Below are 56577 nucleotides of genomic sequence, written 5' to 3'. Positions count from 1 at the left end.
GCTCGTGCTCCTCTTTGATGAAGCCGTGAACGCGTACGTCGGCGAGCCGGTCGCACCGCTGGTCGTCGCACTCCTGCTGTTAGGGCTCTTTCGATCCCTCACGAACTCGGCACTGCAGGGCGAGCGGAAAGTCCACATCACGGGGTTGCTCACCCCCGTCGGGATCGCCGTCCGCAGCGTCATCCAGATCGCGCTGGTCTTCGTCGGGCTCGAATTGGTCGGGATGATCGCGGGCTACGCCATCGCGAACTTCCTCGTCGCCGTCGTCGGCCTCGCGCTGCTTTCGGTCGGTGTCGCTCGTCCGACCCGCGAGCATTTCGCGTCACTCTACGAGTACGCGAGGTTCTCGTGGATCGGCGGCCTCCAGTCGCGGTCGTTCAACGACGTCGACGTGTTGCTCCTGGGTGTGTTCGTCCAGTCGTCGCTCGTCGGCGTCTACTCGGCTGCGTGGAGCATCGCGAAGTTTCTCACGCTATTCGACTCGGCGGTGAGCTCGACGCTCTTCCCGGAACTCAGCCGCGCCGACGCGGAAGGCAACAGAGAATCCGTCGCCGGACTCGTCGAGGACTCACTGACGTACGGTGGCCTCATCCTGATCCCGGGTCTCTTCGGTGGGTTCTTGCTCGGCGAACGGCTGCTCCGTATTTACGGTCCGGAGTTCGTTCAGGGCGCTGCCGTCCTCTGGATCCTGATTCTGGCGACGCTGCTCTACGGGTATCAGAAGCAACTCCTGAACGCGTTGAACGGCATCGACCGTCCGCGGGTTGCATTCCGGATCAACGCCGCGTTCATCGCGGCGAACGTCGTCCTGAACGTCGCGTTGATATCCGCGCTGGGCGTCGTCGGTGCGGCACTCGCGACCGCCGCGTCCGCAGCGCTCGGCGTCGTCCTCGCAGTCTCCGCCCTACGCTCGGAAGTCCACTTCACGATCCCGTACGGGGAAATCGCTCGGCAGTTCGTCGCCGCCGTAGCGATGGCGGCCGTCGTCGTCGGCTCCGAGACGATTCTGGAAACGGCGACGAGCCTCAACCACAATTTCGCGACGGTGGCTCTCCTCGTGGCCGCCGGCGCGACAGTGTACTTCCTCTCGCTGTTCGGCCTCTCCGCGCAGTTCCGAGCGACAGTGATCGAAAATAGTCCACTGTGACTTTCCTCTACTCTCTCGGCGCCTACGTGTCTCGATCTTTGAGCGTATCGTCACCAGCGTTGCTTTTCCAACTCGACGGCGACCAAATAGAACGAGCAACTAACGATTGTCCCGGGCAAGATGTGCGTGCAACCGCTCCAGTTCCGCATTCTATTCAGTCATTATGCACACGATAATATTATCGCGTGCATAACAGCTGTTCGCGAAAACTTCGTCTGTCGACTTCATAGACCTCTCCCCTACGATAAACATCATCACGGTGAGAGCTTCGAATATTAGGATTGTGGCTACCAGAAACCCGCTGATTATAGGAGTAGCGAGGCGAAACCTCATCAGTTCACTCGTGTGGGGATGTCAGGGCGCAGCAGTGGCCGTGTCGCCAGCCTCTGGATCGAATGAGAGGTTGATAACGAGTTCGTCAAACCAGACGACCGGGCGCTTACGCTGGCCGTCTTCCTCGAAGAAGATGATGCCCAGCTGGGCGAGCCGGCTGAGCTCCTGGTGGACGTTCTTCACGTCCCGGTCAACGACACGTGCAGTTTCGTTGATGCTGGTCGGTTCTTCCCGGCGGATTGCTTCGATAAGATCGAGGACGCGCGGCGTCAGCGTTTCCATCAGATCGTCGTAGCTGGTAAACGAGAGCGTCGGCGTGGAATCCGCGGCATCGCCTCGTTCGAGCGCCTCGACCCCGTCAGTGACGTCGACGTGGAACTCACTGGAGGACTTCACGGTCACGACGAGGGTTGATTCAGCTCGAAGCTGTTCGCGCTCCATCGGGTGCAACGGCGGCGTGGTTTCGTTCATAGGTATCACCGTGTGTGATGGCCTCATTTGACCTCGAACTCGGATTTCGGGATCTCGCTCCAGAACCGTTCCCAGAGTTCGACCATTCCCGGGAACATAATGCTGTCTGGGCCGGGGTCCGGTGCAACGTGTAGTTCGTGCCCTTTCGTGTCCTCGTGCGAGTTGTCGTCTCGAAAACGGCGTCGCCGTTTCGATGAGTCGTCGAAAATCTCCGATTTTCGAGATACCGACGAATCGTCCCATCATCAAGCGTGCGGGTCGGGTCTGGCTCCGTCGCGCCGTAGTGAAGCTTGTAAGCCCACCCAGACGGGTACGCGTCACGGCCTGTCCGCATACAAAACACGCGGACGACGGTCCCGTCGGGGTACTTCTGCCCCTCGCTCACACCATCGAGATCGTCGTCGGTCAGTGAGGCCATCCAATACTATTGGTTTACAGGACAATAGAATAATTCTATTGGTCAGGAGAACAATACCAGTCGTCACATTCCCCATACTCATACCCCGCCCACGATCCTACAGAACGGTGAAACATCGGGTATTGAGTTTCACCGACGGTTTTGATAGTGTCGTTGAACAAGCGGTGCTCAGAGACCTGTGAACATCCGAAACTGACCGGGCAGATCGATCTAGTTGGCTTCCAACGATCTCGGAGCCTGTTTCCCCATTCGAGTCGGCTTCGACGGCGCAGAGGAAACACGACCGTGCTAGTTCTCGACGTCGCGCAGAACAGTCTTTCCGGGTTCGATCCCGACGCCGCTTCCGACTTTCACCCCGGCGTTGAGGCTCACGTTGATCCCCGTCTTCACTTCGTCGCCCAGCACCACGCCCAGTTTCCGCCGCCCCGTATCGACGCGCTCGCCTTTCACCGTCATCTGCACCGACGCGTCGTCGTGGCGCAGATTGGCGACTTTCGTCCCCGCGCCCAGGTTCACGTCGCGGCCGAGCAGGGAATCACCGACGTACGACAGGTGCGGTACCGCCGCATCCGACATCAGAATGGAGTTTTTCACCTCGACGCCGTGGCCGACGTGCACGTCCGGTCCGATCGCCGTCGCCCCGCGGACGTAGGCGTTCGGTCCGATCTCAGCACCCGACTTCACGATGACCGGTCCTTCGATCACGACCCCCTCTCGAACGGTCGCACCTTCCTCGACGACGACGTCGCCCTCCAGTTTCGCTCCGTCTGCGACGTCTCCCTGGACGTCGCGACCGATATCCGCGAGCACGCGTTCGTTCGCCGACAGCAACTCCCAGGGGCGGCCGACGTCGAGCCACTGGCCGTCGTACTCGACGACCGAGATCTCGTGGCCGTCATCGAGCAGTAGTTCGAGCGTCTCGGTGATCTCGAACTCGCCGCGCTCGCTCCTTGCCGTTCGTTCGATGTACTCGAACACCTCCGGTTCGAACGCGTAGCAGCCGACGTTCGCGAGGTTCGTCGGCGGGTCCGCGGGCTTCTCGACGATGGCTTCGAGCGAGCTATCGGCGTCGACCGAGACGACGCCGTAGGAGGTGGGATCCGAGACGGGCGTCGTCGCGATCGCGTGCCCACCGGCGTCGGCGAGCGCCGTCGGCAATGCGGGATCGACGAGGACGTCGCCGTTGAGGACGACGAATCGCTCGTCGACGACGGACTCAGCCTGCCCGATCGCGTGGGCGGTCCCAGCAGGCTCGCCCTGCTCGACGTACGTGATCGGCACGCCGCGGTACTCGTTGCCGAGCTGGTCGATCACGTCTGCGCCGCGGTAGCCGATCACGACGACGAACTCGTCGACGACGTCGAGACACGCGTCGAAGACGTGTTCGAGCAGCGGCCGACCACCGGCGGGAAGCAGCGGCTTCGGTCGAAAGTCGGTCAGCGGTCGCATCCGCGTTCCCTGCCCGGCCGCAAGCACGACTCCGTACATACTGCCTCGGACGGAACACCGGTGTATAGTGGCTGTGGTCTTATTGTTATTGAGTGGATCCCGCGCGGAAGCAGATGGTCAAACGGTATGTTCTATCTCAAAAAAACCGTCTCTTCAATGAGTTCGATGCAGTCTTATGGATAATCTGAGGCTCGCTTCAGGCGCACCGAAAGCGTTGAATCATCCCTTCATCCACACCCCTCGTTTCGTCTGTTCTACGCACTCGGGGGTACACCGTCTGGCGCCAAGGAAGCCAATCTGCGAGCGCACTCATAGACACCCCTCATTTCGTCTGTTCTCTTCAGCCGGAAATTCCGTACTGCCATCAAGGTAGCCAATCTTCGAGTGCTCCTGCAGGCACCCCTCATTTCGTCTGTTTGTTGCATCTGGATCGTCTCTGTCTTTGACCGTATAAACGCCCCTTCTTGCGCAACAGATAAAACAAAAGAAACAGACGAAACAAAATAAATATATGTGACTTGCACATCTGCCGTAGTATGACTAAAGACCTCTTCCGTGATATGACGGAGACACTTTTTGAGGACAAATCGATTCTTTCGGAGGAGTACCGTCCTGACGTCATCGTTGAACGAGAAGAGGAGATAGATGCGTACCGGACTGCGCTAAAAGATATATTGTTCGGCCGAAATCCCTCCAACGTATTCGTGTACGGTAAAACAGGCGTTGGTAAAACTGCAGTCACAGAATATGTGCTGACTGCTCTCTCGGAAGAGGTCAAACGACGACCAGAGGCCGATGATCTTCACGTTATCTTTCATAATTGTAACGATGATACGGTCTATCGGACCGTGCGATCACTCATTCACGGAATCCGCGGTCCAGAAGGCGATTCGTTCCCTGAAACGGGGCTTTCGACATCACACGCGCTTGAGACGCTCTATGAGGAGATGAACAGACAAGGCGGTACATTTCTATTCGTCCTTGACGAAATCGATCACCTCTCCGACCCGGACTCGCTGTTATATGAACTCCCAAGAGCACGGGCAAATGGACATTTAGAAACTGCTCGCGTCGGCGTTGTGGGGATCAGCAACAACTACACATTTCGGTCTTCGCTCAGTCCGAAAGTCAAAGATACCCTGATGGAGAAAGAAATCGGCTTTTCACCATACGACGCCAATGAACTCCGATCGATTCTCACGAACCGCGCAGAGAAAGCTATCATCGAGGATGCCTATGAAGAGTCTGCGATCGCACGCTGTGCCGCGACAGCAGCAAAAGATACAGGAAGTGCTCGGCAAGCTATCGATCTCCTTCGTGAAGGTGGTGACGTCGCCGAGGAGAACGGTGCGGAGACAATTACTGACGAACACATCGAGATTGCGACCGAACGCGTTCGGCGCGGTCGTGTCCGTGATAAACTCCGTGATCAGACGATTCACGGGCAACTGATTTTGGAGGCCATCGCACACCTCGAAACGAATGGTCAGACTCGGGTCCGGTCAAAGGAGATCAAAGATGTTTACGAACGCGCCGCTGTCGGGTGGAATCACGAACCCTTGACGACTCTGAAAAGCCTGCAGAATCACCTCGGAGATTTAACGATGCTTGGATTTCTTGACCGGACAGAACAGAACAACGGTCGTGCCGGTGGTGCTCACTATCAATATGAGCTCACACTGGATCCGGAAATTGTCCTTGAAACGCGCGAATCGATCGAGACGACACCACCCTAACAAATTATAGAACAGACGAAACGAGGGGTGTGACCCAGCTCGCTGAACGCCGACCACATTGGTAGAGTAGAACAGACGAAACGAGGGGTGTGTCGCACGCAACTCTCCAGAACGAGTACGCAACGAGCTGTATCCACAGTAGCTGTGTGGTTTTAGCGCAGAAGACACGAAATGAACCCTGGCACAAGAACTACGCGCCTCGTTTCCGGAACCACTTTTAGGTCCCCACGACGCAGTCTCGACGATGGATTACGACGACGTCTGCGTCCTCGTGCCCACCTACAACGAGGCCGAGACGATCGGCCAGGTAGTTGAGGACTTCCGAGACGCGGGCTTCGACGACGTGCTCGTCGTCGACGGCGGCTCCGGCGACGACACCGACGAGATCGCCGAGGCGCACGGCGCGCGCGTCGTCTACCAGTCGGGCTCGGGTAAAGGACAGGCCGTTCGCGAGGGCGTCGAGAAGTACGTCGACCGCGAGTACGTGCTGATGCTCGACGGCGACGCGACCTATCGTGTCGAAGACGCCGACGCGATGCTCCGACCGCTCCTCGAGGGTGACGCCGAGCACGTCATCGGCGACCGCTTCGCGGATATGCGCGAGGGCGCGATGACGCGCTTCAACCAGATCGGCAACCGGATCATCAACCGCGGCTTCGCGACCGTCCACGGCGAGGACTTTCAGGACATCCTCTCGGGCTACCGCGCGTTCACGCGCGACTCGTTCCTGAAGATGACGCTCACCTCCGACGGGTTCGGCATCGAGACCGAGATGGCCGTCGAGTGCGCCAAACGGAAGATTCCGACGACGGTTGTTCCGATCACGTACCTCCCACGGCCCTCTGGTTCGGATACGAACCTCCGGCCCGTCCGCGACGGCGGGATCATCTTTCTGGAACTCTACCGCCGCGCGAAGACCAACAATCCGCTCTTTTACTTCGGCAGCCTCGGCGTCATCTCCAGCCTCACCGGCTTCCTCGTCGCTGTCTACGTCGCGGTCGAGTGGATCACGCGGAACATCTCCCACGAGGTGCTCGCGGTCGTTGCCGCCTTCGGCATCATCGTCGGCGTCCAACTCTTGATGTTCGGCGTGCTTGCAGACCTGATTCTGACGCTCCACCGCGACACGCTGCGGAAGATCGAAGAGGAGACTGGCACCGAGTAGAGAGGTCACGGACGCATCGCAGCCAGCGAAGCGACGCGGTGCGGTTGCCGCCGCATTGCAGCGGGCGCTCGACGTATTGTACCGCGAGGCGAGCGACGCGAGCCGAGCGGATTTTTCCCTCCAGGTTTTTGCGCGGTGGGTTCCCGCAGCGGCGCGGAGCGCCGCGAGGAAACCCACCGTGGAAAAAGGTGGGTGTTAGAACGGAAGCAGCGCCCGCAACTGCGAGAAGATACCGCCGCCTGACGCGCGGTACTCCTCCAGGACGGGATGCAGCGCGTCGAGGAGTTCGCGCTTGCTGTCGAACTGGCTCGTGCCGACGGAGGCCAACGCCTCCGAGAGTGCGACGGTGTTCCCGTTGGCGTCGTACGGAATCGCGGGATCGTTCAGCGCGCGCACGACCTCGTCTGCTGTGGCAGGAAAGGTGAGATCGGACTCCGAGAGATATGGAGTGAGCGCCGCGATGCCGAACTCCAGGGAATCGGGCTCGTCGTCGCCCTGCTGCGGTGGTCTGACAGCCATTGCGGGCTGGTACGGCTGCAGGGGTGGAAAAACCCCCGGCTCTCGGTCGAGCCCTCGGTCGACAGACCGCCGCAGCGCACGCACAGGAACTCCACACTGTTTAGTTCGGCCGACGCCTCGTCTTTCTCAGGACGATGACCGAGTACACCACCGTTTCGATCCCGAAGGACCTGGCCGAGCGCGTCGACGAAACCATCGAGGGGACCAGCTTTTCGAGCACGAGCGACCTCGTGCGCTTTCTCCTCCGAAGTATCGTCATTCAGTACCAGCGCGAGGGCGAACTCACCGAAGCGCAGTTCGAGGATATCGCAGAACAGCTCGCGGATCTGGGGTATCTCGATCGGTGACTATGTTTACCCAGTAGAGCCTTCTACTGAACTGTATGGCCACGTCAGTAAAGGTGGACGACGAGACCAAGTCCCGGCTTGAGCGGTTACAGGCCGAAATCCGACTGAAGGCGGGCAAACGGGTCACACAGCAGGAGATCCTTGCCCGAGTCATTGAGGACGCGATCAGATCGAAAGACGACCTCGTCGATTCTTTCCGCAAAGAGCGCGTTCCGGTCTCCGAATCCGACCGGGATGCCTTCCATAAGGCGATGATCTCGTCTGGGACAACGACGTCCGAAGCGGATCTCGACGATGTCCTCTACTGATAGAGATACGAGCGCATACCCCCGCCTTCCCGTGAGTGACGAGTGTTCCGACGCTCTGTCGGAACCGAGGAGCGAACAGGCGGGGGTCGAGTGGACAGCATAGTGTGACAGTCCACCGTTCTATTGCAGGGCTGGATTTCCCACCGTTTCCACAAAATATTTGCTATGATATAACCATAGTGTGTAGCACGGATGAAGACCACACGGCACGCAACCTACAACCTCAACTACCACATAGTGTGGCTCCCGAAGTACCGCAACGCGGTACTGACGGGAGAGGTTGCCGACCGTGTGGAATCCATCCTCCACGAAATTGCCGACGAGAAAGGCTTGGACATTCAAAACCTGACTGTTCAGCCCGACCACGTTCACCTGTTCGTCAGTAGCCCGCCCAAACACAGCCCATCACTGCTCGCCAACTGGTTCAAGGGCATTTCCTCGCGGAAGTACAACCACCGCCACGCCGACCACGACGGCGAGAAAATCCGGTGGGCACGCGGCTACTACGCCGGAACAGCCGGCCACGTCTCCAGCGAAACTGTCGAGAACTACATCAACCGACACAAGGAGGCCCAAGCGTGACCGAACTCACGAAAACGCTCGAACTGAAGCTTGTGGACCCGAACGTCCACAAGCGACAGAAGCTTCGTGAGACGCGGGACGCCTACCAGCAGGCGCTTCAGGCCGCCTTCGCCGCTGACTGTGACACACAGTCAGCCGCCAACGACGTGGTTGTCGAGTACGACCTGAGCGGCTACGCCAAAAACGCCCTCAAGAAGTACGTCCCACAGCTCTGTGGGAACAGCTACAACGCCGACGAACTGCACGATGACCACCCGGTACGGTTCACCAACGAGGGACTGCAACTCGACCACCAGCCACAGAACGCTATCGAGTGGTACGTCAAAGTTCCGCACCACGAGGATTACCACCTCTGGATTCCGGCACGCGCCAATCCCGAACAGCGGGAGTGGCTTGAAGCGTTGTACGCAGACGACGCCGAAATGGGTGAGAGTCGGCTCTTCGAGCGGAACGGAACGTGGTATCTCCACGTCACCGCTACCCGCGACGTGGCCGAGCAATCTGAGGCGTCCGCCGACGAGCGGACGCCTCCAGACGAGTCTGGCGAGCCCTGTCTCGCTGGGCTCGACAGGACGCCGATCGGCGTGGACATTGGAGAAGCGAGTCTCGTCACGGTGTGTCACCGTGACAGGTACGGTTCTCCGACCGCTCCCGAACTGTGGGCCGACGAGGGCAAGACTGTTCGTCGGCTTCGCAAGACCTACTTCACCGCCAGGAGGCGACTTCAGACTCGCGGAAGCGAGCGTATCGCGGAGTCCTTCGGTGACGACCTGTGGAACCAGATAGACGACGTGTTCCACCGCGTCACCCGCGAAGTCGTGGAGTACGCCGAGTCCGTTGAGAATCCCGTTCTTGTTCTGGAAGACCTGACGTACATACGGGAGAATATGGACTACGGCGCGTATATGAACCGTCGTCTCCACGGATGGGGATTCGCCAAACTCCACGCGCAGATACGCTACAAGGCCGTCGAGAAGGGTATCCCCGTCGAGACGGTGAACCCGCGAAACACCTCGAAAGAGTGCCATGCGTGCGGTGGGGTAGGATACCGCCCACAACAGGCGACGTTCAAGTGTACGAACGATGCGTGCTGGATGGGCGAGTACCAAGCGGACGTGAACGGAGCGGTGAACATCGCAGACCGCTACCTCAGCGGAGAGAGTCGTTTCAAAGAACACGAGAACGACGATGACTCGGCTGAGGATGGGGGGCGTTTGACCGCCCCACAAGACAGCCACACGGATGCTGAAACCCAGCAAGTGACGCGTGGAACGTATGCGTCTTGAAACCGTAGGGCCACGCTCGGCCTGAAATCCCGTGGTGGGATTCCTCCGCGTGAACGCGGAGGAGGAGGTCAATCTTTAGCCTCTATTCCGCGAGCGTCTCTCGCGGCGGTTCGACGTCGAGCACGTCGAGATCGAGTTCGCGGTCGTTGCGATCGAACGCCGCACACGACGCCTGGTCCCAAGGCGGCACTGCGACGACGAGTGCGGCGGCGAAGGTGTCCTCGCGCGTTGCCTCCAGCGGCCCCTGTGGATGCGAGACGAACCGCGCGCGGCCGCGACCCGCGGGAGTACCGAGGTCGACCCCGAAGACGGCGGCGACAGACCCGCTCGCTTCTGGGAAGTAGAAGTGTGTCAACACCGGCGTCTCGTCGTCGAGCCCGAGATCCGTCTCGAAGTCGCCGGCCGGCGTCGACGCGAGCACGACGCTCACCGAGGCCGGTTCCTCTGCCTCTGCCATTTCGAGGAGCGCGTCGAGAAGCCCGCGAGTGATGTAGACCACGAGTGCTCAAACGGGAGCGTGGATGAAAACGGCGTCGGAGGATTTTGGAGGAAGTTTAGTGATCCTCGGTCTGAAGAAGTGAGATCCCTCTTTCGACGACTGCATCCGTGACGAATAGGCTCGTTTCCCGTTGTAAAGCGCGCATCAGATCCGCTGCCTCCTGTTTGGAAGATCTCCCGCGAGCGCAACCCAACGCAATCACACCGATCGAACCGTGGACTTCGACGTTCTCGTCTTCGGCGACGTTGCGGGCTTCGAGATCGTCAGTCAAGAGTACGGCATCACGTTCGATTGCGACGTTGAGAGCGGCTGTTTCACCGGGATCAAGACTCAGTACCTCACAAGGCGTCGCCAGCTAACCCGATCTGAGCTCACCAGTCTGTCTTGATGAGCCGTTGGTAGCGAGCAAGTGACGCTGGGAAAAGAGGAAGCGGTCGCTGTCGGCGGCGGTCAGCCGCCGACGCGACAGCGTTGCCACTCACGTGGAGGCGTGCTCGGTCGGTGACTACCGGTGGAACCGGTCGTCAGGTGGCCGGTTTGAGGGGACGGCCCGACGCGTCGCGAGGGCCGTCCACGCTGCCCGGCACATCATCCTGATGAACTCCGTGAACGGCCACTTCCAGAGGCGACGCCCGCCACGGCGGGGCGTCGCCACAAACTCCCAGTGCAGATACCGCCACACGTTCTGTAAGAGCAGGCTCACTACGACGTACAACAGCCGTACGACCGGATTCTGCGTTGTGGTCGTCGCAATACTTTGTTCGGAGAGCCGATAACTGGCCTCGATACCGAAGCGTTTGGCGTAGTGGTATCGAGCTTCACGTGGCGTGTCAATGAACGGCGCGTCAGCGGCGTAGCCGTGACGCGCCACCCCGTGTTCGTCGTATCGCCCGTTCTGGTAGGTACAGTCGATATAGACGGGAAACTCGACGGTCCAGCTGTGACCGTCGAGTTTCGCCGTCAGATCGTGTCGGATGACACGGCTCCATCCTTCCGAGAGTTCCTGCTTGATCTTCTTTCCCCACCGGACGATCGGCATCACGTAGGCGTGGTTGTGTGCCTGAAGCAGCGTGAGACACTTGCTATCGTAGAATTCGCGGTCGAGATAGACGGCCTTGACGCTGAAGTCAAGGCCGTCAAGAATCCCGAGAAACTCTGCGAGGACAGTGCTGGCGGTGTCGCCGTCGACGAGACGGCGCACCGCCAGCGTGTAGCGTTTGTTCTTCACACGCGCGTAGAGTGTCGCGTAGGCGTGGAACGCGGTGGTTCCACGCTTGGCTTCTGAATGATAGAGGCCGTCTGTCTCGTCTTCGTCACCGTAGTAGGGCCGCAGGTGGAGGTCGGCGACGACCTCCACCTGCTCGGGGAGGATCTCCAGCACGTCCTTCTGGAGAAGCGCGTTCCCAACTCGTTCAACGGACGCAAGGTCGAATTTCTCGCGGAGATGGTACAGAACCGTGTTTTCGTGGGGTGAGTCGTCACTGGATTCACAGAGTTCGGAGATTGAGGTCCCGTCGGCGCAGGCGCCGACGAGGACCTCGTAGATGTTTTCAGTATCGATTTCTGCGTTGCTACCGAGGCTGAGCCCTACTTCCTCGTCAAGCGTGTTGACGAGGAAGTTAAGGAGCTGGTCCTCGTGGATTTCACCGTCTGCTTGCTGGGTATTGGACACACCGTCAGCAAGCAGACGTCTCAACTAACCGGCTTTGTGAAGTACTGAGACTATGATCTGCCTGAGTGAGACTCTGCCTCGCCCGTACAATCTCGTGCGCGATACTCGATAGCGTAGGTGGGTCATCTCCCACTTCTAGTTCATCGTATACCGTCTGAGGAATGAGCAATTCGTCGACAGTCGAGAGCAAATCGAGAGCGTCCGCCTCCTCCAGGTGGATAAGTGGGCCAGTATCGGCGACTGCGACGATCACGCGTCGAGGCCCCACGTAACGTCGTCCTCAACCGCTTTCACCTCTCTTTCGGCCCGCTTGACGTGGTCACGACCGACGAGTTTGACCGCTCGCGCCCGATCAATCTCACCGTCTACATAGCGGGTCAAAACGAGGTCTGTCCACAGGTCTTCAACGCCGCGCTCGAGAGCCTGTTCGAGAATCTCGGATTCGGCGACGCCCCGGGCTTCGGCGAGCTCTTGGACTCGGTCGGTGATCTCTGCGGCCATATCTAATGACTGGCAGTACGCCAACTTAAACGTCTGTGGCGGCTGCGACAGATAGGAGGTCTGAGGCTGTTATCGCGAACGGACTGACGATCAAGACAGCAACTCTCGAAGCGCACGTCCGTACGCGCCCGGCAGATTTCGCCGGGCGTTGTCGAGCGCGTCCCGAAGCGCCCGCGCGGCGTCGGTCAGCACGCCTTCGCCGTGACCGACGAGGACGCGGTCGACGTCGAAGCCGCGGAGCGCGCGACGCGGCGGCGCGGGCCGAAGCATCGGATGCACGCCGAGTCGTTCGCCCGGAGCGCAGAAGTACGAGGCTGTCCCGACCGCTTCCGGCACGACGAGCGTCTTGTCCTCGCGGTGATAGAGCCCGACCTCCTGCCACGGCGGGACGCTGGTATCGAGGATCGGAAACGCCTCGAAGCCCGAATCGCCGAGTTCCCGGTCGAAGCGCTCGATCGGCGCGTCGATCTCCTCGACGACGCCGGACATCCACTGCGGGACGTAGACGGGGGCGTCGTGGCGGGTCGCGAGCGCTGCCGCGTCGCGCTTGTGTCTGTCGAGGCCGACCACGACGCCGGATACGTCGCCGAACTCGGCCAGGAGTTCGTCCAGATCGGGGGCGTCGACGGGATCGACAACCCACACGCCACCGTCGTCGCCGACGAGTGCGTGGCTCGCGCGTTCCATCGTCTCCTCGGGATAGGCGATCCAGCCGACGCCCCGATCCCAACGGTCGATCTCGCGGTACTCGTTCGTCGCGCCGCCCTTCATCGGCATACTGGATAGTGCGCACGCGACGCGCATAAAGTTCCTCGCCGGTCGGGTCAGCTAGCGGCGGCTCGACCGGCCGAACAGGTCGACACAACGAGAGCCGGGACAGCTTTCAGGTGGTCCGCCGTACACGCCGACAGTATGTCTGATGGACGCTCGGGCGTCCCGTCGATGCGTCGCGTCCGGAACTCGATGTACGACGTCGTCCGCGAGGCGTTCATCTCCGGGCTCGCCGTCGTCGTCCCGCTGGTCATCACGATCGCGGTATTTCTGTTCCTGCTAAACACGGTCTATGGCTACGTCAGTCTCTTCTCGGACGCCATCGCGGCGCTCCCGATCGTCTCGCTCGTCCCGGCTGCGCTGGGCGTCAGCCCCCAGACGCTCCTGGAAGCGACCGTCCCGGTCGCCGTCTTCGGGGCCGTTCTCGGCATCGGGCTCGTCGTGAACAGCTCTCGGTACGGGCAGCGCGCCGTCGAGTACTTCGACTACGTGATGGCACAGATCCCGGGTGTCGGGTCGGTGTACGAGAGTTTCCGGCGGATGAGCGACGTGATGCTCGAATCCGACGCGGAGAACTTCCGCGAGGTAAAACTCGTCGAGTTCCCGCACGAGGAGGCGTACACGCTCGGATTCGTGACGACCGAGACGCCCGAGGTGTTACGAACGGCGGCCGACCACGAGGAGATGCTCACCCTGTTTCTGCCGCTCGCACCGAATCCGGTGATGGGTGGCCACCTGGTACACCTGCCCGAGAGCCGCGTGATGGACGTTGAGATGACTGTCGAGGATGGGATTCAGGCGATCGTCACAAGCGGCGTCGCGATGACGAGCCCCGACGACGACGGGCTCTCGCGCGAGGCGTTGGCCTCGCTGACCGATGCGGACCTCGGTGACGAGACGACGGCGAACGGGACGGAAACAAACGGCGACGCTTCGAATGCCCGCCACGACGAACACGAACGGCTCGATCCGAAGCACGCCGAAACGCCGGCCGACCTGGCTCGGTTCCGAGATGGTCACAACACCCGCCCCCGAACTGACGACGAGGGCGAGGACAGGTAGCACCCCGACAGCGACGGTGGTACAGGCCTCGGGCTGACCGGGAGATACCGTTTGTCCGACCGGGAGACACTGCCTGGCCGACCGGGAGACACAGTCCACAGGCGACCGGAAGACACTGGCTGACCGACCGGAAGACACAGGCCACGGGCGGCCGCGTACTCTATGTATGAGCTTCGAGCTTCGCGAACACACTGCCGACGTCGCGGTCGAAGCCACGGCGTCGGACCTGTCGGCGCTCTTCGGGGCTGTCGCCGACGGCCTCGCCGCGGCGAGTTGCGACGATATTCCGCCCGCCCGCACGGACGAGGCGGCCGAAGGCGCCGATCGAACCGAAGACAGCGGCCGGACGTTCGAGGTATCGGTCAGCGCGGAGAACCGCGAGGCCCTTCTGTTCGACTACCTCGACGAACTCATCTACGAACGCGACGTTCGGAGTGTCCTCCCGGTCGACAATCGGGTACAGATCGACCGTCTCGATGCCGACGCTGACACGGGTGATGCCGAGTCGGCGTGGGAACTAACCGCTACCTACCGCGGCGTCCCGCTCGCGGACATCGACGCCCGCGAGGTGAAGGCCGTCACGTACTCGGAAATGCGCGTCGAGCAGACCGAGAATGGCTGGGTCGCGTATGTCGTGTTCGATGTGTAAGGCGGCGTATAGGATACGCATAGATCGGTAGGGAGACCCGAATTCCGCACTCGGAAGTGGTTTGTGTCACCCGGTACGATGTGCCTACGAGATGACCATCCGCGCAGCGCGTCTCGGCTGTGCTCTCATCGTCGTCGTCGCGCTCGTCGTCGGTGCTGGCGCGACAGCCCCGAGCGCGTCCGCTCAATCAGTCAACCAGATCGCCGGGTCGGAGCTGGCGCCGGACGACGTCTCGATGCGCATCGACCTCCGTGCGAACGGCTCAGCCGCGTGGACGGTCGAGTATCGGGTCCGGCTGGACGACGAGAACACGACCGAGGCGTTCCGCTCGCTGCAGGAGGACATTCGCGCGAACGAGTCCCAGTACGCCGCGGAGTTCGGCCAGCGAATGGCGTCGACGGCCGCGACCGCCGAGGACGCGACCGGCCGGGAGATGAGCGTGCGAAACGTCTCGGTCTCGGCGACGAGACAGCAGTTGCCCCAGGACTACGGCGTCGTCACCTACTCGTTCGTCTGGACGAACTTCGCCGTCGTCGAGGACGGCACGCTCCGCGCCGGCGACGCGCTCGCGGGGCTCTTCCTCGACAGCGAGACGTCGCTGCAGTTCACCTGGCCGGAGGGATACACTATCGAGACGGTCCAACCCCAGCCAGACGACACGCGACCGGACTCCCGGATCGCCGTCTGGAGTGGCCCGCTCGACTTCGGACCGAACGAGCCCACGCTCGTCGTCACCGACCAGGCAACCGGGGCAGACAGTGGAACGACGACGACACCCGCAGGCAGTGAATCCGACGGCGGCAATTCCCTGCTGTTCGGGGCGGTCGCGTTCGTCGCGCTCGCACTCGGCGCAGGCGGATGGATCGTCTACCGACGCCGATCGGTCCCTGACCGGCACGGAGGCGTCGGGGGCGCTGAACGCGAGCCAGCGAACGCAGCAGCCACAGCGACCCCCGAAAGCAGTGCGGCCGAGGCGAGTGACACGGGCAAGGGAACTGCTACAAGCGCCACGCAGACCGCGGCTGCGGCCGGTGCTGGCACGACTACCGAGGCCGAGACTGTCGACGACGAGAGCACCGAACAGGCGTCTACGGGCGACACCGCGGCCGCGGCAACATCGGACACGGAGACGACGAACCCCGATGCGAGCGGGGGTAGTGCGGACGACGCCGACGCCCCGGTCGACAGCGAGTCGACTACTGACGAGAGCGTCGACGAAACGGACGCACTGGACGACACAGCGGAAGAGAACACGGCAGCGGACGCGATGCCGTGGGAAGACGAACTGCTGAGCAACGAAGAGCGCGTCCTCGCGTTCATCGAACACGAGGGCGGGCGCGTCAAGCAGCAGGAAGTCGCCCAGACGCTGGATTGGACCGACGCGAAGACGAGTCAGGTCGTCCGCAAGATGCGCGACGAGGACGAACTCGACGGCTTCCGACTGGGCCGTGAGAACGTCCTCGTGCTCCCCGGCGAGGACCTAGGTCCCGATTCCGAGTAGCGCGGTAACGCGGCTGAACGGCTTGGGGTCTGCTTTCCTGCGGTGAACTACTTTGACGGTTGTCCCGAGGACCGGCTTCAGCTACTGCCGAGCGAGGCACGTATTCGGAAGTCCTATTACTTAGTAATATCACGCAATAATCTATGACGCAGACGCAGTTACAGCGTGCCCGCGACGGTGAACTCACGCCGGCGATGGAGCGCGTCGCCGAGCGCGAGAACCGCGATCCGGAGTTCGTCCGCCAGCAGGTCGCCGAGGGGCAGGCGGTCATCCCGAACAACGTCGCACACGACTCGCTCGATCCGATGATCATCGGCCGGGAGTTCGCTACGAAAGTCAACGCGAACATCGGCAACAGCGAGGAGACGAGCGACGTCGAAGGGGAACTCGAAAAGCTCCACACGGCCGTTCACTTCGGAGCCGACACGGTGATGGATCTCTCGACGGGGTCGAACCTGGACGGGATCCGGGAGACGAACGTCGAACACTCGCCGGTCCCGATCGGAACGGTTCCGATCTACGAAGCGGTCAAGCGGGCCGACGAGCCGGCCGACGTCACGCCCGACCTCCTCTTGGACGTCATCGAGAAGCAGGCGCGGCACGGCGTCGACTATATGACGGTCCACGCGGGCGTCCTGCTGGAACATCTCCCGCTCACCGACGGGCGCAAGACGGGGATCGTCTCCCGCGGCGGTTCGATCCTCGCACAGTGGATCGAAGAAAACGGGATGCAGAACCCGCTCTACACGCACTTCGAGGAAATCTGTGAGATCTTCGCCGACCACGACGTCACGTTCTCGCTCGGCGACGGGCTGCGACCGGGGTGTCTGGCGGACGCGAGCGACGAGGCGCAGTTCGCCGAACTGGAGACGCTCGGCGAACTCACGCGCACGGCGTGGGACCACGGCGTCCAGGTGATGGTCGAGGGGCCGGGACACGTCCCGATGGACGAGATCGCGGACAACGTCGAGCGCCAGCAGGCGGTCTGTGACGGCGCGCCGTTCTACGTCCTCGGTCCGCTCGTCACCGACGTCGCCCCCGGCTACGACCACATCACGAGCGCCATCGGCGCGACCGAGGCCGCCCGCGCGGGGGCCGCGATGCTGTGCTACGTCACGCCCAAGGAGCACCTCGGTCTCCCGGATCGCGAGGACGTTCGTGACGGCCTCGCGGCGTACCGGATCGCGGCACACGCAGCCGACGTCGCGGCCGACCACCCCGGCGCGCGCGACTGGGACGACGCGCTCTCGGAGGCGCGCTACGAGTTCGACTGGCGGCGGCAGTTCGAGCTCGCGCTCGATCCCGAGCGCGCTCGCTCGTATCACGACCAGACGCTGCCCGGTGACAACTACAAAGAGGCGCGCTTCTGCTCGATGTGCGGCGTCGAGTTCTGCTCGATGCGCATCGACCAGGACGCCCGCGACGCCGACGGGGAGATGTCGCGGATCGACACCGGAACCGACCTCGACGCCTCGGCGGCCGCAGAGACCAACTGTCCGCCGGTCGGGACCCACGACATAAGCGGCGTTCCCGACGAGATCGAGATCGACGGCGTCACGTTCACGCCGGAGTCGTCGCACGCGGACGACTGACTGGCGGGAAATCAAACCTGACTTACACGTTCTGCGGGATAACGAGCCGTTAAAATCGCTCCTGAGCGACGCTCGCGCCGTCTTGCGAAAAATCCGGATTAAACGGATCAAAATGGGCGCAAGTATGTCGGAGGTATATGGCCGAGAGGACAGTATCGGAAACCGATGAGGTCAGTATCCGCGCTCCTCGTTGCATTCTTGGTCGTGACTGCGGGCGCTCCGATCGGCGTCGCCGCGGTGGCGTCCGGTGGCACGTCGCTCTCGGCCGCGACAGCCACGGGAGCGGCGCAGGTGCAGGACGGCGGCGTCCAGGCGCAGACGACGGCGACGACCCCGGCGAACGGTACGGATACGAACGAAACTGCGACACCGGGCGGCGATAGCACGTCTACGGCAGACGACACCGCGTCCGAGTCGAACGGGTCGGGTGTCGCCCCCGGTGCGAAGCTGGCGGGCGTCGTCGCCGTCCAGGGTGCCGAGATCGACGGTGAGGTCGCCTCGCGCGCCTTCGGCCAGCGCGTCGCCGCCGCGGCGACGAACGACTCGAAGGCGGCGGTCGTCGCGGCCGAACTGAACACCAGTCAGGAACGGCTCGAAGCGCTCCGGACGCGACTCGCCGAGTTAGAGCAGGCCCGAGCGTCGGGGAACGTCTCCCAGGGCCGATACAACGCTCGTGCCGCGCAACTGACGGCCGAAATCAACGCCGTCGAGCGCCAACTCGGACAGAGTAACGAGACCGCGTCGGCGCTGCCAAAACAGGTCCGCGAAGAAAACGGCATCAACACCTCGAACATCGAACGACTCCGGACCGAGGCGCGCAACCTCTCGGGCCCCGAAGTCGCCGCCGCCGCCCGTGAGATCGCCGGTGAGAACTCCGGTCGCGGACTAGGTGACGCCGAGGGTGTGCCCGGTCTGAGCGGCGAGACGCCCGGACAAAGCGGCGATGTGCCTGGCTTGAGCGATGGCGACGCACCCGGACAGAGCGGCGACGCTCCCGGATTGGGCAACGGCGACGTGCCCGGACAGGGTGACGGCGCTGCAGACGAGCGAGGTGCGGACACAGATAACGAGACGGACGAGCTCCCGGGGGACGCAGCAAACACATCCGACCTCGAAAATGCGACAAATGCCTCCGAAAACGCTCAGGAGGCCGCTGATATGGGAAATGGTGACGCCGGGCCGCCCGACGACCGTCCGGCAAACGTCACTGACGACGCGACCAACGACACACAAGAGACAGACGCGAGACAGGACCGTCTCGGACAGGGAGACGAAAGCAGCGTGAACGATGGTTTCGGGAACGATACGCTGGGAGACAAACGGGGAAACGGTGACGACGGTACCGAGTCCGGAGACGGGAACTCGACTGCCGACGCACCCGGAAACAGTGAGAACGCGCCGGGACAGTCCGGCGACGGTTCCGAAGACCGTGACGGCGCACCCGATAATAGCGGTGATGCGCCCGGTGAAAGCGGCGACGCCCCCGGACGGTCGGACTGATCGGATACGTCGGTCCCGACTTTCGAGTGAGACTTCTCTGCCGACTTCAATTCTGATACTGAGGGAGTAGGGTTATAGTCGTCCCGGCGCATCGCGCATACGATGGAGTACGTGTACCCGATTGTCGGGTTAGTCGCTGGGATGGCGCTCGTCGCTACCAGCGTCTTTACCGCCTTCATCTACACGCCGACGACGGCCTCGACGGTCGATACGACGATCACGGCTTTCACCGGCGTCACCCTCCAGATCGGTGATTTCCTCGCCGTGTCGTCGGCGACGGCCATCGTCTTCGATCTGCTCGCGACGCAGTTGGGCGTGCGGTATTCACTTTTGGTCCCGTTCGCGCTTGGGTACATCCTGACGCACGTGATCATCTACTACTCGTCGCTGCACATCACCGACGTGCAGAGCCAGCCGTTGGATCCGGACTTCAACATCAGAGAGAATCCGCTGCAACTCATCACTCTCTCGATACCGGGCGCGTTGATACTTCTACCGGCCGGAAACCGACGGCAGCGCAATAGGTAAAACGGCTCTTTGAGACAAGGGCGCTTTTAGGTAGTCGTCCCCCGTAGTCTGAAGTGCCCCGGTTGGGCCGCCCGCGATTCGGTCCCCACCGACGCACCCTCCACGATCCACCTCGCCTCCACACCCCTCCCATTGGATCGATGGCCCGCCGACCGGGCATCCCCGCTGACGCATTCCCTCCTCACGGTCCCGCTGTACGACGCTTCGGCCCCCTGTGCTGCTCGCTGCCGTGCCAGGCCTGATACTGCCGTGCGCCTCACAACACCGCAGCGATCTGTTCTCGCGTCGACGCCAGGTCGCCGGAGTTGTCGATCCTCACGTGTGGGATCTCGATCGGCTCGTAGCGCTCCTTGAACTGGCGGTAGATCTCGACGTCGGCGTCGCTGGTGTCGTTCTCCCGTGCGGCGATCCGCGCCTCGACGACAGAGCCTGCACACTCGACGGCGACGACGTCGAGTGGGACGCCGACCGCGTTCGCAAGATCCACCGCGCGCGCCCGGTCCGCGCGCTTGCGGAACGTGCCGTCGAGAACGGCGACGCCGCCGTTAGTAATTGCTTCGCGCCCGCGTGCGAACACTTCGTCGTAGACTGTTTCGCGTTCCGCAGCCGTGCACTCAGGATCGTCGAAGCAGTCCGTCCGAACGACGTCCGTGCGAACGAGTCGTCCGTCGAGTCGGTCCGCAATCTCGCGTGAGACGGCCGTCTTCCCGACCCCCGGCAGTCCCGTCACGACGATCAAGCGTCCCGTCACGGTCGGTTCCCTCCCGCACAGACGCGCGCTGGAGGGCTCCGAGAAGCCGACCGCGATGCGGCTCGACGATGAGCGGAGGAGACGCGACTCGACGGCAGGAGAGCGCGCAGAGTGGATCGGATCGACATCGGAACCAAAGAGAGAGCCAGGGGTGGGATTTGAACCCACGAAGTCTCGATTACAAGTCGAGTGCATGAACCGCCCATGCTCCCCTGGCGCAGGTCGGCCTACTCAGTCCTCCTTTGAGTGTGTGTCGTTTTCGATGGACGCCGATTCGGGAGACACCTCGGAGTCATCACCCTCTGCGGTCCCGGCTGCGGACTCCCCGTCGAGGGGTTTCTCGAACTGGATCCGGTGGGGGACGTACTCCCGGTCGCGGTAGAACGCGCGGGCTCGGTCGTTGGCTGCCATCGCTTCGAGCGCGACGACTGTCGCGCCGCCGGCGTGCAACGCGGTTTCGGCCGCGGCCATCAGATCGCTCCCGACGCCTCGGTTCCGGAACTCGGGTCGGACGTAGACGTTGCGGACGACGCCTCGCGTCGCATCCTGTTCGTAGGAGCCGTGTTCGAGGCTGAACGTAACGAACCCGACGACGTCCTCGCCGCGTTTGGCGACTCGGATTCCGCCCGTGACGACGTGTCGCGCGAGCGTGTCGCGGACGACGTCCCGGTTCGCCTCCGGCAGGATGTGCGAGTCGTAGGCGCGCTGATCGGACGCGAGCGCGAGCCACAGGTCGACCAGCGCATCCACGTCGGCCACCTCGGGGCGGCAGATCCGGATCGGGGGGGCGTGGCCGTCGTCGTCTGCCGGGTCACCCTCTTCCGCGTCCGGCCCCGGATCTACGTCCGCCTCGTCGTCCGAATCGCCCATACCGGGCGTTCGGCGGACGGACGGATATATCGTCGGTCTCGCCGACTGGAGGCGCGACGAGGGCCTTTCGTCGAGGCTCCCCCGAGCGACGCACCTTTCTCTCCGGCGGTCCCACAGGCCTCCGATGGAACCGGTACGGAACGATCCGAAACTGGGGCCGCTGGTCGAAGCGCACGGCGACCTGTCGATCGGGACAGCCGACGACGAGTTCGAACGACTACTCGTCGCGATCGTGAACCAACAGCTCTCGGTCGACTCCGCGGCGGCGATCCGCGAGCGGCTGTTCGAGCGCGTCGACGTGTCGCCTGCAGGTATCCTCGCCGCGGACGAATCCACCCTCCGCGACGCTGGCCTCTCCGGACAGAAGGTCGAGTACGTCCGCAACGTCGCCGAAGCGTTCCAGGAGCGGGACCTGACGCGGGCGGGGCTCTCAGACGAAAGCGACGAGGCGGTCATCGAGGCGCTGACCGACATCCGCGGGGTCGGCGTCTGGACCGCGAAGATGTATCTGATCAGTTCTATTCCGTTTCAACTATTTTCATAAGTGGGGAAGTTCGTGGTGATTGATTACGCACTCGGGGGGGTAGTTCGTGGAGGGTTCCACCCAGAGAGGATCACTCCCCGACGAGATTGAGCCGACGACAGGGCCCCCACGGACACAATCAGAGTGGTTTGGGAAGTATCAGATATGGGGTGAGGGCCTCCACGTCTGTCGGATGGACGTTCCCATTACAGGCATTGCAAGAGGTGCTCTGCTACGGGACTGCCCCTACTCCCGAGACTGCTTTAGGAGTCGTTGGCGAGCCTATGGCGAGATATCGCGTGTTTCAGCCTCGGTATGGGTAGTGTGTATCGGGTAGAGTTGACGTACAGATCACAGGGGGTCGCATACGCGCACGGTGGCGGCCGCGGGAATAGTGATAGACTTTGTATCTGAGTAATAGTGTGATAGTTACCGTATGAGTACCCAGATGTAGAGTGGCACCGGACCGCGCGAGTGCGTGCTCCCGCTGTTTCACAGCAGTTGAATCCACCGCGCAAGTAGGTTCTCCTGTCCCAAATCAACGTTTTCCCCGATAGATTCAAACTGTCAAGAGCATTATAACCCGCTATGGGTAGGGTGGAACAGGAAGGGAGGGGAGACGGGGAGAGCGTGTCGTGACCAAGACCAAAAGCCCAGTGTGCCTCTTGCTCCCCGCAACCAAAAATAAGCAACTAGTATCCTGTAAAAGTGTTGGCTAATTAAACGATGTAATGCACTCACAGGATCGTGAGTACATTTTCTGTCTCGGGTAAGGGGTCTGGATCGTCTCGGTGAAAAAATCCGCTGTTGGTCCGTATCTTTTGCTGTCATTAGGTGCTTGATTCAAAACACGTTCTTGTTTCAAATTACCTCTACAGTCGGTTTTTCGTTGGAGATGGTGATGGGCTCTCGTTTACTCGAAAGACGGCTAAGAAGTGCGTCTGGAAGCACGTCTGTTGTCTCTGAGGGGTAGGGTTCGACCGTCGAGAACCACCTTCCTCGTCGCCGTCGCACTCTGTGGCAGTTAGAATCAACGGTGACGTGTCACGGGAGGAGTTACTGCCACTACGGAGATCGGCACCAGGACCTCGCCGACGTCGAGGGGGACATTTCCCAAGTACAGTCATAGTCATCTATACCGACAGTGTCGTTTCACTCCCCGAACGTAGATATGATCCGTTCCTCAGTTCCCTCAGCGTAGAACCGCTCGGTAGTTTCGACATTGGCGTGGCCGAGGTGGTCTTTGACGGCGTCAAGTGGTACACCTTCTACATTGACCATATGCATAGCGTGAGAGTGGCGCAACAGGTGTGGCGTCACTCTATGGTACTTACGGCCATCTCTCGCCTCGGTTTTGGTATCCTGAATCCCCATCTCCTCGGCGGCTTCTTTCACGATTTTCACCGCTCGGGACTTGGTCAGTCGTCCTTTGCGTCCGATGAATAGCGCACGTTCGGAGTCGGCGCACTTATATCGGAGACGTCCATTTCGCACCCAGTCGTACAGTAGTGGGTTTAGTTCTGCACTCGGATATGACACCACTCCGCCTTGATTGGTCTTCTCACGGTATATCTCTATCTTCGGCGTATCGGGATAGACGTCGCTCTTGGGTCCGTCGAGTCGTCCATCCTCTCCAATTTCTATATGTAGGGCTTCTGATATCCTCAAACCCGTCCAAAAGAGGAGTTTGACCAGCAGTTCGTTCCTGTCTGTCGGATCGGGGACGTAGTTTTCAGCCAACTGATACACTTGCTCCTTCTTCAGGTGGTCTTTCGGACCGTCGTTGCTCCGTCGTTTCTTCTGACGAGTCGTCAATGAATCCTCAATCCGACTCGCTATTGTCCCTGTTGTGACTCGTGCTAATGGGTCGTCATCAATCGCTCCATCCTTGTAGAGGTGCGTTATGGCCGCAGATACTGACGACCATTTGCCGTTTTTGATCGTTGACTCTTTGTATCCTTCTTCGGTGAGATAATCGACGTACAGAAGAATATCACGGCGGGTAATGTCCTCTACGTCGGTGACGCCTCGCTCTGCAAGCCATTCGCTAAACTGCTCTAAGGATCGTTCTCGCTTTCGCACCGTTGACTCGGCTGGGGTACCATACGTGCTCTCGACGTCCCCAAACTCCAAATCGCCGAGGTACTGCTCAAATCCGTCTATCATCGGCTGTGTTTCCTCCCAATGACACGATAATAATCGTCTGCGGTGCGTGGAGGTGATTTCACATAACTGAGATTTTCTTCGAGGTAATCAAGCGCGTCGGCCACTTTTCCTATGTCGTTACTGTCGAGATGTTTTTGGGCGAGGGATTGCAGATCGCTCACACCCTCCTTCTCCACATCAGCGAATTGGTCTGCGTGAATCTCCTGAATATCCTCATCGGCAATATCCATCGCCAAATCAACGATTTCCTCGGGGTACTGCGTCTGTGCAGCGGCTTCTACCTGTTCAAAGTCTTCGCTAAGGCGTTCGACAGCGTCACTAATCGCTTGCTGGCTTTCTGCGACCTGCACAAGCTCCTTCTCAAGTTGTCTCGGGACCTGTCCCTCATCGCCCCCACGTCGTATCTCTTTACGAACTGCCGAACGGATCAATTCACTCATCGAGCCATACTCGGACTGCTCGACGTGATGATCCCACTTCTCCTTCGTGTCATCGTCTACGGACACACCAATATGTGCCATATCCCTCTATTCGGAGGCTTTTTTGAAAATAGTTTTCATACACTAATTCAGATGTATCTGGTCTTCGTGCTCGGTCGCCCCGACGTGTTCCCGGTCGAGGACCTCGGCGTCCGAAAGGGGATGGCGCACCTCTACGGCTACGACGAGGCGGATCGAGCGGGGATGCGCGAGCACGCCGAGCGGTGGCGACCCTATCGGAGTTACGCGAGTCGGTATCTCTGGCGTGCCACCGACTGACGGTCTCGCGGCGAAAAGTGAACGCTTCTCAAGTTTGTTTTCCGAGTGAAGGAAACGTTGAAACACAGAGCCGCCCACGAACGGAGTATGGAGATCGACGACGTCAACACTATCACGGTTCTCGGCGCGGGCAGTATGGGCCACGGGATCGCCGAGGTGGCCGCCCTCGCGGGCTTCGAGGTCCGCCTCCGCGACATCGAAGCGGAATTCGTCCAGAACGGCTACGACCAGATCGAGTGGTCGCTCGGCAAACTCGTCGAACAGGGCCAGATCGAGCGCTCGGACGCCGACGCGACGCTCGATCGGATCTCGACACACGTCGACCTCGCGGAGGCGGCCGCCGACGCCGACGTCGTCGTCGAGGCAGTCCCCGAGAAGATGGCGATCAAGCGTGACGTCTACGAGGACTTGGAGGCGGCGGCCCCGGATCGAACGATCTTCGCGACGAACACCTCCAGTCTCTCGATCACGGCGTTGGCGGACGTGACCGAGCGCCCCGAGCAGTTCTGCGGGATGCACTTTTTCAACCCACCCGTTCGGATGGAACTCGTCGAAGTCATCTCGGGGGCAGAGACGGCCGAGGAGACGCTCGATCTGATTTCGGATCTCGCTGTCGAGATGGGCAAGACGCCGGTCCGCGTCCGCAAAGACAGCCCGGGATTCATCGTCAACCGCGTGCTCGTCCCGCTGATGAACGAGGCGGCGTGGATCGTCGAATCCGGTGACGCGACGATCGAAGAAGTCGACTCGACGACGAAGTACGGTCTCGGCCTCCCGATGGGGAGCTTCGAACTCTCTGATCAGGTCGGGGTCGACGTCGGCTACCACGTCCTCGAATACCTCCACGAGCAACTCGGCGACGCCTACCATCCCTGCCCGATGCTCGAATCGAAAGTCGACACCGGGGACCTCGGCAAAAAGACCGGCGCGGGCTTCTACGACTACGAGGACGGCGCGGGTGCGCAGGTCCCCTCCGATCAGATCCGCGACGATGTCGCCGATCGCCTGCTGGCGATGATCGCGAACGAGGTAGCCGCCCTCGTCGCCGACGACGTCGCCGACCCCGAAGCGATCGACACGGCGGTCAAACTCGGCGGGCGCTGGTCCGACGGCCCCGCGAAGATGGTCGACGAAGCCGGTCTCGACGAGTTGCTCGCGACGCTTGATGACCTCCACGAGGAGACGGGTGAGGAACGCTACGAAGCCGAACCGTACCTGCGGGAGCTCGCAGAGTCCGGCGAGGGCTTCCACGAAGCGGCCGGCGGGGGGAAAGCCGAGCCGGACGACGAAGACGGCGGCTACGACTACGAGGACATCACCGTCGAGATCGACGATCGCGTCGGTCACGTGATGCTCGATCGACCGCACCGGATGAACACCGTCACCGACGACCTGCTCGTGGAACTCCGCGACGCCATCGACCGCTTCGAGGAGGATGACGACGTGCGGGCCGTTCTCCTCACCGGCACGGGCGACCGGGCGTTCTCCGCCGGCGCGGACATCCAGGCGATGGCCGGCGGCGTCGGCGACGTCAACCGCGTGGCCGAACTTTCGCGCCACGGGCAGGAGACGGCGGGTCGGCTCGAATCGTGCGAACTCCCGGTCGTCGCCGGCATCGACGGGCACTGTCTCGGCGGCGGGATGGAGCTCGCGATGGGCGCGGACCTCCGCATCGCCTCCGAGCGCTCAGAGTTCGGCCAGCCCGAACACGACCTCGGCATCCTCCCCGGCTGGGGCGGCACCGTCCGCCTGCCGCGCATCGTCGGGATGGGTCGCGCGAAGGAGATCATCTTCACCGCCGACCGCTACGACGCAGAGACGATGGCAGACTACGGCTTCGTCAACGAGGTGACGCCGAACGACGAGTTCGACGAGCGCGCCTTCGAGTTGGCCAAGCGACTCGCTCGTGGTCCGCCGATCGCCCAGCGCTACACCAAGCGGGCGATGCACCGCGGCTGGGACGACGTCGACGCCGGCCTCGACGTCGAGGCGCAGTCGTTCGGCCTCGTCTTCGACACCGAGGATATGATGACCGGGATGGCGGCGTTTATGAGCGACGAAGAGCCCGAATTCGAGGGGAAGTGACGCTACCGCGGCGGGCGTGAACATCCGCCCGGGCTGGCGTGCGCATCCACACCGGCTGGTGACCGCCCGCTCCAGGTGGCGTGACACCCGCCCCTGCGATCTGGCGGCAGCGAGGGTACGCGAAACAGTGCCGTACCGGCTCTGTAACGGAATGTTTAAACTATTCAGTCTGCCACGTAGGAATGCAGGCTCGGTTGGTGTAGTCCGGCCAATCATCTTGGCCTTTCGAGCCGAGGACCAGGGTTCAAATCCCTGACCGAGCACTTCTCGAACTGCTGCAAACTACAGAGCGACAGGACCCGTCAGCGGCGTCCGCAGTCGGTGCACGTCGACGACAGACCTTTACTGCGGGTGGGTGATGCCCCCCTATGACACACGACTGCGGATTCCTCTCTGAGCTGTCGCTGGCGGCCGATCAGATTTCCTTCGAGCCAGCGGCGCGCAACGAGTTCGCGGCGGACTTCGGAACTCCACCCGACGCCGGGCGCGCGCCCGACGCGGTCGTCTGGCCGGAGACGACGGCCGACGTTTCGGCTGTCCTCGCCGCAGCCAACGAGCGGGGCGTTCCGGTGACCCCATACGCCGCCGGATCGGGGATGCAGCGCAACGCGGTGCCCACCCAGGGCGGCATCACGCTCGCGATGACGCGGATGGACGCCGTCAGAGACCTGCGGCCGCGAGATATGCAGGTCGACGTCGAACCCGGCGTCGTCGGCGACGACCTGAACGATCTCGTCGCCGAGGAGGGCCTGTTCTTTCCGGCGTTTCCCCAGTCGGCGGCGTTTTCGACGATCGGCGGGATGATCGCCACCGACGCCAGCGGCATTCGGACCGTCAAGTACGGTGAGGTCGGCGACTGGGTGTTACAGCTCGAAGTCGTCCGCCCCGACGGCTCCGTGACCGAGGTTGGGAGCAAAGCGCGGAAGACTTCTGCGGGGTACAACCTCGTCGATCTGTTCGTCGGGAGCGAGGGAACCCTCGGCGTGGTCACGCGCGCGACGCTCGACCTCGCGGCGACGCCGCCGGAAACGGTCGGTGGGCGAGCCGTCTTTCCCACGCTCGAAGACGCCACGGCGGCGATCACCGACGTCGTGACCTCGGGCGTCGACGTCGCGACGATCGAACTCGTCGACCCGCTGACGGCCGAAATCGCCAACGCCTACACCGGCTCGGAACTCCGAGCGACGCCGATGGTCTTTTTCGAGGTGCACGGCCGGTCCGTCGACGCCGAGATCGACGCGTTGGAGGCGGCGTTCCGGGCCCGAGACGCCACGCGAGTCGAGCACAGCAGCAACGACGAGGAGATGGCCGAACTGTGGCGTGCACGTCGAGAAATCGGCCACGCGCTCAAAGAGTGGGACCCAGACCTCGACCTCGAAGTCATTGGCGACGTCACCGTCCCGATCGGCTCGTACCCCGCGATCGTCGAGTTCATCGGCGAGATCCGCGCGGAGTACGACTTCCCCATTCCAGCGTTCGGTCACGCGGGCGACGGCAACACCCACTACGCCGTCCTCTGCGACCGCGACGACCCCGAGGCGGTCGAACGCGCCCACGAGGCGTCCGGGCGCATCATCGACGAGGCACTCGCTCTCGGCGGCACCTGCACCGGCGAGCACGGAATCGGCGTCGGCAAGCGGTCGTATCTGCAGATGGAATACGACTCGACCGCGATCGAGACGATGCGCTCGATCAAAGAAACCGTAGACCCGAACGGGATCCTCAATCCGGGAAAGATTTTCGAGTGAAGCTGTCGCGACGGCGGGTGCCCGGTCAGCAGTCCGCTCAACCCCTCGGGTGAGCTACCCCAGTATCTATATCCGTTCGGTGACACCTGTCGGTGTGGACTCTGCCCACCGCATCCACGTCGGCGACGCGAGCGAGATGGCGGCCGTCGACGACGACGCCGTCGACCTCGTCGTCACCTCGCCGCCGTATCCGATGATCGAGATGTGGGACGAGCAGTTCGCCGCCCAGTCCGACGCCGTGGCGGCGGCGCTCGACGACACCGACGGCGCACGGGCGTTCGAGGCGATGCACGCGCTCCTCGACGAGGTCTGGAGCGAGCTACAGCGCGTGCTCACGCCGGGCGGCGTCGCCGCGATCATCGTCGGCGACGCGACGCGAAGCCTCGGCGATCACTTTCGCGTCTACCAGAATCACGCCCGCGTGATCGGGGCCTTCGACTCGCTCGGATTCGACCCGCTTCCGGAGGTACTCTGGCGGAAGCCGACGAACAGCGCGGCGAAGTTTATGGGCAGCGGGATGGTGCCGCCGAACGCCTACGTTACCCTCGAACACGAGTACGTCCTCCTGTTCCGAAACGGCACCTCGGGCCGCTCGTTCGAACCGGGCGAGACGCGGCGCTACGAGTCGGCGTACTTCTGGGAGGAGCGCAACCGATGGTTCTCGGACGTCTGGACCGACGTCCGCGGCGCGCGCCAGGCACGAAACGAGGACAGAGACGTCGCGTCAGCCGGACTCGGTGGCAGCGACGGCGACGTGGAAGCGGCCCGCGCCTCCGACGCAGACCGGGCGGCGGGCGAGCGCGACCGAACCGCGGCGTACCCCTTCGAGATCCCGTACCGACTCGTCTGTATGTACTCGCTGTACGGCGACACCGTCCTCGACCCGTTCCTCGGGACGGGAACGACGACGCTGGCGGCGATGGTCGCCGGGCGCAATTCGATCGGCTACGAACTCGACGCCGACGTCCTTTCGGAACTCGACGACAGCGTCGGCCGGGTCCGCGATCGGTCGCGCCGAGTCGTCGAAGACCGTCTCGCCGCCCACCGGGCGTTCGTCGAGGCACAGCGCGCCGAGGGCACGGTGTTCGAGTACGAGGCGGAACACTACGACTTCCCCGTGCGGACGCGTCAGGAGCGCGAAATCAAGTTCCGCGTGGTCGACGCGGTGGACGAGACTGACGACGGTTATCGGGTACGGTACGAGCAGATCTGAGCGCGGCGCGCAACCCGTCGCGCCTCACCCGCGCAACGCGGCCGCGACGTCCCGCGCGCGCCGGCGAATATCGTCGGCGTCGCCGGTCTGGAGGCCGCCGAAGTCGGCGTCGTAGACGACCTCGCCGTCGACCATCGTGAACGTCACGTCGTCGCCGTGCGCGGAGAAGACCAGATGCGAGAGCGGATCGTACAGCGGCGTCGCGCGCGTCACGTCCGTGTCGATCGCGATCACGTCCGCGTTCCACCCCTCGCGCAGCGCTCCGACCCGCTCGAACCCCGCAGCGCGCGCGCCGCCGAGCGTCGCCATCTCGAAGACGACCTGCGCGGGCGCGACTTCCGGATCGAGCGTGTCGACCTTCTGGAGGAGGCTCGCCTGCCGCATCTCGGTGAACGGGTCGAGCGTGTTGTTACAGGGTGGCCCGTCGTTGCCGAGCGCGACGTCGATGCCGCGGTCGAGATAGTCCGGGATCGGCGCGATGCCGGAGGCGAGTTTCATATTCGACGACGGGCAGTACGTGACGTGCGTCCCCGTCTCTGCGAGTATCTCGCGCTCCCGTTCGTTCGTGTGGACGCAGTGAGCGAGAACGACGTCCTCGCCGGTCAGGCCGACTTCGTCGAGCCACTCGATGTTCCGCATTCCCGTGTCGTCCTCGACGGTCTCGATCTCGTCGCGGTTCTCGCTGGCGTGGGTGTGAATCCGAACGCCGTCGTAGCGGTCGGCGATCTCGCGCGCGCCCCGGAGGCACGCTTCCGTACAACTCACGGCGAAACGAGGCGTGACGGCGTACCGGATCCGGCCGTCAGCCGCGCCGTGATAGGCTTGGACGAGCCGCTCCGTCGATTCGAGCGCCGCCTCGGTGTCTTCGGCCAGCCCTTCGGGGGCGCGCTTGTCCATCAGGACCTTCCCCAGTCGACCCCGGATCCCGAGGTCGATCGCGGCCTCGAATGCCGCCTCGGCGTGGTTGACCGAGAGGTGGTCGATCGCGGTCGTCGTCCCGCTTTCGAGCAGTTCCAGATAGCCCAGTTCGGCCGCCGTTCGCATCTCCTCGCGTCCGAGTGACGCCTCCATCGGGAGGACGTGCTCGAAGAGCCAATCCAGGAGGGCGGTGTCGTCGGCGATGCCGCGGCCGACGCTCTGGACCGAGTGGACGTGGCCGCCGACGAGCCCCGGTGCGAGCAGGTCGAACTCACGAACGGGGTGGTCGGGATAGGCGTCTTCGAGGTCGGCGCGCGGTCCGACGGCGGCGATTCGGTCCTCCGTGACGACGACTGCGCCCTCGTCGTAGGCGGTCTCCGGGTCGGCGACGACAGTTCCTGCGAGGAGCATCCCACCGCTCTCAGTGGACGCGGCGACAAGTGCTTTGCGCTCGTCGCGGACGGTCGAAAGCGAGACGGGAGACCCGCCCGGTCACCCGAGGAACGCGGGCGTCGTCGACGGCAGCGAGATGAGCCACAGACTCACCGCGGTGTAGCCGATCATCACGAAGACGAACGGGTACTGGCTCCGAATCGCCTGGAGTCGGCTGGGAAAGAGCTGATACGCCGTCGAGTGCGCGACCCAGATCGCGACCAGGTGTCCGCCGAGCACGAAGACGATGTTCAGCGCCGACACCCACGCCGGGAGCGTGAACACCACGGGGTTCGCCGGCGCCGACAGCGGGTCCGCGAGCACGGCCGACAGCGACGGCAAGAGCGAGAGGAAGAACGCGAAGTAGTGTGCGAGGTGGTAGCCCGCCGCGATGACCAGCAGCGACGGCGCGAAGGCGACGACGAGTTCGCGGGGCGTGCGCGTGGTCAGGATGCGGCGCACCGCGATGCGGGCGGCTCCGAGGAACGCACCGTAGAAGACGGCAAAGCCGGCGACGAAGAGCACCGCGTAGACGAGGATCGGCGGGAGGCCGACGCCGACGACAGCCCGGATCACAGAGGCGCCCTGCTCGGTCGTGACGAACCCGCTGAACGTGAGTTCCCAGACCAGCGCCACGGCGATTGCGACGTCGTCGAGGCCGCGGACGAGGCGAGTGTCGTCGGCGTCGACTGTCTGGCCGTCGCCACCGTCGCGGCGGGACTCGTCGGCCCAGTCCTCGACGAGCCGCATCGCCGGCAGCGACAGCCGAAGCCGTCCGTCCTCCCACGCGAGCGGCGCGACGCGGCCGTAGAACCGGAAGAACGCCGAAACCGGATCGGCGTTCCGGAACCACGCGTCGCTACCGACGAGCACCGCGCCCGCGAAGGCGACGACGGCGTAGCCGGCGACGGCGGCCGCGAGCAGGTTCGGTTTGTTCGTGACGCCCGTCGTCGTCTCAACCCAGATGAGAAGGAGAATCCCGGCGACAGCGGGCCACCGACCCAGCCGCTCGGGATAGTCGACGACGCCGGTCGGCAGCCGCGAGGTGACGGCGCGGAACGGGTTCAGCGCCGGCCACGGGTTTCCGATCGCATACGCCGCCATCGTCAGGCCGGCACGACCGCCCGCGAAGACGACGACGACCGCGAAGTTGATGGTCGATACCTGCGGACCGGTGATACCACGGTAGACGATCAGCGCAATCAGGAGCGCACCGAGCAGGCTGCCGACCGCCATCCCGACGCCTCGGAGCCGGTCGCGTGTTCCGAGCCCGTGCCGCCACTCGTGGACGCGATTCACGAAGCCGCGATCGGTCACGAAGCCCGCCAGGAGCGCCGACGCGCCGATCGCAGCGCCGCCGGTCGCGACGTAGAGCCAGCGCGGGATCGAGAGCCCCTCGCTGGAGGCCTCAGAGAGGCCGACGGCCGCGTTGCTCGCGGCGACGCCGCGCGCGAGGAGCAGCACGCCGACCAGCGCGAGCGCGAACGCGCCGATGCGGGCGCCGCGCGGGCCGATGGCGCCCCCGAGACGTCCGGGTGCTGTCTCTGCGAGGTCGTTCACGGCGTCCTCGTCGTGATCGGACTGCGATGGGTTTTCAGGACGCATAGAACACGTAGAGGAAGAGAAAGCCGAAGTACAGCAACACCAGGATGCCGAGCGCGCGGATGCGGAACGAGCGGATCGCGCGCTCTTCGGCCGCGTAGGCGTCGCGGTAGGCGTCGCGGTCGGCCTCGTCGAGCACGCTCGGGTGGCGGACGCCGCGGTGCAGTACGAGCAAGTCGTCAGTGTAGAACGCGCGGCCGCAGACGTCGCAGACGTACTCGGGTGCGTCCCGAGTGTCGGCGGACCCGGCAGGGGCCGCGCTCGTGTGATCGCTCATCGTCGTCACCTGACCGTATCGGCGGCGTCGGTGTGTGTCTGTCGCTCTGTTTCAGGTCCAGGGAACCGACCGCTCCTGGAGTTCGCCGGCGACCGGGCGCTGCATCGCCGCCGCCGGGTCGTCGACGTTCGCAAGCGCCCACATCAGTTTCACCTTGGCCGTCCCGGGGAGGGTGTCGCCGGCTTCGACGACGCCCGCATCGAGCAGATCGCGGCCGGTGTCGTACACGCGGTCGCAGACGCGGCCTTCCAGACACTGACTCGTCATCGCGACGACGACGCCGTCGTCGACCAGCGATTCGAGCACGGGGATGAGATCCGTGTGGACGTGTCCGAGGCCGGTGCCCTCGACGACGAGGCCGTCGAGATCCGCGTCCCGAAGCATCTCGGCGTAGCGGTCGACGTCCATCCCGGGGGTGAACTTCAGGAGGTCGACGTTCTCTTCGAGGTCCAGATGCGTCTCCAGGTCCGTCTCGCCGCGTTCGGCGTACTCGCGGCGGAACGTGACTTCCTCGGCGTCGTAGTCGACTTCGCCGAGCGGTTCGGCGCCGACGGTCTCGAAGGCGTCGCGCCGGGAGGTGTGGTTCTTGCGGACGCGCGTGCCGCGGTGGAGCGCACAGACGTCGTCCGACGTGGAGGCGTGCATACAGACGAGTACCTCCGCGGCGTCTGCTTTGGCGGCCTCGACGGCGCTGACGGCGTTCATCACGTTGTCCGAGGAGGGACGGTCCGCCGAGCGTTGACTGCCCGTGAAGACGATCGGGACGGGCGTATCGAGCATATACGACAGCGCGGACGCGGAGAACTGCATCGTGTCGGTGCCGTGCATCACGACGACGCCGTCCGCGCCGGCACGGATCTCCTCGACGACGGCCTCGGCGAGTTCCTGCCAGACGCCCGGCGTCATATTCTCCGAGAGGATGTTCGTGACGACCCGCCCGCGGTAGTTGGCGCGGCCGGCGAGATCCGGCACGGCCCGAAGCACGTCTTCGGCGTCGAACTGCGCCGTGACGGCGCCGGTGCGGTAGTCGACCGTCGAGGCGATCGTCCCGCCCGTCGAGATGAGCGAGATCGTCGGCAGGTCGTCGTCGAAGTCGATCTCGGAGGGGCCGGACTCCGTCTGTGCGGACTCGACGTCGTAGACGTCGGATTCGAGGACGTCCACGTCGGCGTCCTCGCGCGTGATGCCGACGTTGTACCCGCCGTCGAGTTTGACGACGAGGTGCTCCGACGTCGAGGAGGGCATCAAGACGCCCTCGTTCGTGACGCCCGCGCGTTCGACGCGGACGCGGTCTCCCGGGTTCATACCCCCGGATACCCGGGGCGCGGACTTGAATCCATTCGTTCGCGGCGAGCGAGTGGCACAAGAGTCACGACCCGTCGCAACGATGGTCGTGTATGCAGCGCTCAGAGGAACAGGAAGAACGGACGGTCGACCCCGCGTCGCTGCTCGACGACGACGGAGCCGAGAGTGATAACGCGGGTCCGCGTGACGCGGCCGGCAGATCAGCAGACGACGCGAGCGCGCGCGGTGGGCGGCTTCGGCGCGTACTTCCGTCGGCCCCCGGGTCGCTTCGCTCGCCGTTCTCGATCCGCTCGTTCCTCGTCGTCCTCGCGCTCTCGGTGGTCGGCGTCGTCGCCGGCGGCTCGATCCCGCTCGTGGGGTCGGTCGGTCAGTTCCTCGGGCTGTTCGTCGTCGCCTTCGCGGTCGGGGCCGTCGGCTCGCGGCGGCGCTATCTGGAAGTCGGCCTCGCCGGGGCAATCGCGGCGGGACTCGCGTTCGTTCTCGGGACGCTCACCAGCGTCTTCGCGCCCGTCGCCGTGCGGATCCTCGCGGATTACGGCGTCGCCATCGCCGGCGTCGGGGTCGGCGCCGGACTCCTGGCCTCGCTCGCGGGTCATTACTTCGGTCGCGACCTCCGCGACGGGCTCACCCGGGATGTTTGAGGGACGGCCCGGGAACTGTCCGACACGCACTCCGTGACGGTCGGATTCACTTCGCTTCGGTAGCGTTTTGCCGCCGGCTCCGGACTCGCGAGTATGGCGATACTTCCGGAGGGGTTCAGCCTACCGCCGCTGCCGTATCTCGTACTCCTCGTGGTGGCCGCGGGCGCCGTCGTCGGCGCGGTCTCCCGACGCCGCCCCGCGGTCACGCCCGGTCGCATTCTGGCGTTCGTGCCGTGGATGGTACTCGGTTCGGCGCTGCACGTCCTCTACGTCGAGAACTCGCTCCCGTCTCCGGTCCGCCCGCTCGCTGGAACGCCCGCCGTCTACGTCACCGTCGCGATCGTCGGCGTCGGGGCGTGGGTCGCGGCGGACGCGCTCCTCGACAGCGGGACGGTCGCCCGTGCGCTCGCGCTGGTCGGCGGCGTCCTCGCGCTCGCGTCCGTCGCGGGCGTTTTCGCGGTCGGCGCGGCCGCGGGCACGCTCTCGCCGGTCGTCCCGCTGGCTGGACTCGTCGTCGCGGGCGTCGTCGCGGCCGTGACCTGGCTTCTGCTCACCCGCGCCGTTCCCGATGTCCGGGCGACGGGCTCGGTCGGTGCGTTCGCGGTCTTCGCGCACGTCCTCGATGGGGTTTCGACCGCTGTCGGCATCGACGTACTCGGGTTCGGCGAGCGGACGCCGCTCTCGCGAATCATCATCGAGTTCGCCGCCGGGCTGCCGACCGAACCGGTGCTGGGTGCGGGGTGGCTGTTCGTCCTCGTCAAGATCGCGATCGTCTCGCTTCTCGTGTGGCTCTTCGCGGACCTGATGGAAGAGGACCCGACGCAGTCGCAGTTGCTCCTCGGCTTCGTCGGTGCCGTTGGCCTCGGGCCGGCGGTGCACAACATCCTGCTCTTTACCATCAGCGCGCCGGCGTAACTGCGCTACCTCGCAGGACGACGCTGTCTGATACCCTGACCACGCGCGCCCGCGAGCCACGCCCGAGCGCTTTTGTGAACTGAGGGCGTCTCCCCGAGAAATGTCACGCGTCATCTGCGCCGGCCACCTGAACTGGGACGTGACCCTCCGCGTCGACGCGCTGCCCGACCCTGACGGCGAGGTGGCCGTCGACTCGCGACGCTGCGGCGGCGGCGGCAGCGCCGCGAACGTCGCCAACGGCCTCGCGGACCTCGAGGTCGACTCGTCGCTCCTGGGTAGCGTCGGCGACGACGAACACGGGCGAACGGCGCGGTCGGAACTGGCGGACAACGGCGTCGACGTCTCCCACGTCGTCACCAGCGAGGAACTGGAGACGTCGACGAAGTACATCGTCGTCGAGCCCTCGGGCGAAGTGATGGTGCTCGGCTGTCCCGGCGCCAACGAGGCCTTCTCGGCCGACGACCTCCCCGACGCGGCGCTCGACGGGGCAGACCACCTCCATATGACGAGCCAGCGGCCCGAGACGGCGACCCGTCTGGCCGAGCGCGCCGCCGAACACGGCGTTCCGGTCAGCTTCGACCCCGGCCGCCGAATCGACGACCGGGGGTACGGTCCGGCGATCACGTCGGTCGATTACCTCTTCTTGAACGACCGCGAGGCCGCACTCGCGCTCGATGCGTTCGATCTCACCGAGCAGACGCTCGTCCTCAAGCACGGCCCAGAGGGGGCCGAGATACGGGACGGCGAGCGGCGCGAGGCGCATCCGGGCTACCCGATCGACGTCGTCGACACGACCGGCGCGGGCGACGCCTTCGCGGCGGGGTTCCTCGCCGCGCGTGTCGAGGGCGCCGGCGACCAGCGCGCGCTCGCGGTCGCGAACGCCTGCGGCGCGCTCGCGTCGAAAGCCCCTGGCGCGCGGACGTCGCTGACGTGGGACGACGTCCGGGCGTTCCTCGGGGAGTGACGCCGGACCTCTGCGGTGTGAGTTCGGACCGCCATCGGTGACCCGAAACAGGGGTGTTTTTGCCACCGGACGCGGGAGGTGTGATCGATTGTGACGTTCGTGCTCGTCGCTGCCGCCGCACTCGGGAACGCGATCCCGGTCGTAGCCGAGCGTATCGGGTCCGTTTCACTCGTGACGGACACGGGGGGGATCATCGATGGCGGCGCAGCGTACTTCGTCGTCGCCTGTGCGCTCTGTGGCCTCCTGGCCGCCGTGGTGATGGACGTCCCGATGTCGAAACAGGAAGACGGATTCACGCCCGCGTACGTCGCCGCCGCCGTCGTCCGTCGGGTCGCGCCCGAGAAGGTCTCGCTCTCGGAGGCGATCGCAGTGCACCACGCCACCGGCGCCCTCGCGGGCGTGCTGTACGCGCTGCTGTATCTCGTGGTTTCGATCGCCATTCCCGGACTGCTCAGGATCGGCGGCGTGGATCTGCTCCCGCATCTGGCCGCCACGGTCGGCGTCTCCGCGTTCGTCTATGGCTTTTTCGCGCACGTCGTCCTTCCGCGTGCCGGCCGCCGGATCTACGAGGAGCGCTCGACGGCAGTCCGGGGCCAGTGGCTCCGGTCGACGTTCGTCTTCGCCGCCGTTGTCGCGGTCGCGACGCCAGCGTTGACGACGCTCCTCTAGGCGCGAGGGCCGATGGCGTTCCGCCGAGCGCCCGCGGCGACGACGCGGACGGTCGGCGCGTTCCGTCGCCGCGCGATCGGCCGGTGACCGCGTCGTTTTTCACCGTCTCCCGCGAGCAATCGGATATGGCGAAACAGCCGCACCTCCTCGTCGAATCGGGCGACGTTCACGACACCGCGCTCATTCCTGGTGACCCCGGTCGCGTCGACCGGATCGCGAGTCAGTGCGAAGACGCCGAGACGGTCGCCGAAAACCGCGAGTACAAGGTCGTGAACGCCACCTACGAGGGCGTGCCGCTGACGATCTGTTCGACGGGGATCGGCTGCCCCTCGGCGGCGATCGCCGTCGAGGAACTCTCCCGCGTCGGCGTCGAGACGGTGATCCGCGTCGGGACGACGGGCGCGCTCCAGTCCGGGATCGAGATCGGGGATATGGTCGTCGCGACCGGCGCGGCGAAAGAGGAGGGGACCTCCAAGCGCTACGAGGACGCCGTCATTCCGGCCGTCCCCGACTACGACGTGCTCTCGGCGCTCGTCGACTCCGCCGAGGCGAACGACGAAGACGTACACGTCGGGCCGATCGTCTCCGACGACGCGTTCTACAACGAGACCGACGCCTACGTCGACGACTGGGAGGACGCGAACCTCCTCGCCGTCGAGATGGAAGCCGCCGCGGTGTTCTCGATCGCGCGACGGAAGGGGATGGCCGCCGGCGCGATCTGCACCGTCGACGGCAACCTCGTCGAGGGGACACAGAAGGGCGCCGACTCCGACGCCGAACTCCCCGAGAAGGCGAAGAACAACGTCGAGCGGGCCATCTCGCTCACGCTGGACGCCGTCGTCGATCTCGCGTAGGCGATGTTCGGACGGCGTCTCCTCGACGCGGCGCTCGAAGCGCTCGCCGCGGCGCGGAACCGCCTCCGACGGATCGAGCGGCGAGAGGCGTCTGAACTCCGCCGCTGGGTCCAGAACACGGGCAATCTGTTACACCTCTCGATCGTCCTCTTCATCCCGGTCGTCATCGGATTCGTCACGTACCTCTCCAATCAGGTCCAGACGCTCTCGTTCCTGCTGTTCCCGCCGCTGGCTTCCGGGACCTACACGCTCGTTTCTGATCCCGAAGGTCAGTACGCCGACCCGCTTCGGTTCGTCGCGAGCCTCACCGCCGGCGCGCTCTGCGGCCTCGCGGCGTACACGGCGACGACGTGGGCGTACGGCCCCATCGAAACGGGGATCGTCCACCCCGAGAGCGCGGCGCTCGCGATCTTTCTCACCGGTCTCGTCACCTGGGCGGCGCGCATCGAGGCCCCCTCGGCGTTCTCGACGGCGCTCCTCGCGCTCGTGACCGGCGACGTGGAACCGGTGACATACGTCGCTAGCATCTTCCTCGCGGCGACGGTGGTCGCGACCGCGTTCGTCGTCTGGCGCGAGGAGTTCTACGAGAAGCGCGCGCAGTACCTCTACGAGACCGTCCACGGCGACGACCACGTGCTCGTCCCGATGCGGGGCGAGACAGCCGAGCGGACCGCGCTCTTCGGCGCCCGGCTCGCGGCCGCCCACGAGGCTGGTAAGGTCGTCCTCTTCGACGTGCTCTCGACGGCGGAAGCCGAGGCCACGGAAGCTGAGGCTGTGGAAGCTGAGGTTGCGGACGCCGACACCAGCGCGGAATCGGCCGCCTCGATGGCCGGAGGCGAGGATGCGACCGCAACGACAGCGGCGGAGACGACCGGAGAACGCGGCGACGACACCGACGCACCCGTGGCGAACGAGTCCGTCCAGCGACTCGAACGGTGCGCCGACGTCATCCGCACGCGCGTCGGCGTCCCCTGCGAGGTCGTCGTCGTCGCCGGCGAGCCGGTCTCGGCGACGGTCGAGGCGGCGCGGAACGCAAACTGCGACCTCGTGGTGACGCCCTACGAGGAGGACCGCGGCACGCTCTCGGGCTACGTCAGCGGTATCTTCGACAGCGACCTCGACGCGGTGGCGTTCCGGTCGGTCTCCGATCGTCGCCGCTGGAACCGCGTGCTCGTCCTCGTGGCCCGCCCGGGCGACGTCGCTCACGGGATGGTCGATTTCGCGACCCGCCTCACCGGACAGCGCGGGACCGTGAGCGTCACTACCTGCATCGGGGGCGAGGTCGAGCGCCGCCCGGCGGAACGCCGGCTCGACCGCCTCGTCGAGACCGTCGAGGGGAACATCGAGACGCGCGTCGCTCGCTCGCCCGTCGACGAGTTCATCGCCGCCAACGCCGACAACTACGACCTCCTCGTCATCGGCTCTAGCGGCGAGCGATCGCCGGCCTCGCGGTTCGTCTCTCCGCCGACGTTCGAGCGCGTTCAGCACCTCGATTGCGACGTCGCCGTCTTCGACAGAGGTCGCTGATTCGACGCGTCGTGATCAGTGATCGGAGTCGGCGTCGCCGCTGCGTTCGCTGCCATTCTCGTCGTCTCCATCAGCGGCTTCACTAACGGCTGCGGCGGCAGCCTCCAGGTCTTCGTCGCCCTCGGCTCCCAGCAGGCGCTCTTCGAGCGCTTCGGCCCCGTGGCCGCCGAGCGCGGACTCCGCGAGGAAGTGCGCGCCCAGCGTCGCCGGACTAATGACGGTGTCGGCACCGGCGCGCTTCAGCTTGTTCACGTTCTCGCGCTGCGTCGCGGCCGCGACGATCGTCACCTCGGGATTGAGCTGGCGCGCGGTCAGAATCGCGAGCGCGTCCTCGGCGTCGTTGTTCGTCGCCGCGACGACGGCCTGTGCGACCTCGACCTTCCCCCGTTGCTGGGCCTCCTCGTCGCTCGGATCGTCAGTGAGGACGGTGTAGCCGCGGTCCGAGAGCCGCCGGGCGCGCTCCTCGTCGGGGACGACGACGAGCACGTCGGCCTTCGAGGAGAGTTCTTCGAGAATCGGTTCCGTCAGGTCCCCGAAACCGAGAACGAGGACGTGGTTTTCCAGTACGTCGAGTTGTTCTTCTGTCATACGTCCGAGTGCTTTCGAGAACTGCGCTTCGATGAGTGGGGTGAAGACGACACCGAGGACGACCGCGAACGACGAGACCGTCACGAGCAACACCGACAGCGCGAACAGTTCGCCGACCGCCGAGCGCGGCGTGATGTCGCCGTAACCGACGGTGCTGCCGGTGACGAGCGAGAAGTAGAACGCGTCGAGGAGCGTGCTCACGCCGTTGAACTCCTCCTGTAAGGCGTACGCCCCGACGGTCCCGTAGCCCTGTGCGCCGGCGAGCGCCGCCAGCGACGCGATCTGCGTCGTCGACAGCGACAGTTCGCGGTCGAACGCGCGGAAATTCACTCCGACGACGAGCAGCGCCAGCACCGAGAGGGCCACGAGCGGTAGCGACAGCTCCGAGGACTGCAGGACGCCCTGAGCGGCCGTGATCGGAAACAGGAAGAGCGTCGCATACCACGCCGCGCGGAGGCGTCGCCGAAGCCCGAACGCGCTCACGAGGAGCAGGAACCCGGTCAGCGTCCCCGTGAAGGCGGTGATCTGGCGGACGACGCCGGAGACGACAACGCCGAACAGCTGAAAGTCCGCCGTGCCGCCGACGCCGATGTTGGCGATGCCGGTCACGACGGCGAGGACACCGACGAAGAACGTCAGTACGACTGACGCGCGTGCGCCGATCCAGTCCCGCGAGAGCGCCATATCTCTCTCTCCGTCGTCTCTGGGTTAATAGTCTCGTCATTTTCCTCGCGCGACCGCTTCACGGCTTCCGGAAGGCGATGCAGCGACAACTGTAAATCGTCGGGCCGAGAGGTGCCGTCGATGGCGTCGCTCCCTGTCGAGGTCCTCTACGGACTCTACCTCGGCGTGTTGACCGGACTCGTCCCCGCGCTCATCGCGTGGCTGCTCGGGTTCGGGTTCAAATACTTTACCGGAATTACGATCCCGGGGCTGGCGGTCGTCGGCCTCGGCGTCGCGATCGCGGGACTCAACGGCGGTCTCCTCGCGCTCGCGGACCCCTCGCTTACCGGGTCGACGAACCAGTTGCGGCTCACGATCGCCTTGCTCGTCGTGCTGATGGGGACGCTGTACGCCCACGCACAGGGCGATAAGATGGGGGCGGCACTCCCGAAGCGGCTCAACCTTCGGGAACTCACGAAGCGGACGCTCTCGACCGACGTCGTCGAACTCGTCGGCGGGCGCGGGCAGGTCCGCATCAGCGTCGTCGGGGACGTCGGCGACGTCGAGGGGTATCCGCCGCTCCCCGAGGCGCTCCACGAGTCGATCCGCGCGGAGACGTGGACGTTTCCGGCCGACCTCCCGCTCGTCGAACTGGAATCGCGCGTCGAAGCCGCGCTCCGGACCGAGTACCACCTCGTCGAAGTCGCTGTGACGCTCGACGAGCGCGGCCGGGCGACGGTCGCGGCCGCGCCGCCGACGAGCGGGCTCTCGAAGCACCTCGATCCCGGGGAGCGGGCCGTCTCGGTCGACGCGCTGATCCCGACGGGCGCGGCGCGTGGCGACGAGGTGACCGTTCTGGCGGACGGCGGGCAGTTCGACGCGCGACTCCTCGGCGTCGTCGACGGGGGAACGACGCCGACTCCGTCCGGGGATACCGAGACCGACACGACTGACGAGGCGGCCACCGACGGCGGCGACGCGGACCTCCCGCCGGAGTCGCCGTCGCTACCCAGGGCCGTCGGCGGTCGCGCCCGAGTCACGCTCGCGACCGATCGGCAGACGGCGACCTCGCTGCTCGGAGCGGACGACGTCCGCCTCGCCGTCCGTTCGCGAGGGAGCCGCCGGGAATTCGAACTGGTCGGACTCCTGCGCCGGACGGGCAAGCGATTCCGGCGCGTCACGGTCAGCGACCGGAGCGAACTGGCTGATACGACGCTCGGTGAGGCGTCGGTCCGGGATACCTACGGCGTGGCGGTGCTGGCGGTCAGACACGGCGGATCGTGGGCTATCGCCCCGCGCGGTACGCGGTCGATCACCGCGGGCGACGACCTCGTCGTCGTCGGGAGCACGTCGGAGCTCGATCGGTTCGCGGAGGTGGCGTCGTAATGTCCTCAGTTAGCGTCGCGCTCACAGCGCCCCTCCAACTCGGCGACACTATCCCGGCGGACCCGTCGTTGATCGGCGCGCTCACTCGGGTGGTCGGGCTCGCAGCAGTCGCTGCGATAGTCGCTGCCGCTGCCGCGGTCGTCTATCGCTGGTACACGCGCGAGGAGATCCCGGCGTGGCTGGCGACGCTCACGGGGGCGTCCGGCGTCGCGCTGTATCTCAACGCCGTGGGCCTCTTCCAGCAGGCCGTCGGATCCGACCCGGCGGCGGTGTTCGACCCGATGGTCGTCCTCGTCAACGCGGCGGCGCTCGGCGCGGCAATCGTCGTCTCGCCAGCCGGACGCGCGGTCGGCGATCGGCTCACCACGAGCGCGTTCGCCGTCGTCGGCGCCCGCGAACTCGACACCGAAGTCAGCCGGCTCGTGAGCAACGTCGGGCGCGTCCGCGCCGTCGAACTCCCGGAGGTCGAATCCGACGTCGACGACATCGAGGGCTACGAGCCGGTCCCGGCGGCGACGAAGGACGCGCTCGCCGGGAAGACGCTGCTCGTCCCCCGCAATCTCCGCGGTGACGCCCTCCGCGACCGGGTCGTCGCGCGCATCAAGGAGGACTACGGCGTGGGCTACGTCGACCTCGAACTCGACGACGACGGCACCGTCACGCGGCTCGGGTTGGGCCGGCGCGTCGCGGGGCTCGGAACGACGCTCGCCCCCGGCTTTGCCGCCGTCGCGGTCCGAGCGGACCCCGGGGCGGGCGCGTCGGCGGGCGACGCCGTCCAGTTGTGGCGGCGGACCGAGGCAGGTGAGGGCGCGGTGGAGAGCGCGAGCGGGACCGCAGCGCGCGTCGCGAGCGGCGAGCTCCGGGCGGTGACCGGCGACGTTGCCACCGTCGTCGTCGACGAGGCGGACGCCGAAAACCTCGATCCCGCGGCGTCCTATCGACTGCTCACGCTCCCCAGCGACCCCGGCGCGGAGCGGGAGTTCACCTCGCTGCTACGCGCGGCCGACGAGACGATGGACGTCGTCACCGTCGGCGCCGGGAGCGACCTCGACGGGACGACGGTCGGCGACGTCGACGCCACTGTCGCCGCCGTGCGCCCCACGCGTGGGGCGATCGAACCGATTCCGGCGCGGAGCCGCACGCTCGCCGCCGGCGACGCGCTCTATCTGGTCGCCCGCCCGGAACGTCTGCGCGACGTGGCAACGCTCGCAGCGGCGTAACGCTCAACTCGCCCGGCGCGCGAGTGGAAGTATGCACACGGTCAACTGGCGACTGTTCGCCGACCTCGCCGAGGTGGCGGGCGGACGCGAACACGCCGTCTCTGTCGAGGCTGAGTCGACGATCGGCGACGCACTCGACGCGCTCTTGGCTGACTGTGAGGGACTCGGCGACCGGATTCTCGACGGCGAGGACCTCGCGGACGACGTGAATCTGATGCAGAACGGCTCGCCGGCGGATCTCTCGGCGTCGGTGGCCGACGGCGACGAACTCGCGATGTTCCCGCCCGTGACCGGCGGGTCAGCGCGCTGACGGGCGGCGATCGCCGATACGAGGAAAAACGGCGCGGCGACTACGACAGCCACTCCTCGGGCTTGGTGTCGTAGTCGACGTCCGACGCCTGAATCCGCTCTTCTAGCTCGGGGTCGAGTTCGAATTCGTCGAACGAGTCGCCGTCGTAGCGGATTCGAACGCCGGCTTCGGTCGGTTCGGGCTCGCGGTTCCGCCGCCGAGCGACTTCGACCTCGTGTTCGTCGAACTCCTTGCGGATCGTCATCAGATTCACCGGGCGCCCCCACAGCTCGTGGATGCGTTCGAGCACGTCGCGTGCTTCGCCGATGTCGAGCATAATGCCGTTGTAGCGGTGCCCGAGCAGCAGTTCGCCACGGTTCTCGAAGTTGTCGTCGAAGACGGCGATCGTCGGCTTCCCGAAGTTGGTGAACTGCAGGAGAAGCTTCTTTTTCACGTCGGCGTGGTCCGTCGACGCCACGCGGAAGTCCCCCGTCGCGCGGGTGTACTCGTAGGTGAAGTAGTGGTTCTCCTCGACGAACTCCGGCGAGAGGAACGCGTCGACGAACGTCACGTCGTTGTGACTCCGGCGGACCTCCCGCATCCGGTCCCAGCCGGCCGTCTTGTCGACGTCGTCGATAGCCTCCTCGACGCTCGCGTACTTCTCGTCGTCGAACATGTATCTGGAGAGCTGTTCGAGTTCCGAGCGGCGGATGCGACGCAGGAAGCCGCGGTACTGCGGTTTCAGGAGCGAGAAGTGCCGCTCGGCGAGTCCCTCGTAGGTGAGGACCTTCCACGGGTAGCGGTCGACGTCGACGGCATCCGGATCCGACAGCGCCCGGTCCAGCGACTCCCAGTCGACGCGCGGGTCGTCCTCGGGCAGCGCAGCGAGGTCGTCGATGGTGTCGCTTCGGACCGTGTCGATCGCCGCCGGCGGTTCGAGCAGCGACTGCACCCGCTCGAAGTCGACGGCGTCGTGGAAGTTCCGCCAGGTAATCCCCTCGACGCGGAGCAGCTTGTCCGCCACCTCGCGCCGGTTGGTCGTGTTCTCGACGTACTCCCACAGCTCCTTCCCGAGCTTGTAGGGGTTCATCCCCGGCGAACCCAACACCCGCGATTGGTGATCGGCGTAGGTGAGGAACTCGTCTTCGCCGGCAAAGCGCTCCTCGCCCATCATCAGCGACTCCCAGAAGGCGGCCCACCCCTCGTTCATCGTCTTCGTCATCTTCTGGGGGGCGAAGTAGTACGCCTCCCGGCGGAGCAAGTCGAGGACGTCCTTCTGCCAGGACTCCATCTCGACGGCTTCGCCCGCCTCCTCGTCGTAGACCGTCGCGTGCTCGCGGAGGAACCCGAGCACGTCCGAGCGCGGGTGATCGAGGTCGGCCGCGGCGGCTTCCGCCTCCGCGAGGTCGTCGAGCCACTCGTCGTCGAAGACGGCCTCTCTGACCGCCGCAGAGAGGTCCATCCCGTCGAGTCGCTCCCGGAGGTCCTCGGGCTGGGTCCGGCCGGTATCGGGGTCGGCGCTCAGGGGTCGGTGTTGGTCGATCGTATCCTCTAAGCACGTGACGGCGTCGACGAAGCGCTCGACCGCCTCGCGGTCGATGTCGGAGTCGTCGACGTACCGCTGGATGGTCTCGGCGTGCCGTTCGAGCATCGCCGCGGCGTCGAGGTCGTTGTCGCCGGAGAACCGGCTGAACCACTCGTTGTTGCGGAAGAAGTCCGCGTGGGCCTCGACGTGGGTGATGACCGCCTTCTGGTCGGCCAGCGTGTTCGACTCCTGCAGGAAGGCGTGGCTCGGGTCGTCGTTGTTGACGATCTCGAAGGCCTTGCCCATCCCGAACTGGTCTTGTTTCTGCTGGCGGTCGTAGGTCATCCCCCAGCGCCAGTGCGGATACCGCCGCTGGAACCCGCCGTAGGCGATGAGCTGATTCATCTCGTCGTAGTCGACCACCCAGTAGTTCACCGGGTAGGGGTCGAGTCCGAGTTTCCGGGCGAGCGCGGCGGCCTCCCGGACCGGCTCTTCGAGCCGCTCGGCCTCCTCGCGTGCCGCCCGTCTGAAGCGTCGCAATCTGGTGGTCATAGTGTGTGTTGTGTGATTGGTTGAGTGGTGTCGGCGCGCATCGTCACGAGGTCTCCGCCTTGGCCTTCGCCGACGCCGGCTGGAGGATCTCGTAGATCGCGTCGGTGACGTCCTCGGGCGAGCCGACGGACGCGACGACGACGTCGCCGTCGTCCGCGAAGGCGCGATCGACCTCCTCGGCGTGCGTCGCGTTGATCGCGGTGCCGCCGGGCTGGGTCTCCACGTACGCGTGGCGGTTCGCCGGGATGTCCCGCATCAACGGGATCACCCGCTCGGTCGTGTCGTTCGAGGAGTTCTCGGAGTCGCCGGCGGCGAAGACGTAGCGGTTCCACTCCGCCCAGGGGTACTGCTCTTCGAGGACCTGCTTCGCCAGTTCGTACGCGCTGGAGATGCGCGTGCCGCCGCCCGAGCGGATGCCGAAGAACTCCTCGCGGTCGACCTCCCAGGCGTCGGCGTCGTGGGCGATGTAGACGAACTCGGCGTTGTCGTACTTCCCCTGGAGGTACCAATCCAGCGGCGTGAACGTCCGCTCGACGAGTTCGCGCTTCGTCTCGCGCATCGAACCCGAGACGTCGCGAATGTTGACGACGACGACGTTCTTCTGCTTTTTCTCCTCGATCTCGGGATGCCGGTAGCGCTCGTCGTCCCGGCGGAACGGGATCTCGCGGAGCCCGCGCCGTCGGATGCGCTGGACGGCCGTGCTGCGCTCGACGTTGTCGGTCATCTCCTCGAAGGAGTCCCAGCGGCCCCGCTCGTCGTCCGGAATCTTGTCCCACTCGGACTCGATCCACGGGAGCGAGACGAGGATGTTCTCCTCCCGGCACCAGCGGTAGACCGACTCGGGCGTCTCGCCCGCGACTCGCATCGCCTCGCGGACGAACTCCTCGTCGAAGTCGGTCGCGAGCTTCCGCTTGAGTCCCTGTTTGAACAGCCGTTCGAAGTCGAGCGTGCTGTTGGGGCCGGTGCGGGTGACGTCGGTGAAGTCGCCCTCGATCTCCTCGATCACTTCCTTCCCTTTGGGTTCGAGATCGAGACCGAGCTCCTCGTCGAGTTCCTCGGCGAACTCCTCGGGGTCCATCTCGTAGTAGCCGTGCTCGCCGCCCTCCTCGCCGGGTTCGCCGTCCTCGTCGCCGTCGCCGTCCCCGTCGCCGGGTTGCGGCTGTGGCTGGCCGACGGGCTGGCCGACGTCTGGGGTGCCGCCCTGTCCCTGGCCGACGCCGCCGCGGTCGAGTTGGTCGTACTTGAACTCCGGTAAGTCGACGACCTTGATCGGAATCTCGATCTCGTCGGAGTTCGAGCCGCTGAGATCCCCGTATCGAATGAACGATTCGAGGTCTTCGCGGCGCTCTTCGCCCACTTCGCGGAATCGTTCGAGGTCTTCTCTCAGTCCCATCGGTGGCGCACCTCACGCATCACTGCGCGGCTCGTCAGTTCGGCCGACGCCGGCGTGTAGCCGCGGGCCGTCAGTTCGCTGATCGTCTGTGCTTTCAGCCGCGCCGTCTCCGTGTTCTCCGGCGGGTCGTCCCACTGCGCGGGGTCGAAGTCCTCGTAGAGCCGTTTGACGTCGTCCCAGTCGTAGGTGTCGAGCACCGATCGGATCACCGGAATCTCCGAGAGGTCGACGTCGTCGACGGTGAACCCGGCGTCGCGGTTCTCCCACGCGTAGCGGTTCAGCGCGGTGATGATCTTCTCGCGGCGGAACTCCTCGACGGAGTCGGGCGGGCGGTTTCCGAGGTAGTCGTCGTCGTCGAACCGACCGAGCTGTTCGGTCTCGAAGAGCTTCATCAACAGCGGATCGGGATCGACCGGTCCGCGCTCGGTCTCGATCTGCTCGTCGCCGTCCCACGCGTAGACGTGCTCGACGTACTCTGCGACCGTCTCGCGTTCGACCGAGCGGTCCGCGAGCAACGCAGCGAGCACGTCGGACTCCTGTCTGTCGAGAACGTACTCCTTTGCCAGCGTTACGCGGTCCTCGTACTCCGCGCGCTCCGAGCGGGAGAAGACGGGGGCGTCGTGGAGGCCGGCAGCCATCGCGTCGAGTACGTCCTCGGGCAGGACCACGTGTTCGACGGCGAGGTCGGTGTGCCAGCGGTCGGTCTCCTCGTGCAGCAGGTCCGCGATGACGTCCCGGGTGAACGTGACGGGGACGCCGTGGATCCCCTCGCCGTCGCCGTCGAAGTCGAACTCGTCGACGCGCGTCCGGTCGTCGCCCTCCTGAACGTAGCCGAAGTCGAAGAGCAGCGCCTTGTCGACGAGGTCGTAGCCGGCGGGGACGTCCTCGCTGTCGAGTCGGGTGAGCACGCTGTACATCGCGGCCGCCTCCACAGCGTGCGGCGCGAGTTCTCTGGCCCGCACCGACCCCGGCGCGTTCTGCACGTCGACGACGAGCGGCGCGCGGACGCGCTCGCGGAGTTCGTCTTCGTCTTCGACGTCCCAGACGGCCGTTTCGTCGGTGAGCTCCCGACGGATCAATTCCGCCTCCAACGAGACGTTCGTGAGGTAGCGGAACTCGTGTTTGTCGAGCCGGCGCTTGAGCGCCTTCAGCGGGTCGCGACCGTTCCGGTCGGCGTACTTGTCGAGTTCGGCGTCGAGGTCGGGGTTCGAGATGATGACGAGCTGGGTGTCGACGTCCATCCCGATTCCCTTATCCAGCTTGACGTGTCCCTCGTCGGGGACGTTCAGGAGCTTCTGGAGCAGGTCCGCGTGCTGGGCGGCGTCCTCGACGATCGTGAGGAGGCCGTTGCCCTGCGAGAGCACGCCGTCGTAGCTGAACGCCTGGGGGTTCTTCCGCCCGCGCGAGTCGAGTTCGCGGAGCATCCCCGGCATCCACGACCCGACGAGGCGCTCTTTGGGCGAGCCGTCGTCCTCGGAGTGGAGGACGCCGATACCGCGCCCGACGTCGACGACGTAGTTCTTCACGCGCAGGTGCGAGGGGTCGGTCACCGCCGAGAACAACTCCCGGCGCCCGTTGCGGCGGTACTTCTCCTCTAAGAACTCGTAGGCCTCCCGGCAGAACGGGTCGAGTTCCTCGTCGACGGCGATGGGGACGTGATCGCCGGACTGGCGGTTCAGTTCCGACAGGAGGTCGCTGCGAACCGCCGACGGGAAGACAGACAGCGGGTGCGACTGTACCGGGCTCTCGTACCAGTCGGACTCCTGTTCGGGCGCGGTCGACTCGCCGCCGTACGAGAGGCCGCGGGTGTCGCTGGCGGCGGCGACGTTCCACTCGACGGTGTAGCGCCGGCCGGCGTCGGTCTTCGAGTACGCGCGCAGGCCGTTGATGAGACAGCGCTTGAGCTCGGACTTTCCGGTCGCGGTCGGGCCGTCGAACCAGAGGATCTTCTCGGACTTCCCCCGGTCGGCGGCGATCGTCCGGAGGTCGTCGACGAAGCGGTTCAAGACCTCGGTGTTGCCGAGGACGGCGTGTTCGCCGTCGTTCGCGGGGTCGTCGAAGAAGCGGTAGCGCTCGCGCGTCTCCCCCTCTTCGAGAACCGTTCGCGTTCCCATCGACTCGATCGCGTCCAGCAGGTACTTCGAGGCGTGGGCGGCGATCGACGGTCGCTCGAACGCGGCATCGACGTACGCCTCCAGGCTCATCGGCTCCTCGTAGGTACCGCGGAGGTGGTCGTCTGCGGTCTCGACGTAGTCCTTCGCGGGGTTTGGGTTGTGGGCGGTCATCTTACTCTTCCAGTTCGCTCTTTGCCACCTCCGCGCCGGCGAACTCGAGCACTTCGCGGGCTCCCTCCGGGGAGTAGCCCTGGTCGATCAGGGCGTCGATCCACGCGCTGCGCTCGTCGTCGTCGAGTTCGTTCGCGCTGACCAGCGCCGAGAAGTTGATGTTGTGTTTCTTGTCTTCCCAGAGTTTGCGTTCCAGCGCGCGGCGGAGTCGGTCGTTGTCCTGCGGGTCGAAGGAGGTCCCGTCGCGGGCGCGGCGGGAGACCCAGTTCGAGACCTCCTGGCGGAAGTCGTCCTTCCGGTCTTCGGGGATCTCGAGTTTCTCCTCGACCGAGCGGAGGAACGTCTCGTCGGGGTCCTGCTCGCGCCCGGTGAGTTCGTCTTCGACGGTGGCGTCGTCGATGTACGCCATCACGTGATCCATATACTTCTCGCCCTGCCGCTGGATCTCTTCGAGATCGTACGCGAGCGCGTGCCGCACGTCCTCGATGGCGCGCGCCTTGTACTCCTCGCGGACGAGTTCGAGGTAGCGGTAGTAGCGGTCGAGGTTGTCCTCGGGGATCGACCCGTGGTTCTCCAAGTTGGCCTCGAAGTGCGAGAACACCGACAGCGGCGAGAGGTACGACCGGTCGCGGTGGGTCGAGTCCATAATCGCCTCGGCGATCTCGTCGCCGATGAACCGCGCGGAGACGCCGTCCATCCCCTCGCCGATGTCGGCTTTCTCCTCGCCGCTCTCGCGGATTTTTCGGACGTCGACGTCGTCGCCGTCGTCGATTTCGCCGTTGTACGCCTTCGCCTTCTGCACGAGCGAGACGTTGCCGTCGGGTTCGGTGATCCGGGTGAGCACGCCGAACAGCCCCGCCATCTCTAAGGCGTGCGGTTCGATGTGCATATCCGGGACGTCGGCGTTCCGGAGCATCTTGCGGTAGATTTCGGCTTCCTCGTCGTACTCTAACACGTACGGGAAGTCGATCCGCTTGGTCCGGTCGTTGAACGCCTCCATCTTCTCGTCGCCCTTCTTCTCTCTGTATTCGGGCATATTCGTCCGCCCGACGATCACCTGGTCGATGTCGATCCGGGGGTTGTTCTTCGGCTTGATCGTCTGCTCCTGGGAGGCGTGCAGGAAGTCATAGAGGAACTCCCGCTGGAGCTTCAGCAGCTCTTCGCCGGAGAAGAGCCCGCGGTTGGCGTTACAGAACGCCCCGGAGTAATCGAACGCGCGCGGGTCGGACTCGCCGTAGACGGCGAGTTTCGAGTAGTTGACGTCGCCGGTGAGTTCGGTCTCGTCTTGGTTCTTCTTGTCCTTCGGCTCGAACGTCTCGACGCACTGCCGCTTGTTCTCGGAGGCGACGAGGCGGACGATCTCGACGTGGTTCTCCAAGACGGCCTGGAGGTCGTCGTCGTAGGACGCAAGCAGCGAGTCGAGATAGAACTCCGAGGCGGGGTCGAGCGTCTGGTCGTTCCGGATCGTGTACGGCGCGTCCAGTCGCTCGTTGAGGCGCGCGAGGACCTCGTCGCGCTGCTCTTGTGGGAGGAGGACCAGCGGGTCCTGATTCATCGGGGAGGTGACGACGTCGTCCTCGGGGTCCTGATCGCGGATGACGTCGCAGAGGTTCGTCCACCGGAAGGTGTACATCCGCCCCGCGTCCGTCGCGGTGTAATCCTCGAAGTAGCGTCGGACCATCCAGTCGAAGTGCGATTTCCCGGAGCCGACCGGGCCGAGGAGGAGTTTGATCCGCTTCTCGGGACCGAGTCCGCGCGCACCGGATTTCACCTTGTTCACGAACTCGTGAATCGACTCGTGGACCTCCCGTCCGTAGAAGGTGTTTTCACCGTCGTGGAGCGGATCTTCGGCGGCCATCCGATACTCGACGACGCCGGCGTCCTCGTCGTAGTCGGTGCCGTAGTGGTCGAACATATCGGCCACGCGCTGGTGGGCGTTTCTGGCGATACGCGGGTCTTCGTACACCGCGTCGAGGTACCACTCGAAGCGCTTCGCTTCGCGAAGGTCCGAGGGAACCGAGTCCTTGTATTGCCGACTCAGGGATTCGAGGGTTTCTCTGTCACCGTTCATTGTTTGTCCGTCTCGGGGAGCGACGCCGCGTCTCCCTGGCGCGTGGCGAGGGTAGACGCGCACGGACGCGATGGCGCGCTCGTGGCAAGTATGGTATGATTACACATACCAATCAGCACGCGCGCGGCGAGACGTCATCGGGCGACAGCGACCAGGCGGCGACAGGGCGACAGAACGTCGGGATTCAGCGGGCGGTGCGCGTACAGGCGGTCGCTCGATCCGATTGACCGAGACTGAGAGTGTGTGAGTGATCGACACACATAAGCCTTCCCTCGATTTGGGGGGCGATACCTGGGAACTGTCCGGCCACAACGCGACGATATATGTATCCGGGAACCCGAAGACGGAGTATGGAGGACCGCCCGCGACCGGCGAGAGACGACGAACGCGACGGCGCGGCAGACGACGCTCCCGAGAGCCCCCCATCCGGTTGGACCCTCTGGAACGACGAGCCACAGGGCCGCCGTATTCTGGTGTTTCGGCCGGACGTATTCAACGAACAGAACGGCCTTCCCGCGGAGTGTCTCCCGACGATTATGATCTCGAACGGGTCGCGGGCCCGCCGTCCCGGTGCTTCCCAGATTCCGACGACCACCTGGCACGTCGTCCTCACGCTCGAACCGGAGATCGAGGCAGTAGCCGAGTCGTACGACAGCCGCGCCGCCGCACTCGCGGGCGCGAACGACCTCGCCCGCCGCTTCGCCGACGGCGACGTCGACTACCGCGCGGCGTATCAGATCCCGCGCGAGACCTACTTCGAGCGCCTCGACGAGGTCGTCGGCGCCGGCGAGTGAGCGTATTCGGTCAGATTACCACGCCACAAACTGGTCCCTACCACTGCGCGAACGGCGTTCCGCCCGCGACACGTTCGACGTACTCTCCCTGCATCTCGCTGATCGCCGCCGGCAGCGACGCCCCGTCTTCGACCGCTTCGCGGACCCTCGTTCGCTTCCACGCGCTCGGCGAGGTGTGCGCCGCATCGCGCCGCGCCTCGATCGGTCCGAGTGCCCACTCGGTCGCGTCCGCACCGACGCCGAGTGCGTCGAGGCCGCGACGTGCGAGTGCGAACAGGTCGTCGTAGATAGCTTCGGTTTCTCCCGTCTGCTCGCCGTCCTGCGTCACCCAGCGTAAGTCCGCGTCCGGGCCATCGTCGACCGCGGCGTAGAACGATGCTCGCGCGTCCTCCCACGAGAGCGTCGCGAGCGGGTGGTCCGCGACGTCGACGCCGCGGAGCACGCCGGCGACGAGCGCCTGCACGCCGACGGTGTCTCTGAGCGTCGGCTGCGTCGGGAGCGGCCGGTACTCGATCCGCACCGACTCCTCGCTCGCCCCCGGGATCGGTGCGCCGTCCGCGCCGCGCGGGATCTCGCCGCCGAAGACCGGGCGAACCCAGCGCCAGTACGTCCCGCGTTTCGCCCCGAACGCGGGGTAGCGCTCGCTGCCGGGGTCGCCTTTTCCCCCACTGTCGTCTTGCGATCCGCCCTCGTCGCCGTCTTCGTTGCCGTCTGCACCCAGATCCGGCGGCGCGACGAGCGTCGGGTCCTCGGCGATTCGGTCGATCAGTTCGCCCATGCTCGCTACGTCACGCGGAACGCGACACTTGTTCGTTCCCTCGTCGACGGAGCGCTCGAAGATCGGAATCCGGAGTTCGTGCGGGGTCTGCGCGAAGACCTCGACGACATCCGAGACTGGCTCGTCATCGTAGATATCGGCTGGGAGGAACGGCGAGTTGGCCGTCAGCGAGAGGATCGGCCCCATCGTCCGCGTGGCGACGTTCAGGTAGCGCGGAATGTCCGTCGGGTCCGGAAGCTGGAGGTGTGGCTGCATCGACGTCGCGAGCGACTCGACGAGCATCGAGCGGGCGTCGTCGTAGCCGGGCAGGCCGAGTCCGATTCGTCCCCCGTTCGCCTCGCGGATTTTCTGATCGAGGGCGACGTACCGGGGAACGGGGCGCATATTGTCGGCGAGAAAGATCCCGTCGGTTGCCGTCCCCGCGCTGAGATACTGGCGAGTGCCCGACTCGGGCGGCACAGTCCACATCGCATCGAGGACGAAGCGGCGGTCCGACTCGCCGAGGTGGCGCTGGATGTCGTCGTAGATCCCTCGCAGTTCGTCGTACTGCTGGCGGAGTCCCGCGTCGGAGACGACGTCCGGCGCAGTGTGAATCTCGGCGTTGTGGACGCCGAGTTCCCGGCTACAGCCGTCGATCTCGAAGAGGCTCTCGGGGGCGGCCGCGAGTCGGCCGTCGGCGTCGACGACGTAGCCCTCGAGTTCGAGTCCGACGGCGAAGTCGGGCGCGTCGAAGGCGCCCGCGGCGACGTCGTTCCGCAGTGATTCGGCTTCCCGGTCGACGCGGCGCTCGAAGGCGGCGCGTCGGTCTGGATCGAGCGCCGCGCGGACGGCGTCGGTCGTCTCGGTCATTGCGTACGTGTCGCGGCCGACGGCTACTGATACTGTCGGCTGTGCGCGCCCCGCACGGTCCCCCGAGTCGGTCCGGGTCCCTTCACTCGTCGTCGCGTCTATTATCGCTGCGTCCACTATCGCCGCGTCCACCGCCGACCTCGTCGCCGCCGGTCGTACGCAGGATGAACGGACCGATCGAGAGCGTCCGCTTCGCGATCGTGCCGATCCGGAGGACGAACGACAGGAGGATGGCGAACGGCGTGAGCGCGATCGAGGCCGTGAGTGCGACGATCCAGACGTAGTGGGCGATTCCGAGCGTCGCCCCCGACACCGACCCGAGCGTGCCGTGAAACAGCAGCGTGTTCGTCGCCACCAGCAGTGCCGGAACCGCGCTGTAGAGCATCGCTCGCGAGAGGTCGACCAGTTCCCACTGGAAATACAGCGTTTTGACGTGCTCTCTGGCGGGACCGAACAGCGTCAGCGCCGCCACGACCGAATCGAGCGCATCGCGCAGTTCCCGTATCGACTCGGCGTCCGCAGTCTCGTCGGCCTCCGGAAGCGACTCGCGCAACCGTCGCGCCTCGTGGATCTTCCAGGAGTAGTTGAAGTTCAGCGCCGCCGAGAGGACGCCGAACGTACCGAACTGACGGTCCGCGAGGTCGCTGCTGACCGACGAGGCGTGGCCGCGGACGTCGTCGGCGAAGGCTCGTGTCCGCTCGGTTTCGACCCGCTCGGATGCGACGGCCGCTGCGGCCTTCGAGAGTCGAGCGCCACGCCGTTCGACGCCGTCGACGAGTACCCGGAGGAACGCCGCGGGTGTCGCCGGCGCGGTCTCGACGCCCAGTTCGTCCTCGACGTCGCGGCGGAACGACATCGCGCCCTCCATCCGGTCGCGCTGGTCGCCCAGCGTCCCCAGTTCCTGTGAGAGCACGAGCGAGTTGATCGAGACGACGAGCGTGACGCCGGTGATCGTCGCGGTCACGAGCCCCTGAAAGAGCGTTTCGACCGGATCGCCGACTGAGAGGACGACCCGGTCGGGGACGAGGGCAGCGACGAGGAGCGTCCCGAGAACGAAGCCAGCCAGGACGACCGCGGCGACGACCCACCGATTCGCCTCCAACAGGAGCCAGAGCTTCAGCCGGTTCTCCGTGCCGCGGCGGCGCATCGTGTCGCTCGGCTCGTCGGCCGATCCCCGGCTCCCTGCGGCTTTGTCGGCTGCTGTCTGGTCAGCGGGCGGTTCCTCGACGGCCGACCTGTCGGTCGTCGCGTCCTCACTCGCCGTCCCGTCGTCGGTCGACGTCTCTTTGCCCATCATCGGAATTCTCGAAGGCCGCAGCGACAGTGGTGTCCGGACGCCCCGGCCGGGTGGTGAAAAGTGCTCGCGCCGACGTCCGCGACGCAGCGGTGTGTTCGGCTCGCGAGCGTCAGTTCTCGTCGTCTTTCAGCTCTTCCAGTTCGGCTTCGACCTCGGCGTCGGAGACGTCGACGTCCGGGGCGCTCTCCTCGCCCGCATCCGATTCGGCCTCGACGTCGGCGGCTTCCGTCTCCCCTTCGTCGGTCCCGCCCATCTCGGCTTTCAGCGTTTCCAACTCTGAGTCGACCTCGGCGCCGGTGCGGCCGCTTTCGAGCTGTCGGTCGATGCTGTCTTTGTCCGACATCGCCTCGTCGAACGCGCCGGTGTCGACGAGTTCGTCCATCGCCTCCGAACGGGCCTCCATCTCGTCGGTGCGTTCCTCGGCGCGCTCGATCGCCCGGGAGACGTCGGCCATCTCGTCGCCGACGCCCGTCATCGCCTCCGAGACGCGCGAGGACGCCTCCGCGGCCTCGTAGCGGGCTTTCATCGTCTCCTTCTTCGTGCGGAACTCCTCGATTCTGCCCTGGAGTTCGTTCTTCTTCTCGACGAGGTCGTCCTGAGTCGACTGGAGCTCTGCGATCTGTCCCTCCAGTT

At 65.0% G+C, this 56577-nt stretch carries 51 protein-coding genes, 2 tRNA genes and 4 pseudogenes (2 of these 57 cut by a window edge); 30 read left to right on the top strand and 27 right to left on the bottom strand.

What is annotated here, in order from left to right:
• Nucleotides 1–1147, top strand: partial view of an oligosaccharide flippase family protein gene (locus NO362_RS13125; protein WP_256545616.1) — the 3' portion only. 275 nt of this gene lie to the left of the window's left edge; only the last 1147 of its 1422 coding nucleotides appear in the window; its start codon lies beyond the left edge, outside the window; its stop codon occupies nt 1145–1147.
• A 354-nt stretch (nt 1148–1501) separates the two neighbouring features.
• On the opposite strand, the gene NO362_RS13120 is transcribed toward NO362_RS13125, so the two are convergent.
• The 3 genes and pseudogenes from NO362_RS13120 to glmU all read right to left on the bottom strand — a co-directional run bounded on the left by NO362_RS13120 (nt 1502) and on the right by glmU (nt 3857).
• Nucleotides 1502–1951 carry an HVO_A0114 family putative DNA-binding protein gene (locus tag NO362_RS13120; RefSeq protein WP_256545615.1) on the bottom strand — a complete coding sequence of 150 codons (450 nt, stop codon included), beginning with the start codon at nt 1949–1951 and terminating at the stop codon, nt 1502–1504.
• Nucleotides 1952–1974: 23 nt separating this feature from the next.
• Nucleotides 1975–2369, bottom strand: a pseudogene (locus tag NO362_RS14560) (toxin-antitoxin system TumE family protein).
• Between the two features lie 288 nt (nt 2370–2657).
• Nucleotides 2658–3857 (bottom strand): bifunctional sugar-1-phosphate nucleotidylyltransferase/acetyltransferase, encoded by a 1200-nt coding sequence (gene glmU, locus NO362_RS13115; RefSeq protein ID WP_256545614.1) that lies wholly within the window; start codon nt 3855–3857, stop codon nt 2658–2660.
• A gap of 497 nt (nt 3858–4354) precedes the next feature.
• Between glmU and NO362_RS13110 the strand changes: the two genes are divergently transcribed.
• Nucleotides 4355–5554, top strand: coding sequence for an orc1/cdc6 family replication initiation protein (locus NO362_RS13110; RefSeq protein WP_256545613.1), 1200 nt, complete (start codon nt 4355–4357; stop codon nt 5552–5554).
• Between the two features lie 244 nt (nt 5555–5798).
• Complete coding sequence (gene aglJ, locus NO362_RS13105) at nt 5799–6719, top strand: S-layer glycoprotein N-glycosyltransferase AglJ (protein ID WP_256545612.1); 921 nt, start codon at nt 5799–5801, stop codon at nt 6717–6719.
• A 195-nt stretch (nt 6720–6914) separates the two neighbouring features.
• Here aglJ and NO362_RS13100 read toward each other — a convergent pair whose 3' ends face one another.
• Entirely contained in the window at nt 6915–7238 is a 324-nt protein-coding gene (locus NO362_RS13100; protein WP_121569513.1) for a DUF5789 family protein, read from the bottom strand.
• 134 nt (nt 7239–7372) lie between these two features.
• Between NO362_RS13100 and NO362_RS13095 the strand changes: the two genes are divergently transcribed.
• From NO362_RS13095 to NO362_RS13080, 4 genes are all read left to right on the top strand, one after another.
• On the top strand, nt 7373–7585 hold the full coding sequence (locus tag NO362_RS13095; protein WP_049985763.1) for a ribbon-helix-helix domain-containing protein: 213 nt from the start codon (nt 7373–7375) through the stop codon (nt 7583–7585).
• Nucleotides 7586–7620: 35 nt separating this feature from the next.
• Nucleotides 7621–7893: a hypothetical protein gene (locus tag NO362_RS13090; RefSeq protein ID WP_256545611.1), complete on the top strand. Its 273-nt coding sequence runs from the start codon at nt 7621–7623 to the stop codon at nt 7891–7893.
• A 192-nt stretch (nt 7894–8085) separates the two neighbouring features.
• Nucleotides 8086–8475: an IS200/IS605 family transposase gene (tnpA, locus tag NO362_RS13085; protein WP_256290162.1), complete on the top strand. Its 390-nt coding sequence runs from the start codon at nt 8086–8088 to the stop codon at nt 8473–8475.
• A complete protein-coding gene (locus NO362_RS13080) occupies nt 8472–9761 on the top strand; it encodes an RNA-guided endonuclease InsQ/TnpB family protein (protein ID WP_256545610.1) in 1290 nt (429 codons plus the stop codon). Before tnpA ends, NO362_RS13080 begins: the two co-directional genes overlap by 4 nt.
• Before the next feature lie 82 nt (nt 9762–9843).
• Here the strand turns inward: NO362_RS13080 and NO362_RS13075 are convergent, their stop codons facing one another.
• The 6 genes and pseudogenes from NO362_RS13075 to NO362_RS13060 form a co-directional block, all read right to left on the bottom strand.
• Nucleotides 9844–10260 (bottom strand): JAB/MPN domain protein-containing protein, encoded by a 417-nt coding sequence (locus NO362_RS13075; protein WP_256289001.1) that lies wholly within the window; start codon nt 10258–10260, stop codon nt 9844–9846.
• 55 nt (nt 10261–10315) lie between these two features.
• Nucleotides 10316–10594 (bottom strand): annotated as a pseudogene (locus tag NO362_RS14610) (PIN domain-containing protein); the annotation flags it as partial.
• Nucleotides 10595–10765: 171 nt separating this feature from the next.
• On the bottom strand, nt 10766–11932 hold the full coding sequence (locus NO362_RS13070) for an ISH3 family transposase (RefSeq protein ID WP_256545609.1): 1167 nt from the start codon (nt 11930–11932) through the stop codon (nt 10766–10768).
• Nucleotides 11933–11936: 4 nt separating this feature from the next.
• Nucleotides 11937–12185, bottom strand: coding sequence for a PIN domain-containing protein (locus NO362_RS14710; RefSeq protein ID WP_500683712.1), 249 nt, complete (start codon nt 12183–12185; stop codon nt 11937–11939).
• Complete coding sequence (locus tag NO362_RS13065; RefSeq protein WP_256545608.1) at nt 12182–12433, bottom strand: hypothetical protein; 252 nt, start codon at nt 12431–12433, stop codon at nt 12182–12184. The genes NO362_RS14710 and NO362_RS13065 overlap by 4 nt, the downstream gene beginning before the upstream one ends.
• 90 nt (nt 12434–12523) lie before the next feature.
• Nucleotides 12524–13210, bottom strand: a complete 687-nt coding sequence (locus NO362_RS13060) for a DUF4336 domain-containing protein (protein ID WP_256545607.1) — start codon at nt 13208–13210, stop codon at nt 12524–12526.
• Nucleotides 13211–13345: 135 nt separating this feature from the next.
• Here NO362_RS13060 and NO362_RS13055 point away from each other — a divergent pair, with 135 nt between their 5' ends.
• The 6 genes from NO362_RS13055 (at nt 13346) to NO362_RS13030 (ending at nt 20036) form a co-directional block, all read left to right on the top strand.
• Nucleotides 13346–14266, top strand: a complete 921-nt coding sequence (locus NO362_RS13055) for a DUF502 domain-containing protein (RefSeq protein WP_256545606.1) — start codon at nt 13346–13348, stop codon at nt 14264–14266.
• A 166-nt stretch (nt 14267–14432) separates the two neighbouring features.
• The gene (locus NO362_RS13050) at nt 14433–14915 is read left to right on the top strand and encodes an archease (RefSeq protein WP_256545605.1); all 483 of its coding nucleotides are present in this window, start codon (nt 14433–14435) and stop codon (nt 14913–14915) included.
• A 91-nt stretch (nt 14916–15006) separates the two neighbouring features.
• The gene (locus tag NO362_RS13045; protein ID WP_256545604.1) at nt 15007–16416 is read left to right on the top strand and encodes a helix-turn-helix transcriptional regulator; all 1410 of its coding nucleotides are present in this window, start codon (nt 15007–15009) and stop codon (nt 16414–16416) included.
• A gap of 143 nt (nt 16417–16559) precedes the next feature.
• Nucleotides 16560–18008, top strand: coding sequence for a phosphomethylpyrimidine synthase ThiC (thiC, locus tag NO362_RS13040; RefSeq protein ID WP_256545603.1), 1449 nt, complete (start codon nt 16560–16562; stop codon nt 18006–18008).
• A gap of 165 nt (nt 18009–18173) precedes the next feature.
• Nucleotides 18174–19508, top strand: a complete 1335-nt coding sequence (locus NO362_RS13035) for a hypothetical protein (protein ID WP_256545602.1) — start codon at nt 18174–18176, stop codon at nt 19506–19508.
• Nucleotides 19509–19610: 102 nt separating this feature from the next.
• The gene (locus tag NO362_RS13030; RefSeq protein WP_256545601.1) at nt 19611–20036 is read left to right on the top strand and encodes a DUF8133 family membrane protein; all 426 of its coding nucleotides are present in this window, start codon (nt 19611–19613) and stop codon (nt 20034–20036) included.
• A gap of 256 nt (nt 20037–20292) precedes the next feature.
• Here the strand turns inward: NO362_RS13030 and NO362_RS13025 are convergent, their stop codons facing one another.
• The 3 genes from NO362_RS13025 to NO362_RS13015 all read right to left on the bottom strand — a co-directional run bounded on the left by NO362_RS13025 (nt 20293) and on the right by NO362_RS13015 (nt 21657).
• A complete protein-coding gene (locus NO362_RS13025; RefSeq protein ID WP_256545600.1) occupies nt 20293–20787 on the bottom strand; it encodes a P-loop nucleotide/nucleoside kinase family protein in 495 nt (164 codons plus the stop codon).
• Nucleotides 20788–20930: 143 nt separating this feature from the next.
• Nucleotides 20931–21004: transfer RNA gene (locus NO362_RS13020), tRNA-Thr, on the bottom strand.
• Nucleotides 21005–21018: 14 nt separating this feature from the next.
• Nucleotides 21019–21657, bottom strand: a complete 639-nt coding sequence (locus NO362_RS13015; protein ID WP_343218087.1) for a GNAT family N-acetyltransferase — start codon at nt 21655–21657, stop codon at nt 21019–21021.
• A gap of 124 nt (nt 21658–21781) precedes the next feature.
• Between NO362_RS13015 and NO362_RS13010 the strand changes: the two are divergent.
• Nucleotides 21782–22171 (top strand): annotated as a pseudogene (locus NO362_RS13010) (DNA-3-methyladenine glycosylase family protein); the annotation flags it as partial.
• A 1161-nt stretch (nt 22172–23332) separates the two neighbouring features.
• On the opposite strand, the gene NO362_RS13005 reads toward NO362_RS13010, so the two are convergent.
• Together NO362_RS13005 and NO362_RS13000 are read right to left on the bottom strand one after the other, a co-directional pair.
• Nucleotides 23333–24346 carry a tyrosine-type recombinase/integrase gene (locus NO362_RS13005; protein WP_256545599.1) on the bottom strand — a complete coding sequence of 338 codons (1014 nt, stop codon included), beginning with the start codon at nt 24344–24346 and terminating at the stop codon, nt 23333–23335.
• A complete protein-coding gene (locus NO362_RS13000; protein WP_256545598.1) occupies nt 24343–24867 on the bottom strand; it encodes a ribbon-helix-helix domain-containing protein in 525 nt (174 codons plus the stop codon). The genes NO362_RS13005 and NO362_RS13000 overlap by 4 nt, the downstream gene beginning before the upstream one ends.
• A gap of 48 nt (nt 24868–24915) precedes the next feature.
• On the opposite strand from NO362_RS13000, the pseudogene NO362_RS12995 reads away from it, so the two are divergent.
• The 5 genes and pseudogenes from NO362_RS12995 to NO362_RS12975 form a co-directional block, all read left to right on the top strand.
• A pseudogene (locus NO362_RS12995) lies at nt 24916–25104 on the top strand (DNA-3-methyladenine glycosylase family protein); the annotation flags it as partial.
• 87 nt (nt 25105–25191) lie between these two features.
• A complete protein-coding gene (locus NO362_RS12990) occupies nt 25192–27189 on the top strand; it encodes a 3-hydroxyacyl-CoA dehydrogenase/enoyl-CoA hydratase family protein (RefSeq protein WP_256545597.1) in 1998 nt (665 codons plus the stop codon).
• Nucleotides 27190–27377: 188 nt separating this feature from the next.
• A tRNA-Glu gene (locus NO362_RS12985) sits at nt 27378–27452 on the top strand.
• A gap of 105 nt (nt 27453–27557) precedes the next feature.
• Nucleotides 27558–28937, top strand: a complete 1380-nt coding sequence (locus NO362_RS12980) for an FAD-binding oxidoreductase (protein ID WP_256545596.1) — start codon at nt 27558–27560, stop codon at nt 28935–28937.
• 94 nt (nt 28938–29031) lie between these two features.
• On the top strand, nt 29032–30150 hold the full coding sequence (locus NO362_RS12975; RefSeq protein WP_256545595.1) for a DNA-methyltransferase: 1119 nt from the start codon (nt 29032–29034) through the stop codon (nt 30148–30150).
• 24 nt (nt 30151–30174) lie between these two features.
• On the opposite strand, the gene NO362_RS12970 is transcribed toward NO362_RS12975, so the two are convergent.
• The 4 genes from NO362_RS12970 to gatD form a co-directional block, all read right to left on the bottom strand.
• A complete protein-coding gene (locus tag NO362_RS12970; RefSeq protein WP_256545594.1) occupies nt 30175–31479 on the bottom strand; it encodes a 5'-deoxyadenosine deaminase in 1305 nt (434 codons plus the stop codon).
• A gap of 81 nt (nt 31480–31560) precedes the next feature.
• Nucleotides 31561–33105: an ABC transporter permease family protein gene (locus NO362_RS12965; RefSeq protein ID WP_256545593.1), complete on the bottom strand. Its 1545-nt coding sequence runs from the start codon at nt 33103–33105 to the stop codon at nt 31561–31563.
• Nucleotides 33095–33379 carry a DUF7410 domain-containing protein gene (locus NO362_RS12960; RefSeq protein WP_256288983.1) on the bottom strand — a complete coding sequence of 95 codons (285 nt, stop codon included), beginning with the start codon at nt 33377–33379 and terminating at the stop codon, nt 33095–33097. The genes NO362_RS12965 and NO362_RS12960 overlap by 11 nt, the downstream gene beginning before the upstream one ends.
• Nucleotides 33380–33430: 51 nt before the next feature.
• Entirely contained in the window at nt 33431–34684 is a 1254-nt protein-coding gene (gene gatD, locus NO362_RS12955) for a Glu-tRNA(Gln) amidotransferase subunit GatD (protein WP_256545592.1), read from the bottom strand.
• Between the two features lie 92 nt (nt 34685–34776).
• On the opposite strand from gatD, the gene NO362_RS12950 reads away from it, so the two are divergent.
• From NO362_RS12950 to NO362_RS12925, 6 genes are all read left to right on the top strand, one after another.
• A complete protein-coding gene (locus NO362_RS12950; RefSeq protein WP_256545591.1) occupies nt 34777–35325 on the top strand; it encodes a DUF8526 domain-containing protein in 549 nt (182 codons plus the stop codon).
• A gap of 93 nt (nt 35326–35418) precedes the next feature.
• Nucleotides 35419–36240, top strand: a complete 822-nt coding sequence (locus tag NO362_RS12945) for a DUF63 family protein (RefSeq protein WP_256288980.1) — start codon at nt 35419–35421, stop codon at nt 36238–36240.
• A 100-nt stretch (nt 36241–36340) separates the two neighbouring features.
• Nucleotides 36341–37204 carry an ATP-dependent ribose-1-phosphate kinase gene (locus NO362_RS12940; protein ID WP_256545590.1) on the top strand — a complete coding sequence of 288 codons (864 nt, stop codon included), beginning with the start codon at nt 36341–36343 and terminating at the stop codon, nt 37202–37204.
• Between the two features lie 171 nt (nt 37205–37375).
• The gene (locus NO362_RS12935) at nt 37376–37873 is read left to right on the top strand and encodes a hypothetical protein (RefSeq protein ID WP_439331175.1); all 498 of its coding nucleotides are present in this window, start codon (nt 37376–37378) and stop codon (nt 37871–37873) included.
• A gap of 125 nt (nt 37874–37998) precedes the next feature.
• Entirely contained in the window at nt 37999–38727 is a 729-nt protein-coding gene (locus NO362_RS12930) for a guanosine phosphorylase (protein WP_256288978.1), read from the top strand.
• Between the two features lie 3 nt (nt 38728–38730).
• Nucleotides 38731–40254, top strand: coding sequence for an HPP family protein (locus tag NO362_RS12925; protein WP_256545589.1), 1524 nt, complete (start codon nt 38731–38733; stop codon nt 40252–40254).
• Between the two features lie 15 nt (nt 40255–40269).
• On the opposite strand, the gene NO362_RS12920 is transcribed toward NO362_RS12925, so the two are convergent.
• On the bottom strand, nt 40270–41526 hold the full coding sequence (locus tag NO362_RS12920) for an NAD-binding protein (protein ID WP_256545588.1): 1257 nt from the start codon (nt 41524–41526) through the stop codon (nt 40270–40272).
• Nucleotides 41527–41646: 120 nt separating this feature from the next.
• Between NO362_RS12920 and NO362_RS12915 the strand changes: the two genes are divergently transcribed.
• Genes NO362_RS12915 through NO362_RS12905 form a run of 3 tightly spaced genes read left to right on the top strand, consistent with a single transcriptional unit; the run spans nt 41647 to nt 44421 of the window.
• Nucleotides 41647–42891, top strand: a complete 1245-nt coding sequence (locus NO362_RS12915; RefSeq protein ID WP_256545587.1) for a potassium channel family protein — start codon at nt 41647–41649, stop codon at nt 42889–42891.
• Nucleotides 42891–44111 (top strand): TrkA C-terminal domain-containing protein, encoded by a 1221-nt coding sequence (locus tag NO362_RS12910; protein ID WP_256545586.1) that lies wholly within the window; start codon nt 42891–42893, stop codon nt 44109–44111. The genes NO362_RS12915 and NO362_RS12910 overlap by 1 nt, the downstream gene beginning before the upstream one ends.
• Nucleotides 44112–44142: 31 nt before the next feature.
• On the top strand, nt 44143–44421 hold the full coding sequence (locus NO362_RS12905; RefSeq protein WP_256545585.1) for a ubiquitin-like small modifier protein 1: 279 nt from the start codon (nt 44143–44145) through the stop codon (nt 44419–44421).
• Nucleotides 44422–44461: 40 nt separating this feature from the next.
• On the opposite strand, the gene NO362_RS12900 is transcribed toward NO362_RS12905, so the two are convergent.
• From NO362_RS12900 to NO362_RS12885, 4 genes are read right to left on the bottom strand one after another with little or no spacing between them, the layout of a single operon-like run.
• Entirely contained in the window at nt 44462–46477 is a 2016-nt protein-coding gene (locus NO362_RS12900; protein ID WP_256545584.1) for a SpoVR family protein, read from the bottom strand.
• A gap of 43 nt (nt 46478–46520) precedes the next feature.
• On the bottom strand, nt 46521–47870 hold the full coding sequence (locus NO362_RS12895) for a DUF444 family protein (protein ID WP_256545583.1): 1350 nt from the start codon (nt 47868–47870) through the stop codon (nt 46521–46523).
• Nucleotides 47861–50155, bottom strand: coding sequence for a PrkA family serine protein kinase (locus NO362_RS12890; protein WP_256545582.1), 2295 nt, complete (start codon nt 50153–50155; stop codon nt 47861–47863). The genes NO362_RS12895 and NO362_RS12890 overlap by 10 nt, the downstream gene beginning before the upstream one ends.
• Before the next feature lies 1 nt (nt 50156).
• A complete protein-coding gene (locus tag NO362_RS12885) occupies nt 50157–52226 on the bottom strand; it encodes a PrkA family serine protein kinase (protein WP_256288970.1) in 2070 nt (689 codons plus the stop codon).
• A gap of 95 nt (nt 52227–52321) precedes the next feature.
• Between NO362_RS12885 and NO362_RS12880 the strand changes: the two genes are divergently transcribed.
• Nucleotides 52322–52453 carry a hypothetical protein gene (locus NO362_RS12880; protein WP_256288969.1) on the top strand — a complete coding sequence of 44 codons (132 nt, stop codon included), beginning with the start codon at nt 52322–52324 and terminating at the stop codon, nt 52451–52453.
• Nucleotides 52454–52576: 123 nt separating this feature from the next.
• Nucleotides 52577–53020, top strand: coding sequence for a DUF5820 family protein (locus tag NO362_RS12875; RefSeq protein ID WP_256545581.1), 444 nt, complete (start codon nt 52577–52579; stop codon nt 53018–53020).
• A gap of 37 nt (nt 53021–53057) precedes the next feature.
• Here the strand turns inward: NO362_RS12875 and NO362_RS12870 are convergent, their stop codons facing one another.
• The 3 genes from NO362_RS12870 to NO362_RS12860 all read right to left on the bottom strand — a co-directional run.
• The gene (locus NO362_RS12870; RefSeq protein WP_256545580.1) at nt 53058–54647 is read right to left on the bottom strand and encodes a glutamate-cysteine ligase family protein; all 1590 of its coding nucleotides are present in this window, start codon (nt 54645–54647) and stop codon (nt 53058–53060) included.
• An 82-nt stretch (nt 54648–54729) separates the two neighbouring features.
• Complete coding sequence (locus NO362_RS12865) at nt 54730–55944, bottom strand: DUF7972 family membrane protein (protein ID WP_500683711.1); 1215 nt, start codon at nt 55942–55944, stop codon at nt 54730–54732.
• A gap of 109 nt (nt 55945–56053) precedes the next feature.
• Nucleotides 56054–56577 carry the 3' portion of a PspA/IM30 family protein gene (locus tag NO362_RS12860; protein WP_256288966.1) on the bottom strand. The gene runs 307 nt beyond the window's last position, so 524 of the gene's 831 nt are visible here — the last part of the coding sequence; its start codon lies off the right edge, out of view; the stop codon is at nt 56054–56056.

This window comes from Halobellus inordinatus (genome assembly GCF_024498335.1).
Lineage (GTDB): Archaea > Halobacteriota > Halobacteria > Halobacteriales > Haloferacaceae > Haloquadratum > Haloquadratum inordinatus.
This window is presented reverse-complemented; position numbering and strand designations above follow the sequence as displayed.

Bases quoted from the DNA above. Each gene is read 5' to 3' on its own strand.
- NO362_RS13000 (WP_256545598.1), bottom strand. From the start codon at position 24,867: ATGGCACATATTGGTGTGTCCGTAGACGATGACACGAAGGAGAAGTGG.
- NO362_RS12865 (WP_500683711.1), bottom strand. From the start codon at position 55,944: ATGATGGGCAAAGAGACGTCGACCGACGACGGGACGGCGAGTGAGGAC.
- NO362_RS13095 (WP_049985763.1), top strand. From the start codon at position 7,373: ATGACCGAGTACACCACCGTTTCGATCCCGAAGGACCTGGCCGAGCGC.
- NO362_RS12950 (WP_256545591.1), top strand. From the start codon at position 34,777: ATGCAGCGCTCAGAGGAACAGGAAGAACGGACGGTCGACCCCGCGTCG.
- NO362_RS13030 (WP_256545601.1), top strand. From the start codon at position 19,611: ATGGAGTACGTGTACCCGATTGTCGGGTTAGTCGCTGGGATGGCGCTC.
- NO362_RS12900 (WP_256545584.1), bottom strand. From the start codon at position 46,477: ATGACCACCAGATTGCGACGCTTCAGACGGGCGGCACGCGAGGAGGCC.
- aglJ (WP_256545612.1), top strand. From the start codon at position 5,799: ATGGATTACGACGACGTCTGCGTCCTCGTGCCCACCTACAACGAGGCC.
- NO362_RS12920 (WP_256545588.1), bottom strand. From the start codon at position 41,526: ATGGCGCTCTCGCGGGACTGGATCGGCGCACGCGCGTCAGTCGTACTG.
- NO362_RS12880 (WP_256288969.1), top strand. From the start codon at position 52,322: ATGATTACACATACCAATCAGCACGCGCGCGGCGAGACGTCATCGGGC.
- NO362_RS12925 (WP_256545589.1), top strand. From the start codon at position 38,731: ATGTTCGGACGGCGTCTCCTCGACGCGGCGCTCGAAGCGCTCGCCGCG.
- NO362_RS12960 (WP_256288983.1), bottom strand. From the start codon at position 33,379: ATGAGCGATCACACGAGCGCGGCCCCTGCCGGGTCCGCCGACACTCGG.
- gatD (WP_256545592.1), bottom strand. From the start codon at position 34,684: ATGAACCCGGGAGACCGCGTCCGCGTCGAACGCGCGGGCGTCACGAAC.
- glmU (WP_256545614.1), bottom strand. From the start codon at position 3,857: ATGTACGGAGTCGTGCTTGCGGCCGGGCAGGGAACGCGGATGCGACCG.
- NO362_RS12940 (WP_256545590.1), top strand. From the start codon at position 36,341: ATGTCACGCGTCATCTGCGCCGGCCACCTGAACTGGGACGTGACCCTC.
- NO362_RS12965 (WP_256545593.1), bottom strand. From the start codon at position 33,105: ATGCGTCCTGAAAACCCATCGCAGTCCGATCACGACGAGGACGCCGTG.
- NO362_RS13015 (WP_343218087.1), bottom strand. From the start codon at position 21,657: ATGGGCGATTCGGACGACGAGGCGGACGTAGATCCGGGGCCGGACGCG.
- NO362_RS13035 (WP_256545602.1), top strand. From the start codon at position 18,174: ATGAGGTCAGTATCCGCGCTCCTCGTTGCATTCTTGGTCGTGACTGCG.
- NO362_RS13055 (WP_256545606.1), top strand. From the start codon at position 13,346: ATGTCTGATGGACGCTCGGGCGTCCCGTCGATGCGTCGCGTCCGGAAC.
- NO362_RS13065 (WP_256545608.1), bottom strand. From the start codon at position 12,433: ATGGCCGCAGAGATCACCGACCGAGTCCAAGAGCTCGCCGAAGCCCGG.
- NO362_RS12990 (WP_256545597.1), top strand. From the start codon at position 25,192: ATGGAGATCGACGACGTCAACACTATCACGGTTCTCGGCGCGGGCAGT.
- NO362_RS12930 (WP_256288978.1), top strand. From the start codon at position 37,999: ATGGCGAAACAGCCGCACCTCCTCGTCGAATCGGGCGACGTTCACGAC.
- NO362_RS12945 (WP_256288980.1), top strand. From the start codon at position 35,419: ATGGCGATACTTCCGGAGGGGTTCAGCCTACCGCCGCTGCCGTATCTC.
- NO362_RS12910 (WP_256545586.1), top strand. From the start codon at position 42,891: ATGTCCTCAGTTAGCGTCGCGCTCACAGCGCCCCTCCAACTCGGCGAC.
- thiC (WP_256545603.1), top strand. From the start codon at position 16,560: ATGACGCAGACGCAGTTACAGCGTGCCCGCGACGGTGAACTCACGCCG.
- NO362_RS12895 (WP_256545583.1), bottom strand. From the start codon at position 47,870: ATGGGACTGAGAGAAGACCTCGAACGATTCCGCGAAGTGGGCGAAGAG.
- NO362_RS12870 (WP_256545580.1), bottom strand. From the start codon at position 54,647: ATGACCGAGACGACCGACGCCGTCCGCGCGGCGCTCGATCCAGACCGA.
- NO362_RS12915 (WP_256545587.1), top strand. From the start codon at position 41,647: ATGGCGTCGCTCCCTGTCGAGGTCCTCTACGGACTCTACCTCGGCGTG.
- NO362_RS13090 (WP_256545611.1), top strand. From the start codon at position 7,621: ATGGCCACGTCAGTAAAGGTGGACGACGAGACCAAGTCCCGGCTTGAG.
- NO362_RS13005 (WP_256545599.1), bottom strand. From the start codon at position 24,346: ATGATAGACGGATTTGAGCAGTACCTCGGCGATTTGGAGTTTGGGGAC.
- NO362_RS12890 (WP_256545582.1), bottom strand. From the start codon at position 50,155: ATGACCGCCCACAACCCAAACCCCGCGAAGGACTACGTCGAGACCGCA.
- NO362_RS12905 (WP_256545585.1), top strand. From the start codon at position 44,143: ATGCACACGGTCAACTGGCGACTGTTCGCCGACCTCGCCGAGGTGGCG.
- NO362_RS13050 (WP_256545605.1), top strand. From the start codon at position 14,433: ATGAGCTTCGAGCTTCGCGAACACACTGCCGACGTCGCGGTCGAAGCC.
- NO362_RS13060 (WP_256545607.1), bottom strand. From the start codon at position 13,210: ATGCCGATGAAGGGCGGCGCGACGAACGAGTACCGCGAGATCGACCGT.
- NO362_RS13120 (WP_256545615.1), bottom strand. From the start codon at position 1,951: ATGAACGAAACCACGCCGCCGTTGCACCCGATGGAGCGCGAACAGCTT.
- NO362_RS13100 (WP_121569513.1), bottom strand. From the start codon at position 7,238: ATGGCTGTCAGACCACCGCAGCAGGGCGACGACGAGCCCGATTCCCTG.
- NO362_RS12875 (WP_256545581.1), top strand. From the start codon at position 52,577: ATGGAGGACCGCCCGCGACCGGCGAGAGACGACGAACGCGACGGCGCG.
- NO362_RS12970 (WP_256545594.1), bottom strand. From the start codon at position 31,479: ATGCTCCTCGCAGGAACTGTCGTCGCCGACCCGGAGACCGCCTACGAC.
- NO362_RS13110 (WP_256545613.1), top strand. From the start codon at position 4,355: ATGACTAAAGACCTCTTCCGTGATATGACGGAGACACTTTTTGAGGAC.
- NO362_RS13045 (WP_256545604.1), top strand. From the start codon at position 15,007: ATGACCATCCGCGCAGCGCGTCTCGGCTGTGCTCTCATCGTCGTCGTC.
- NO362_RS12980 (WP_256545596.1), top strand. From the start codon at position 27,558: ATGACACACGACTGCGGATTCCTCTCTGAGCTGTCGCTGGCGGCCGAT.
- tnpA (WP_256290162.1), top strand. From the start codon at position 8,086: ATGAAGACCACACGGCACGCAACCTACAACCTCAACTACCACATAGTG.
- NO362_RS12885 (WP_256288970.1), bottom strand. From the start codon at position 52,226: ATGAACGGTGACAGAGAAACCCTCGAATCCCTGAGTCGGCAATACAAG.